51 protein-coding genes, 2 tRNA genes and 2 pseudogenes (2 of these 55 only partly in view) are annotated in these 57,433 nt (G+C 66.8%); 16 read left to right on the forward strand and 39 right to left on the reverse strand.

Going from position 1 to position 57,433, the window contains the following annotated elements; genetic code table 11:
• Window positions 1-405: the 5' portion of an SPFH domain-containing protein gene (locus AC4ELS_RS29355; protein WP_448448865.1), read on the reverse strand. Its footprint begins 387 nt before the window's first position; the window shows 405 of its 792 coding nt (coding positions 1-405); it begins with the start codon at window positions 403-405; the stop codon falls past the left edge of the window.
• Window positions 406-537: 132 nt separating this feature from the next.
• Here AC4ELS_RS29355 and AC4ELS_RS29360 point away from each other — a divergent pair, with 132 nt between their 5' ends.
• On the forward strand, window positions 538-1,590 hold the full coding sequence (locus AC4ELS_RS29360; RefSeq protein ID WP_064882475.1) for an NAD(P)H-dependent amine dehydrogenase family protein: 1,053 nt from the start codon (window positions 538-540) through the stop codon (window positions 1,588-1,590).
• A 163-nt stretch (window positions 1,591-1,753) separates the two neighbouring features.
• On the opposite strand, the gene AC4ELS_RS29365 is transcribed toward AC4ELS_RS29360, so the two are convergent.
• The 8 genes from AC4ELS_RS29365 to AC4ELS_RS29400 form a co-directional block, all read right to left on the reverse strand.
• Window positions 1,754-2,593, reverse strand: coding sequence for a DegV family protein (locus tag AC4ELS_RS29365; RefSeq protein ID WP_064882479.1), 840 nt, complete (start codon window positions 2,591-2,593; stop codon window positions 1,754-1,756).
• A 2-nt stretch (window positions 2,594-2,595) separates the two neighbouring features.
• Window positions 2,596-3,345, reverse strand: a complete 750-nt coding sequence (octT, locus tag AC4ELS_RS29370; RefSeq protein ID WP_064882480.1) for a diglucosylglycerate octanoyltransferase — start codon at window positions 3,343-3,345, stop codon at window positions 2,596-2,598.
• Window positions 3,335-4,015 (reverse strand): glucosyl-3-phosphoglycerate phosphatase, encoded by a 681-nt coding sequence (gene gpgP / locus AC4ELS_RS29375; protein ID WP_499050499.1) that lies wholly within the window; start codon window positions 4,013-4,015, stop codon window positions 3,335-3,337. The genes octT and gpgP overlap by 11 nt, the downstream gene beginning before the upstream one ends.
• A 7-nt stretch (window positions 4,016-4,022) precedes the next feature.
• Window positions 4,023-4,409, reverse strand: a complete 387-nt coding sequence (rsfS, locus tag AC4ELS_RS29380; protein ID WP_064882484.1) for a ribosome silencing factor — start codon at window positions 4,407-4,409, stop codon at window positions 4,023-4,025.
• Complete coding sequence (nadD, locus tag AC4ELS_RS29385; protein ID WP_110777252.1) at window positions 4,406-5,053, reverse strand: nicotinate-nucleotide adenylyltransferase; 648 nt, start codon at window positions 5,051-5,053, stop codon at window positions 4,406-4,408. Before nadD ends, rsfS begins: the two co-directional genes overlap by 4 nt.
• Before the next feature lie 73 nt (window positions 5,054-5,126).
• Window positions 5,127-6,581, reverse strand: a complete 1,455-nt coding sequence (locus AC4ELS_RS29390) for a vWA domain-containing protein (RefSeq protein WP_499050502.1) — start codon at window positions 6,579-6,581, stop codon at window positions 5,127-5,129.
• The gene (locus tag AC4ELS_RS29395; RefSeq protein WP_055115554.1) at window positions 6,581-7,468 is read right to left on the reverse strand and encodes an AAA family ATPase; all 888 of its coding nucleotides are present in this window, start codon (window positions 7,466-7,468) and stop codon (window positions 6,581-6,583) included. The genes AC4ELS_RS29390 and AC4ELS_RS29395 overlap by 1 nt, the downstream gene beginning before the upstream one ends.
• Window positions 7,469-7,498: 30 nt before the next feature.
• The gene (locus AC4ELS_RS29400; protein ID WP_064960352.1) at window positions 7,499-8,758 is read right to left on the reverse strand and encodes a glutamate-5-semialdehyde dehydrogenase; all 1,260 of its coding nucleotides are present in this window, start codon (window positions 8,756-8,758) and stop codon (window positions 7,499-7,501) included.
• 84 nt (window positions 8,759-8,842) lie between these two features.
• Here AC4ELS_RS29400 and AC4ELS_RS29405 point away from each other — a divergent pair, with 84 nt between their 5' ends.
• Both AC4ELS_RS29405 and AC4ELS_RS29410 read left to right on the forward strand, forming a co-directional pair.
• Window positions 8,843-9,703 carry a ribokinase gene (locus AC4ELS_RS29405; protein WP_499050506.1) on the forward strand — a complete coding sequence of 287 codons (861 nt, stop codon included), beginning with the start codon at window positions 8,843-8,845 and terminating at the stop codon, window positions 9,701-9,703.
• A 44-nt stretch (window positions 9,704-9,747) separates the two neighbouring features.
• Window positions 9,748-10,572: an enoyl-CoA hydratase/isomerase family protein gene (locus AC4ELS_RS29410; protein WP_499050508.1), complete on the forward strand. Its 825-nt coding sequence runs from the start codon at window positions 9,748-9,750 to the stop codon at window positions 10,570-10,572.
• On the opposite strand, the gene AC4ELS_RS29415 is transcribed toward AC4ELS_RS29410, so the two are convergent.
• Both AC4ELS_RS29415 and AC4ELS_RS29420 read right to left on the reverse strand, forming a co-directional pair.
• Complete coding sequence (locus tag AC4ELS_RS29415) at window positions 10,569-13,259, reverse strand: S15 peptidase family protein (protein WP_499050511.1); 2,691 nt, start codon at window positions 13,257-13,259, stop codon at window positions 10,569-10,571. The genes AC4ELS_RS29410 and AC4ELS_RS29415 overlap by 4 nt on opposite strands.
• Window positions 13,260-13,395: 136 nt before the next feature.
• Window positions 13,396-15,447 carry an NAD(+) synthase gene (locus tag AC4ELS_RS29420; RefSeq protein WP_499050514.1) on the reverse strand — a complete coding sequence of 684 codons (2,052 nt, stop codon included), beginning with the start codon at window positions 15,445-15,447 and terminating at the stop codon, window positions 13,396-13,398.
• 57 nt (window positions 15,448-15,504) lie between these two features.
• Between AC4ELS_RS29420 and AC4ELS_RS29425 the strand changes: the two genes are divergently transcribed.
• The 4 genes from AC4ELS_RS29425 (at window position 15,505) to AC4ELS_RS29440 (ending at window position 18,026) form a co-directional block, all read left to right on the forward strand.
• Window positions 15,505-16,044 (forward strand): cysteine hydrolase family protein, encoded by a 540-nt coding sequence (locus AC4ELS_RS29425; protein WP_064882498.1) that lies wholly within the window; start codon window positions 15,505-15,507, stop codon window positions 16,042-16,044.
• Window positions 16,045-16,066: 22 nt separating this feature from the next.
• Window positions 16,067-16,912: an NAD-dependent protein deacetylase gene (locus tag AC4ELS_RS29430; RefSeq protein ID WP_499050517.1), complete on the forward strand. Its 846-nt coding sequence runs from the start codon at window positions 16,067-16,069 to the stop codon at window positions 16,910-16,912.
• A gap of 154 nt (window positions 16,913-17,066) precedes the next feature.
• A complete protein-coding gene (locus AC4ELS_RS29435; protein ID WP_463804849.1) occupies window positions 17,067-17,300 on the forward strand; it encodes a hypothetical protein in 234 nt (77 codons plus the stop codon).
• Window positions 17,301-17,486: 186 nt separating this feature from the next.
• Window positions 17,487-18,026 (forward strand): DUF5994 family protein, encoded by a 540-nt coding sequence (locus tag AC4ELS_RS29440; RefSeq protein ID WP_463791438.1) that lies wholly within the window; start codon window positions 17,487-17,489, stop codon window positions 18,024-18,026.
• Between the two features lie 40 nt (window positions 18,027-18,066).
• Here AC4ELS_RS29440 and AC4ELS_RS29445 read toward each other — a convergent pair whose 3' ends face one another.
• On the reverse strand, window positions 18,067-19,350 hold the full coding sequence (locus AC4ELS_RS29445; protein WP_499050521.1) for a cytochrome P450: 1,284 nt from the start codon (window positions 19,348-19,350) through the stop codon (window positions 18,067-18,069).
• Between the two features lie 66 nt (window positions 19,351-19,416).
• Between AC4ELS_RS29445 and AC4ELS_RS29450 the strand changes: the two genes are divergently transcribed.
• Window positions 19,417-20,052 (forward strand): TetR/AcrR family transcriptional regulator, encoded by a 636-nt coding sequence (locus AC4ELS_RS29450; protein ID WP_499050524.1) that lies wholly within the window; start codon window positions 19,417-19,419, stop codon window positions 20,050-20,052.
• Between the two features lie 48 nt (window positions 20,053-20,100).
• Here AC4ELS_RS29450 and proB read toward each other — a convergent pair whose 3' ends face one another.
• The 13 genes from proB to AC4ELS_RS29515 all read right to left on the reverse strand — a co-directional run bounded on the left by proB (window position 20,101) and on the right by AC4ELS_RS29515 (window position 36,606).
• Window positions 20,101-21,222: a glutamate 5-kinase gene (gene proB, locus AC4ELS_RS29455; RefSeq protein WP_064960358.1), complete on the reverse strand. Its 1,122-nt coding sequence runs from the start codon at window positions 21,220-21,222 to the stop codon at window positions 20,101-20,103.
• Window positions 21,219-22,667, reverse strand: coding sequence for a GTPase ObgE (gene obgE, locus AC4ELS_RS29460; RefSeq protein ID WP_064882511.1), 1,449 nt, complete (start codon window positions 22,665-22,667; stop codon window positions 21,219-21,221). The genes proB and obgE overlap by 4 nt, the downstream gene beginning before the upstream one ends.
• Window positions 22,668-22,757: 90 nt before the next feature.
• Complete coding sequence (gene rpmA / locus AC4ELS_RS29465) at window positions 22,758-23,024, reverse strand: 50S ribosomal protein L27 (RefSeq protein WP_003879727.1); 267 nt, start codon at window positions 23,022-23,024, stop codon at window positions 22,758-22,760.
• 15 nt (window positions 23,025-23,039) lie between these two features.
• Window positions 23,040-23,351 (reverse strand): 50S ribosomal protein L21, encoded by a 312-nt coding sequence (rplU, locus tag AC4ELS_RS29470; protein WP_029367319.1) that lies wholly within the window; start codon window positions 23,349-23,351, stop codon window positions 23,040-23,042.
• A gap of 164 nt (window positions 23,352-23,515) precedes the next feature.
• Window positions 23,516-26,581 carry a ribonuclease E gene (gene rne, locus AC4ELS_RS29475; protein ID WP_499050528.1) on the reverse strand — a complete coding sequence of 1,022 codons (3,066 nt, stop codon included), beginning with the start codon at window positions 26,579-26,581 and terminating at the stop codon, window positions 23,516-23,518.
• 289 nt (window positions 26,582-26,870) lie between these two features.
• Complete coding sequence (gene ndk / locus AC4ELS_RS29480; protein ID WP_055115579.1) at window positions 26,871-27,293, reverse strand: nucleoside-diphosphate kinase; 423 nt, start codon at window positions 27,291-27,293, stop codon at window positions 26,871-26,873.
• An 85-nt stretch (window positions 27,294-27,378) separates the two neighbouring features.
• Entirely contained in the window at window positions 27,379-27,813 is a 435-nt protein-coding gene (locus tag AC4ELS_RS29485) for a DUF4233 domain-containing protein (RefSeq protein WP_064882516.1), read from the reverse strand.
• Window positions 27,810-29,216, reverse strand: coding sequence for a bifunctional tetrahydrofolate synthase/dihydrofolate synthase (gene folC / locus AC4ELS_RS29490; RefSeq protein WP_064882518.1), 1,407 nt, complete (start codon window positions 29,214-29,216; stop codon window positions 27,810-27,812). The genes AC4ELS_RS29485 and folC overlap by 4 nt, the downstream gene beginning before the upstream one ends.
• The gene (locus AC4ELS_RS29495; protein WP_499050530.1) at window positions 29,213-31,867 is read right to left on the reverse strand and encodes a valine--tRNA ligase; all 2,655 of its coding nucleotides are present in this window, start codon (window positions 31,865-31,867) and stop codon (window positions 29,213-29,215) included. The genes folC and AC4ELS_RS29495 overlap by 4 nt, the downstream gene beginning before the upstream one ends.
• Window positions 31,868-31,965: 98 nt before the next feature.
• A complete protein-coding gene (locus tag AC4ELS_RS29500; protein ID WP_064882522.1) occupies window positions 31,966-32,577 on the reverse strand; it encodes a DUF937 domain-containing protein in 612 nt (203 codons plus the stop codon).
• Between the two features lie 115 nt (window positions 32,578-32,692).
• Window positions 32,693-33,943 carry a saccharopine dehydrogenase family protein gene (locus tag AC4ELS_RS29505; RefSeq protein ID WP_064960362.1) on the reverse strand — a complete coding sequence of 417 codons (1,251 nt, stop codon included), beginning with the start codon at window positions 33,941-33,943 and terminating at the stop codon, window positions 32,693-32,695.
• A gap of 10 nt (window positions 33,944-33,953) precedes the next feature.
• On the reverse strand, window positions 33,954-35,921 hold the full coding sequence (locus AC4ELS_RS29510; protein WP_499050533.1) for a S9 family peptidase: 1,968 nt from the start codon (window positions 35,919-35,921) through the stop codon (window positions 33,954-33,956).
• A gap of 73 nt (window positions 35,922-35,994) precedes the next feature.
• Window positions 35,995-36,606 carry a hypothetical protein gene (locus tag AC4ELS_RS29515; RefSeq protein WP_448448842.1) on the reverse strand — a complete coding sequence of 204 codons (612 nt, stop codon included), beginning with the start codon at window positions 36,604-36,606 and terminating at the stop codon, window positions 35,995-35,997.
• Between the two features lie 135 nt (window positions 36,607-36,741).
• Here AC4ELS_RS29515 and AC4ELS_RS29520 point away from each other — a divergent pair, with 135 nt between their 5' ends.
• The gene (locus tag AC4ELS_RS29520; protein ID WP_448448840.1) at window positions 36,742-37,890 is read left to right on the forward strand and encodes an FAD-dependent oxidoreductase; all 1,149 of its coding nucleotides are present in this window, start codon (window positions 36,742-36,744) and stop codon (window positions 37,888-37,890) included.
• A gap of 155 nt (window positions 37,891-38,045) precedes the next feature.
• Here the strand turns inward: AC4ELS_RS29520 and AC4ELS_RS29525 are convergent.
• The 6 genes and pseudogenes from AC4ELS_RS29525 to AC4ELS_RS29550 form a co-directional block, all read right to left on the reverse strand.
• Window positions 38,046-38,276: pseudogene (locus tag AC4ELS_RS29525) on the reverse strand (transglycosylase family protein); the annotation flags it as partial.
• A 331-nt stretch (window positions 38,277-38,607) separates the two neighbouring features.
• Window positions 38,608-38,841 (reverse strand): annotated as a pseudogene (locus AC4ELS_RS29530) (transglycosylase family protein); the annotation flags it as partial.
• Between the two features lie 1,139 nt (window positions 38,842-39,980).
• Window positions 39,981-40,550 (reverse strand): molybdenum cofactor guanylyltransferase, encoded by a 570-nt coding sequence (gene mobA / locus AC4ELS_RS29535; protein ID WP_082941904.1) that lies wholly within the window; start codon window positions 40,548-40,550, stop codon window positions 39,981-39,983.
• Window positions 40,551-40,587: 37 nt separating this feature from the next.
• Window positions 40,588-41,667 (reverse strand): 2-oxoacid:ferredoxin oxidoreductase subunit beta, encoded by a 1,080-nt coding sequence (locus tag AC4ELS_RS29540; protein WP_055115600.1) that lies wholly within the window; start codon window positions 41,665-41,667, stop codon window positions 40,588-40,590.
• Window positions 41,664-43,616 carry a 2-oxoacid:acceptor oxidoreductase subunit alpha gene (locus AC4ELS_RS29545; RefSeq protein ID WP_064957411.1) on the reverse strand — a complete coding sequence of 651 codons (1,953 nt, stop codon included), beginning with the start codon at window positions 43,614-43,616 and terminating at the stop codon, window positions 41,664-41,666. The genes AC4ELS_RS29540 and AC4ELS_RS29545 overlap by 4 nt, the downstream gene beginning before the upstream one ends.
• A 341-nt stretch (window positions 43,617-43,957) precedes the next feature.
• A complete protein-coding gene (locus AC4ELS_RS29550; RefSeq protein WP_448449055.1) occupies window positions 43,958-44,773 on the reverse strand; it encodes a PfkB family carbohydrate kinase in 816 nt (271 codons plus the stop codon).
• Window positions 44,774-45,029: 256 nt separating this feature from the next.
• Here AC4ELS_RS29550 and AC4ELS_RS29555 point away from each other — a divergent pair, with 256 nt between their 5' ends.
• Window positions 45,030-45,215, forward strand: coding sequence for a hypothetical protein (locus tag AC4ELS_RS29555; RefSeq protein WP_082941903.1), 186 nt, complete (start codon window positions 45,030-45,032; stop codon window positions 45,213-45,215).
• Between the two features lie 29 nt (window positions 45,216-45,244).
• On the opposite strand, the gene AC4ELS_RS29560 is transcribed toward AC4ELS_RS29555, so the two are convergent.
• A complete protein-coding gene (locus tag AC4ELS_RS29560; protein ID WP_064957413.1) occupies window positions 45,245-46,198 on the reverse strand; it encodes a LysR family transcriptional regulator in 954 nt (317 codons plus the stop codon).
• A gap of 116 nt (window positions 46,199-46,314) precedes the next feature.
• Here AC4ELS_RS29560 and AC4ELS_RS29565 point away from each other — a divergent pair, with 116 nt between their 5' ends.
• Window positions 46,315-48,606 carry an FdhF/YdeP family oxidoreductase gene (locus AC4ELS_RS29565; RefSeq protein WP_499050536.1) on the forward strand — a complete coding sequence of 764 codons (2,292 nt, stop codon included), beginning with the start codon at window positions 46,315-46,317 and terminating at the stop codon, window positions 48,604-48,606.
• Window positions 48,606-49,430, forward strand: coding sequence for a formate dehydrogenase accessory sulfurtransferase FdhD (fdhD, locus tag AC4ELS_RS29570; RefSeq protein ID WP_498886929.1), 825 nt, complete (start codon window positions 48,606-48,608; stop codon window positions 49,428-49,430). Before AC4ELS_RS29565 ends, fdhD begins: the two co-directional genes overlap by 1 nt.
• A 50-nt stretch (window positions 49,431-49,480) precedes the next feature.
• Here the strand turns inward: fdhD and clpX are convergent, their stop codons facing one another.
• The 5 genes from clpX to AC4ELS_RS29595 form a co-directional block, all read right to left on the reverse strand.
• Window positions 49,481-50,761, reverse strand: a complete 1,281-nt coding sequence (gene clpX, locus AC4ELS_RS29575; RefSeq protein WP_055115613.1) for an ATP-dependent Clp protease ATP-binding subunit ClpX — start codon at window positions 50,759-50,761, stop codon at window positions 49,481-49,483.
• 418 nt (window positions 50,762-51,179) lie between these two features.
• On the reverse strand, window positions 51,180-51,812 hold the full coding sequence (clpP2, locus tag AC4ELS_RS29580) for an ATP-dependent CLP protease proteolytic subunit ClpP2 (RefSeq protein ID WP_174554207.1): 633 nt from the start codon (window positions 51,810-51,812) through the stop codon (window positions 51,180-51,182).
• 20 nt (window positions 51,813-51,832) lie between these two features.
• Window positions 51,833-52,435, reverse strand: a complete 603-nt coding sequence (locus tag AC4ELS_RS29585; protein WP_019345228.1) for an ATP-dependent Clp protease proteolytic subunit — start codon at window positions 52,433-52,435, stop codon at window positions 51,833-51,835.
• 106 nt (window positions 52,436-52,541) lie between these two features.
• Complete coding sequence (gene tig, locus AC4ELS_RS29590) at window positions 52,542-53,930, reverse strand: trigger factor (protein WP_498886927.1); 1,389 nt, start codon at window positions 53,928-53,930, stop codon at window positions 52,542-52,544.
• Between the two features lie 41 nt (window positions 53,931-53,971).
• A tRNA-Pro gene (locus AC4ELS_RS29595) sits at window positions 53,972-54,045 on the reverse strand.
• A gap of 126 nt (window positions 54,046-54,171) precedes the next feature.
• On the opposite strand from AC4ELS_RS29595, the gene AC4ELS_RS29600 reads away from it, so the two are divergent.
• Window positions 54,172-54,245: transfer RNA gene (locus AC4ELS_RS29600), tRNA-Gly, on the forward strand.
• Between the two features lie 105 nt (window positions 54,246-54,350).
• Here the strand turns inward: AC4ELS_RS29600 and AC4ELS_RS29605 are convergent.
• Window positions 54,351-54,887 (reverse strand): MBOE_33420 family protein, encoded by a 537-nt coding sequence (locus AC4ELS_RS29605; protein WP_499050538.1) that lies wholly within the window; start codon window positions 54,885-54,887, stop codon window positions 54,351-54,353.
• A complete protein-coding gene (locus AC4ELS_RS29610; RefSeq protein ID WP_088304406.1) occupies window positions 54,880-55,026 on the reverse strand; it encodes a hypothetical protein in 147 nt (48 codons plus the stop codon). The genes AC4ELS_RS29605 and AC4ELS_RS29610 overlap by 8 nt, the downstream gene beginning before the upstream one ends.
• Window positions 55,027-55,218: 192 nt before the next feature.
• On the opposite strand from AC4ELS_RS29610, the gene AC4ELS_RS29615 reads away from it, so the two are divergent.
• From AC4ELS_RS29615 to AC4ELS_RS29625, 3 genes are all read left to right on the forward strand, one after another.
• Window positions 55,219-55,500: a GlsB/YeaQ/YmgE family stress response membrane protein gene (locus AC4ELS_RS29615; protein WP_039380771.1), complete on the forward strand. Its 282-nt coding sequence runs from the start codon at window positions 55,219-55,221 to the stop codon at window positions 55,498-55,500.
• Between the two features lie 146 nt (window positions 55,501-55,646).
• Window positions 55,647-56,264, forward strand: coding sequence for a maleylpyruvate isomerase family mycothiol-dependent enzyme (locus tag AC4ELS_RS29620; RefSeq protein ID WP_499050540.1), 618 nt, complete (start codon window positions 55,647-55,649; stop codon window positions 56,262-56,264).
• A 299-nt stretch (window positions 56,265-56,563) separates the two neighbouring features.
• Window positions 56,564-57,433 carry the 5' portion of a serine hydrolase domain-containing protein gene (locus AC4ELS_RS29625; protein ID WP_064957421.1) on the forward strand. It continues 312 nt past the right edge of the window, so only the first 870 of its 1,182 coding nucleotides appear in the window; the start codon lies at window positions 56,564-56,566; the stop codon falls past the right edge of the window.

Below are 57,433 nucleotides of genomic sequence, written 5' to 3' on the forward strand. Positions count from 1 at the left end.
GGACAGCAGGTCGTCCAGGTTGCTCTTGCCGATGATCGACCGCAGTGAGGTCTGCGCCACCTGGCCGATCGCCGACATGTAGTCCTGGACATCGACCACCGCGCGAACCGGGTCGATCACGTTGAAGTAGATGACCGCATCGACCCGCACGGTGACGTTGTCGCGGGTGATGCCGTCCTGCGCGGGAACCGGCATCGTGATGATCTGCATGTTGACCTTCTGCAGCCGGTCGGCGACCGGAACGAGCATCGTCAACCCTGGTTGCCGGACGTTGTCCTGCACTCGACCGAACCGGAAGACCACGCCGCGCTCGTACTGTCTGACCACACGGATATTGTTCGCGCCGAGCCAGAGCAGGGCGATCGCGCCGGCAACGGCCGCAGAGAGGGCATAGAGAATGTCCATGATCTGACCTCGATTCATGGCGTCGTGGGGCGAGCCCGCCCCACAGTTCGATTGTGCGACGGTGGTGTGCCTACCGCGAGTGAACAAGTCACCGATAGTGTCTAGAGTCCAGCGCTCAGCGAGGAGGCGATCATGACCGCAGCGGGTAAGCCGATCCGAGTCATCCAATGGACCACCGGCAATATCGGACGACGCTCGCTACACGCGATCATCGGCCGCGACGACATGGAACTGGTCGGTGTGTACGCGTACGGCGCCGACAAGGTGGGTGTGGATGCCGCCGAGCTGGCCGGTTGGCCCGAGCCCACCGGCATCAAGGCCACCAACTCCATCGACGAGCTCATCGCCCTGAAGCCCGACGCCTGCTGCTACAACCCGATCTGGCCCAGCGTCGACGAACTGGTCCGCCTGTTGGAGGCCGGCGTCAACGTCTGTTCCAGCGCCGCCTGGATCACCGGCGGCAAGCAGTCCCCCGAAGACCGGGAGCGCATCGAGAAGGCTTGCCAGACAGGCAATTCCACGATCTTCGGCAGCGGGGCGCATCCAGGCCTGACCAACATGATGGGCATGGTGCTGTCCAGCGCGTGCGAGAGCGTCGACGAGATCCGGATCACCGAGTCCGTCGACTGTGGGGTCTACGAATCGGCCGGAACCATGGCCGCGATGGGCTTCGGCAAGGACCCGGAGACGCCCGGGCTGGCCGAGAGTGTCCGGCTCGAGAGTGAAGTGTTCGCCGAGTCGGCGGCGATGATGGCCGACGCGATCGGCGCCAAGCTCGACCGGATCACCTTCGATGTCACGTTCACCCCGGCCACCGAGGACTCCGACCTGGGGTTCATGCAGATCCCCAAGGGCACCGTGGCCAGTGTCTACGGGTATCACCGCGGCTGGGTCGGCGACAAGAACGTCGTCAGCGTCGGATTCAACTGGATCATGGGCGAGCACGTCACCCCGCCGAAGCCGGTGGCGCACGGTCACGTGATCCAGGTGTTCGGGGTGCCCAACATGCGCACGGTGGTGTACTGCCTGCCGTCGAAGGACTGGAGCGAGGTCAGCCTCAACGGGCTCGGCATGATCTACACCGCGCTGCCGGTCACCAATGCGGTGCCCGCCGTGGTGGCCGCCAAGCCCGGCATCCTCACGCTCAAGGATCTGCCGCCGGTCACCGGGCGGTTCGCCGGCTGACGCCTGCCCAATTACGCGCTGATACCGCGCCGTTTGCGCCATTCCGCTGCGCCGATTTCTACCTGACGGTTGTGCGCGCCGTCGATCCACAGCCCTGGAGTAGAAAAACGGCGCGGGCAAGCGCCCGGACGGCAGACAAGCCCAAGCGCAGGCAGGCGCCGGACTACGCGTCGGCCACCGTGATGCAGGCGCCCACCGCGCCACCACCGACATGCACGGCCAGCACTGCGCCCATGTCCGTCACCGCCAGCGACTGCAGGTTCGGCAACCGGTCGGTGAGTGCCGCCGCGATCTCCTCGGCGCCGTCCGGGTTGTCGACGTGGTGCACGACCACGCGCACGGCCCGGTCCCCCGCGGCTTCGGCGATCTGATCCACAAGTGCCGCATGCGCTTTCGATATCGTCCGGATGCGCTGGGAGAGCACCAGCCGGCCGTCCACGTCGAGGTGCAGCAGCGGCTTGAGTGACAGTGCGGTGCCCAACCACGATGCCGCCGCGCCGATCCGGCCACTGCGCCGCAGATTGTCGAGCCGGTGCACCACGATGAACGCCTGACCGCGCGGGATCGCGGCACGCGCTGCCGCCTCCACCGTGTCGAGTGAGCCACCGGCCCGGGCCGATTCGGCGGCCGCCAGTGCGACGAACCCCACCCCCATGGCGGCAGCCCGGGAGTTCACCACCCGTACAGCCTGTCCGATCTCGCGGGCCACGGCCGCCGCGGTGCTGTAAGTGCCCGACAGCGCCGCCGAAATATGCACTGCGACAACACCGTCACCGTCGCTGTCGGCCAGCGCCTGCCGATAGGTCTCGGCCAGATCGGCAGGCGACGCCCCGGACGTGGTGACGCGCGGCCGGTCATGGATGTCGGTCGGCATCGGGTCGATACCGTCGCGCAGGTCGTTGCCGTCGTCGAGGATGTGCAACGGCACCTGCCGGATACCCCATTGTTCGCACAACTCGGGCCGCAACCGCGCCGTCGAGTCGGTCACCACCATGACCGCCATCGTCAGTCGGTGGAATCCATTTGTGGCACACCGGCATCGGCAAGACCCTTGAGCATCAGCTCGGCCACCGCCCGGTGCGCTTCGAAATTCCAGTGGATGCCGTCGGGATTGCCACGCCCGCCCAGCACCTCGTCGGCCACCGCGGCCTTGAGATCCACCAACGGCACGTCATGCTCGGCGGCCCAGTCCGTGATCGCCCTGACCGTGGGCTCACGTCCGTGATGGGCCTTGCCGTATGTATCGGCGATGTGCACCGACGGCAGCGAGGCCACCACCGGAATGCCCGGTCGATTGAAATCGATGGCGTTGCGCGTCATCTCCAGATACTCCACTGTCACATGCGGTGGCAGTGCCGCCCGGGCGATTGGCGACAACCGCGGCTGAATCCAGCCGTAGCCGTCCCGCGCCCAGCGCCGCAACCAGGCCGGACGCACGTACCGGATCAGCTCGCGCAGCGCCGTCGGCAGCGGCGAGGGCAGCGAATCCATGCCGCTGGTGGCAAAGACCACGGCACCGGCGCGCGGCAACGCCGCCCACGCCCGCGGGTCCTGGGTCGAGGCCCACCAGACGTCGCGGGTGGTCCAGCCGATCCGGCCGATGAGTTCTACGTCCCAGCCCAGCTGCTCGGCCACGATGTTGGGCCAGATCCGTGGATCATCGGACGGCAGACCACCGGTGGGACCGAAATAGGACAGGGAGTCGGCGAAGACCAGCAGCACCGGCCTGCGGTCGGACGAGCGATCAGAGGACATCGTTGGCCACCTGTGCCGAGGCGTTCCACACATCCAGCCGCCATTTGATGTCGTCGAAATCTCCGTCGTCTTCGGAGTGCCCCGACAACTGAACCCAGCTGGCGTTACCCATACCGCCCAACACCGGCCAGTTGTCCACCGGCAGGCCGAGCAGGCCGGCGGTCAGCGCCGCGATGAGCCCGCCGTGAGCGACGAGCACGACCGGACGGTCTGCTCCTCCCCCGGCCTGATCCAGACCCCAATCGGGTTGCCCGGCAACAAGTTCAGCAACAACAGGAACACTGCGGCCGGCCACGTCGACGCGGCTCTCGCCACCGTGCGGTGCCCACCGCGCGTCCTCACGCCACGCCACGCGGGCGCCCGGGGCGGCGGTGTCCACCTCCTGGTGCGTCAGCCCCTGCCAGTCCCCGAGATGCGTCTCCCGCAACCGCTTGTCCACGGCCACCGCAATCCCGGCGCGATCGCCGAGGGCCATCGCGGTATCCAGGGCACGCTTGAGATCCGAGGACACGATCAACAGCGGTTGACGCTTGGCCAGCACCTCGGCCGCCGCAGCGGCCTGGTCGCGGCCCAGATCGGACAACTCGGTGTCGAGCTGCCCCTGCATCCGGCTGCCCGCGTTGTACTCGGTCTGGCCGTGGCGCAACAGCACCAGCCGACGGACCCTCATCGCGCCCTCATTCCGTGATTTCCGGGTCCGCCGGACCACCAAGCTCGACCGGGACGGTCGGGCAGTCCCGCCACAGCCGTTCCAGGGCATAGAACTCCCGCTCGTCCTGGTGCTGGATGTGCACGACGATGTCCACGTAGTCGAGCAGCGTCCAGCGCCCCTCGCGGGTGCCCTCGCGGCGCGCGGGCTTGTAGCCGGCCAGCCGCATCTTTTCCTCGACTTCGTCGACGATCGCATTGACCTGACGCTCGTTGGAGGCCGACGCGATCACGAAGCAGTCGGTGATCACCAACTGCCCCGACACGTCGATGACGACCACATCGTCGGCCAGCTTGGCCGAGGCAGCCTGGGCGGCCACCGTCGCCATCGCCACGGCCTCAGCGGTGGCGCTCATCGAACCGGCTCCATGATGTGTTCACCCTTTCCGTCTGCGGAGTACAACCCGCGTTTGGCCACGTACTGCACCACGCCGTCGGGCACCAGGTACCAGATCGGCCGGTCTTCTTCGGCCCGCTTGCGACAGTCGCTGGACGAGATGGCCAGCGCGGGCACCTCGACCAATGTCAATGCGTCCGGCGGCAGCTCACGCAGCGCCGCCTCGATGTGTTCACCGTCCAACTCGTAGCCCGGCCGGCTGACGCCGACGAACCTCGCCATGGAGAACAGGTCCTCCCAGTTCTGCCAGGACAGAATGGAGGCCAGGGCGTCGGCTCCGGTGATGAAATACAGGTCGGCGTCGGCGTTGAGGTCACGCAGATCACGCAGGGTGTCCTTGGTGTAGGTCGCCCCGCCCCGGTCGATGTCGACGCGGCTGACCGAGAACCTCGGGTTGGACGCGGTGGCGATCACCGTCATCAGATATCGGTCCTCCGGCGCGCTGACCCGCCGGTCGTGTTTCTGCCAGGGCTGACCCGTCGGGACGAATACCACCTCGTCGAGATCGAACAGGTCGGCCACCTCACTGGCGGCGACCAGGTGCCCGTTGTGGATGGGATCGAACGTCCCACCCATCACACCCATCCTGCGCCGTCTAGCCACGAACAGGCAGCTTACGGCAGCGTTCACAAGCGGCGCGCAGGCTGCGGCACGGCGGCGCCACGATGGGCCGTGCTCAGACCGGCAGCAACCCGTCGATGACCGCGGCCAGTTGTTTGGCCGAGCGGCACTCGTGCATCGGGATGGTCTCGGCGTATTTCGGCGCCGCAGAATCGCCGCTGCCCCACAGATGCCTGGGCTCCGGGTTGAGCCAGTGGGCGTGCCGGCTGGACGACACCATGTGCGCGAGCAGACCGGTCTCCGGGTTGCGGTAGTTGTTGCGGCCGTCGCCCAGCACCAGCAGCGAGCTGCGCGGGGACAGCACGTTGGGGTACTTGTCCAGGAAGGACACGAACGCGTGCCCGTAGTCGGAGTGCCCGTCACGGGTGTAGACGCCGGCCTCGCGGGTGATGCGCTGCACCGCGACCGCCAGGTCGGACTCCGGCCCGAACATCTCGGTCACCTCGTCGGTGGTGTCGATAAATGCAAAGACCCGCACCCGGGAGAACTGCTGACGCAGCGCCGAGACCAGCATCAGGGTGAAGTGGCTGAACCCGGCGACCGACCCGGACACATCGCAGAGCACGACGAGCTCAGGACGGGCCGGATGCGGTTTCTTGAGCACGACGTCGATGGGCACCCCGCCGGTGGACATCGATTTGCGCAGGGTCTTGCGCAGGTCGATCTCCCCGGAACGGGACCGGCGGCGCCGGGCCGCCAAGCGCGTCGCCAACGTGCGCGCCAACGGCTGCACGGTCTTGCGCATCTGACGCAGCTGCTCACCGGACGCGCGCAGGAACTCGACGTTCTCGGCCAGCTGCGGCACTCCGTACATTTGCACGTGGTCACGGCCCAGTTGCTCGGCGGTGCGCCGCTTGGTCTCGGACTCGACCATCTTGCGGAGCTGGGCGATGCGCTGGGCGGCCAGGGCCTTGGCAATCTCATCCTGGGTCGGCGTGGGTTCGTCGCCGTACGGGGCCAGCAGCCCGGCCAGCAGCCGGCCCTCCAGATCGTCCAGGCTCATGGCCTTGAGCGCCTGATACGACGAGTAGGACGGGCCGCGGCTGGAGTTGTACCGGCCGTAGGCCTCGACGATCCGCGCGATCATCGCCGCCATCCGGTCGTCGAGGTTGGCCAGTTCCTCGTTGTCGGCCAGCATCTGCACCAACGCCTCGCGCATCGCCTCGATGTCCTCGGGCGGCAACTGCGGCCGATGCTCGTCGCCGGGGTCACCCTGCTCGTCGTCAGACAGCACGGTGCGATCGCCCAGAGCGGCGGGGAAGAACAGGTCGAACATCGCGTCATAGGTGTCGCGGTGATCGGGGCGGCGCAGCACCGCGCAGGCGATGCCCTCACGCAGTGCCTCACGATCACCCAACCCCAGCACGGTGATCACCCGGCCGGCATCCACCGTCTCCGACGGTCCGACCGAGATGCCTTGCCCGCGAAGCGCTTCGACGAACTCGACAAGGTGGCCAGGCAGGCCGTGCGGGGCCAGCGGCTGCGGCGGTCGAACCCGGCGGGGCACCATCAGTTCAGCTTCAGCTCGCCGGCCGCCCTGACCTGGTCGGACTGGTGTTTGAGCACCACACCGAGGGTGGCGGCGATCATCTCGTCGTCGATGGTGTCCAGACCGAGGGCCAGCACGGTGCGGCCCCAGTCGATGGTCTCGGCCACCGACGGCACCTTCTTGAGTTGCATGCCGCGCATCACGCCGATGATCTTCACCAGCTCTGAAGCGATGTGCTCGGGCAGTTCGGGGACCCGCGACAGCAGGATGCGCCGCTCCAGATCCGGATCCGGGAAGTCGATGTGCAGGAACAGGCAGCGACGCTTGAGCGCCTCGGAGAGCTCACGGGTGGCATTAGAGGTGAGCACCACGAACGGCGGCCGTTCGGCGGTGATCGTGCCGAGTTCCGGGACGGTGACCGCGAAGTCGGACAACACCTCCAGCAGCAGGCCCTCGATCTCGATGTCGGCCTTGTCGGTCTCGTCGACCAGCAGCACGGTCGGGTCGGTGCGCTTGATCGCGGTCAGCAGCGGGCGGGTCAGCAGGAACTCCTCGCTGAACACGTCCATCTTGGTCTGGTCCCAGTCGCCGCCGTTCGCGTTCTGCCCGGCCTGGATCCGCAGGATCTGCTTGGCGTGGTTCCACTCGTAGAGCGCACGAGCCTCGTCGACGCCCTCGTAGCACTGCAACCGCACCAGCTCCGATCCCGTCGACTGGGCCACCGCGCGGGCGAGCTCGGTCTTGCCGACGCCTGCAGGACCCTCGACGAGCAACGGTTTGCCCAGCCGGTCGGCGAGGAAAACCGCTGTCGCGGTGGCGGTATCGGGCAGGTAGCCGGTCTCCGCCAGGCGCCGCGCGACATCGTCGATGTCGGCGAACAACGGAGCGGGGCGAGCGGGCACGCTCATGTGGTCTCCTGGTCTCTATCGGGTCGGCGGCTACGCCGGGCGGGTCTGACCGTCTCCCCACACGATCCATTTGGTCGAGGTCAGTTCGGGCAGGCCCATCGGTCCGCGGGCATGCAGTTTCTGGGTGGAGATGCCGATCTCTGCGCCGAAACCGAACTGCTCTCCGTCGGTGAACGCGGTGGACGCGTTGACCATCACCGCTGCCGCGTCCACCTGTTCGGTGAAACGCTGGGCCGCAGCAAGATCCGTTGTCACGATGGCCTCGGTGTGGCCGGTGCCGTACTCGTTGATGTGGGTGATCGCCCCGTCGAGCCCGTCGACCACCGCGACGGCGATGTCCATCGAGAGAAACTCGGTGTGCAGCTCCTCGTCGGTGGGATCGGCGTGCACGGTCACCCCGGCGTCGCGCAGCGCGGCGGTGAGCCGCGGCAGCGCGGTGTCCTGCAGCGCCTTGTCCACCAGCAGGGTCTCGGCGGCATTGCAGACGCTGGGACGGCGGGTCTTGGAGTTCAGCAGGATCTTCTCGGCCAGGTCGACATCGGCCGAGGAGTGAACGTAGACATGGCAATTGCCAACACCGGTCTCGATGGTGGGCACCTGGGCGTCGCGCACCACGGCCTCGATCAGGCCGGCTCCCCCACGCGGGATCACCACATCGACCAGGCCGCGGGCCTGGATCAGGTGGGTGACGCTGGCGCGGTCATGGCTGGGCAGCAGTTGCACCGCGTCCAAGGGCAGACCGACCGATGCCAGGGCCGACCGCAGCGCGGTCACCAGGGCCTCGTTGGACCGGGCCGCCGACGAACTGCCGCGCAGCAGAGCGGCATTGCCCGACTTCAGGGTGAGCCCGAACGCGTCCACCGTGACATTCGGGCGGCCCTCGTAGACCATGCCGACCACGCCGAGCGGCACCCGCTGCTGACGCAGTTGCAGCCCGTTGGGCAGGGTGCGGCCCTGCAACACCTCACCGACCGGATCGGGCAACCCGGCGACCTGGCGCAGCCCGGCCGCGATGCCGTCGACCCGCTGCGGGTTGAGTGCCAGGCGGTCCAGCATCGCCTCGGGGGTACCCGACTCGCGAGCGGCCTCGACGTCGGCCGCGTTGGCGGCCAGGATCTCGTGGACATGGGCGAGCACGCTGTCGGCGGCGGCGTGCAGCGCGCGGTTCTTGGTCTCGGCGCTCAGAGTGCCCAAGGTGCGGGCGGCGATGCGAGCACGACGCGCGGCCTCGTGCACCTGCTCGCGCAGGTCTGCTTGCGGCACCGTCGGCGACTGTGTCTGAACGCTCATCTAGCCAGCGTATCGGACCTGTTGACGCCCTTCGACAGGTGTCAGGCGCCCTGGGACGAGCACGCCGGGCTAGCCTTTTCGTTTATGGCCGCTGCGCGGGTTTGCGTCGTCGGGAGCATCAACGCCGACCTCACGTTCACTGTCGGAGCATTGCCGCGGCCCGGACAGACCGTGCTCGCGTCGTCCCTGGCGTCCGCGCCCGGCGGCAAGGGCGGCAACCAGGCGGTGGCGGCCGCGCGGGCGGGCGCCGAGGTGGCCCTGGTGGCCGCGCTCGGCGACGACGCCGCCGCTGCGAACCTGCGCGAGCATCTCCGGTCCAATGGGGTGGCGACCGACTCTGTGACATGCGTTCCCGGTCCGAGCGGATCGGCGGTGATCCTGGTCGATGGAGTCGGCGAGAACTGCATCGTGGTGGCGCCGGGCGCCAACGCCCGGCTCGAGGTGGACTCCGCCGCGGCGCGCACGGCCATCGTGTGGAGCGAGGTCGTGCTGATCCAGTTGGAGATCCCGGTGGCGACGGCGATCGCGGCGGCCCGGCTGGGCAAGGCTGCCGGGGCGGTCGTGATGCTCAACGCCTCACCGGGAGGCACCGCCGCCCATCAACTGCTCGCATTGTCGGAACTGGTCGACGTGGTGGTGGTGAACGAGACCGAGGCGGCCGAGTGGCACTGGCCGGCGCGGCATCTGGTGATCACCCGGGGCGCTCGAGGGGCCAGTTACGTGGGCGCCGACGAACGCTTCGACGTGCCGTCCCCCGCGGTGCGCGCGCTGGACACCGCCGGTGCCGGCGACGTGTTCGCCGGCGTGCTGGCTGCGGGCTGGACCGCAGGCCACGAGCAGGCCCTCCGCCGCGCATGCGCAGCCGGAGCGTTGGCCACCCTGGTGCGCGGGGCCGGTGACTGCGCCCCGTCGGCGTCCGACATCGACGCCGTCCTGACCCACTGAGACGGCCAACTGAAGCCGATACCGTTGGCGCTATAGTCGCCGACATGACCCAGGGAAACACTCCGCGACCACCCGAAGGCGACTGGCTCGGCACCCCGTACCTCAGGTTCGAGCGGCAGGGACCGTTCGGCGTGGTCACCCTGGACCGGCCCGAGGCCCGCAACGCGATGACGCCGGCCATGTACTTCGGCATCCGGTACGCGGTCACTCACGTCGAGGCGGACCCCGACCTGGCCGGCCTGCTGATCACCGGAACCGGGGACGTGTTCGCCCCCGGGGGCGACCTGGGCGGCGGTAACGGCGTCGACGACTGGATGAGCTTCGGCGCGGCCCTGTCGATGGACGTCACCCCGTTCGAAACCCTGCGCCAGTCGGTCAAACCGGTCGTGAGCGCGGTCAACGGCTTGTGTCAGGGCGGCGGGCTGCAGATCGCGATCTGCAGCGACATGGCCGTGATCAGCGACCGCGCCACATTCCGGGTGCCCGAGCTGTACCGCGGCATCGCCGACACGTACTACAGCCAGATGCTGGCCCGCCTGATCGGTCCGGTCCGCACTCGCGACCTGATGTTCACCGGCCGCACGCTCAATGCAAAGGAAGCCGTCGACTGGGGCATGGTTGCCCGAGTGGTACCGCACGACGAATTACTACCTGCCGCAACAGAAGTACTCGCCCAATGCTGCCGGACGGCGCCCCGTGCCCGCGGGGTGGTCAAGTCCAGTCTGGACAGCTACCTGGGCCTCTACGACCGGATCGGCATGAAGGCCAGCTACAGCGGCGACGAGGCCGCCGAGGGATTTCGCGCCTTCAAGGCGCGCCGCTCCCCGGAGTGGGTCCACCCGGACCTGCGTACCGAGGGCCGGCTCTAAACGCTGACCAGGTCCTCCCTGTCAGCCGTCGCGGGCTGCACATTGGCTCCGGGCCCCGCGGTGGGCAGGGACACCTCCACACCGGAGATGTCGATGACGCCGAACTGGGTGAAGTTGAGGAACGGCGTCGCCGAGGTGGTGATCTGCACCGTGGCGGTATGTCCGGGCTCCAGCGTGTAGGCCACGGCCTCCATCGGAATGGTGAAGGTGTGCTCCTTCCCGTCGAGCGTGACCGGAATCGGCGTGACCACGTTGCCGATCACCTGGCCGGTCTGATCGTCGACGATCTGGGCGTAGACGTGGCGGCTGGTGCCGATGCCGGAGTACGTCATCGTCAGCTCCGGTGCACCGACGATCTGGGTGGCGGTGCCCGACGGCGCCGTCACCTTGACGTTCACCGCGTTGGCGGCCTTCGTGCCGTCCCCGAGGCCGAACGGGATCCCCGCCGCGCCCGGTCCGGAACCGCCGAGGATCGGGACGATTCCCAGCAGCCCGCCGCTGCCCGACGCGCTGACCGGGGTCCCGGTGAAATTCGGGTCGGTCGGCAGCAGGTCGGACGTGTAGTGGTCGCCGTTCTGGTCGATCCACTGAAACTTGGGTAGACCGTCGTCCACGGCTTCGCCCTTGTGCTTGACGTAGGTGTCCAGCCAGCTCATCGTCGCGGACTCGACCATCTCGGTACTGTCGCCGGCCGGGGTTTCGCAGTTGCCGTGACCGCCGCAGAACCACACCATCTTCACCGGCACGCCGTTGGCGTCCAGGATCTGGGCGTTGTCCATCGCCTGCTGCAGCGGGAACAACACGTCGACGGTGCCCTGGATGATGAGCGTCGGCGCGGTGACCTTGTTGACCAGCGCGGTCGGGCCACTGCTGGCCAGCAGGGCTTGCTGCTCAGGGGTCAGGATGCCCAGCAGCCCACCGGTGAGGATGCCGCTGTACAGCTGGCTGTTGATGTTCGCCCCCGATGTCACCAAGGACAAGAGCAGCAGCGCCGCATACGACGTCTTGAACGCCTCGTTGGGATACAGCGAACTGTTCAGCGAGTTCCACGAGATCGTCGGGACGATCGCGTCGATCCGGTTGTCGGTGCCCGCGGCCACCCACTGGATGCCTCCGCCGTACGACGGGCCCACCATGCCCATCCGAGGATCATTGGCGGCGTCGAGTTGCGTGCCCGGCCGTTTGGCCACGTAGTCGATCATGGCCGACACGTCGCGACCCTCGAAGAACGGATTGTCGAGCTGCAGGATCCCGCCCGAGTCGTGCTCGCCGCGCGAATCCCAGGTGACGACGTTGTAACCCGCGTTGCGGAACGTGCCGACGCCGGTGGCTCCACCGGAGTACGGGTTCGTGTCGCCCGCACTCGACAGGCCCGCGCCACTGAAGATGGTCGGCGCCTCCTCCCCCGCCTGAAGGCCCGACGCCGGGAAGTAGTTCATGCTGATCGGAGTGCCGTCGAAGGACGTCACCTTGACCGTGTAGGCCACCGGGGTGCCCGCCGGCGCCAGCGCACCGACGTCCACGTTGACGTCCACCATCTCCGACTTTCCGATGAGCGGCGCCAACAGGTCGTTGACGATCGGCACCTGATGCACGATCACCAGCACCTGCGGCACGAACGATCCCACGATCGGAATCTGTTGCAGCGCAGCATCGAACGCGGTGGTCTCGGCGACCAGGACGGTGAACTTCTCCGTGCCGCCGCTGTCGACGACGGTGGCATAGGGCAGGAACGTGAAGGTGCCGTTGGCCGAGTCGAGCCGGACCTTGCCGCCCGCGCTCGGGTCGCCGATCACGGTGTAGGTGAGCGGCAGACCGGCGGAACTCGTGGCTCCCGTGGAGCCGTGGATGATGCCGTCGGTGATGCCGACCGACGGACTGGCCGTGATGCCACCGGTGACGCTCACGGACGGTGACACGGCGGCCGCGGAGAACTCCCGGCGTGCGGCCGCAAGCAAAACCCATCCGGCAGGCGAATCGGTCGACGGCGCGGTCGGCGAGTTTCCGGCCAGAGTCCTGGCGATGTCGTTGACGACGGTCTCGATGAGGCCCCGCACCGGAGCCACCTGCACGGCCGGTGGCGGTGCCGCCTCGGCCTTGGCCGTGACCGCCGGGGTCGCTGTGGTTTCGTCGGCCGGGCCGGAGTCGATGCTCTCGGTCGTCGACTCGACGGGCGCCGGGGTCTCGGCGTGATCCCGTAGGGGCCGCGGCAGGTTCGGCTTGACGAACGACAAGCCCCGCGCCGCCGGTGCTTCAGCGGGCACAGTGGCCTTGGGTTTTTCGATCCCCGGGGCGTTTTGTCCGTAGCCGCTGCCGCCGTGCCGGTTCAGTCCGGCTTCGATCTTGGCCTGAGCCTCCGACAGCCGGTCGGTGATCGATTGCACGACATCGGACTTCGGCGTCGTCGAGCTCGCGCGGTGGCGACCGGACTCACCGAGCTTGGTAGGCCGGTCCTTGATCGCCGCACGCACCGTCGCCGGTCGCGACGTGCGGGTGCTCTGCCGGTCCTTGGCGGCACCCTTGTTGGCCGCTTGGGCGGACGGCGAATCGGACGAGGTGTCGCTGGTACCGGGCGATGCCGAGGCCACCGGCGTACCCAGTGCCTGCCCACCCAGAACGACGGCCGACCCGACCCCGAGCGCAACCGCCAATCCGCCTACCCGACCGACGTACTTTGCAGCACCCAACGCGACCTCCTAGACCCGGCATTCGGCGATGCCGAACTGTGACCCGACGCACATTAGCGCGTCGCTGCGGCCCAGAAGGTTAGCTTGTCAATTTTTTGCGTCGTCAATTGGGAGAAGCCACACGGGCTGAGGAAAACTACTGCTCAGGGACGTTCCGCTCGATCTCGTCGAGCCAGATCCGCGCCGACATGTCCGACGGAGCCCGCCAGTCCCCACGCGGCGACAGCGAGCCGCCGTGCGACACCTTGGGCCCGTTGGGCAGCGCCGAACGCTTGAACTGCGAGAACGAATAGAACCGTTGGGCGAAGACCTGAAGCCAGTGCCGGATCTCGCCGAGCGAATACACCGGGCGCTTGTCCTCGGGGAACCCGGCGGGCCAATCGCCGTGGGCCGCGTCATGCCAGGCATGCCAGGCCAGGAAGGCCACCTTCGACGGGCGGAAGCCGTATCGCAGCACCTGGAACAACGAAAAGTCCTGCAGCGCATAGGGACCAACCTTGGCCTCGCTGCTCTGGATCTCCTCATCCTCGCCGGTGGGCACCAACTCCGGGGTGATCTCGGTGTCGAGCACCGAGTGGAGGACCTCATTGACTTCAGAGTCGTCGCCGCTGAACTGACCGGATGAGATCACCCACCGGATCAGATGCTGGATCAGGGTTTTCGGCACGCCGCCGTTGACGTTGTAGTGCGACATCTGGTCGCCGACACCGTAAGTCGACCACCCCAGTGCCAGCTCCGACAGGTCCCCGGTGCCGAGCACGATGCCGCCGCGCTGATTGGCCAGCCGGAACAGGTAATCGGTGCGCAGGCCGGCCTGGACGTTCTCGAACGTGACGTCGTAGACCTCCTCACCGCGACCGAACGGATGGTCCATCTCGGTGAGCATCAACTCGGCGGTCTTCTTGATGTCGATCTCTTCGAACGTCACCCCCAGCGCCCGGCTCAACCGGATCGCGTTGTTCTTGGTGCGGTCGCCGGTGGCGAAGCCGGGCAGGGTGAAGGCGAGAATGTCACTGCGCGGGCGGTTCTCCCGGTCCATCGCCCTGGCCGCCACGATCAGGGCATGGGTGGAATCCAGGCCACCGGACACCCCGATCACCACCTTGGGGTATTTCAGCGCCCGCAGCCGCTGCTCCAGCCCGGAGACCTGAATGTTGTAGGCCTCATAGCAATCCTGTTGCAGCCGTGCCGGATCCGCAGGCACGAACGGAAACCGCTCGATCTCGCGCCGCAACCCGATGTCACCTGTCGGCGGGTCGAGCTGGAACTCGATGCGACGGAACGTATCTACCTGGGCGCCATGACTTCTCGCGTTGTCGTCGAACGTGCCCATGCGCAGCCTCTCGGAACGCAACAGCTCCAGATCCACGTCGGCGACCGAGCGTCGTTCACCGCGCGGGAAGCGCTCGCTCTCGGCGAGCAGCAGCCCGTTCTCCCAGATCATGGTCTGGCCGTCCCAGGCCAGGTCCGTCGTCGACTCCCCCTCGCCGGCCGCGGCGTACACATAGGCGGCCAGACACCGCGACGACGCCGAACGCGCCAGCAGCGCACGATCTTCGGCGCGGCCGACGGTGATCGGACTGCCCGAGAGATTCGCCAACACCGTCGCGCCGGCGAGCGCCGCCTGTGCGCTGGGCGGCACTGGGACGAACATGTCCTCACAGATCTCGACGTGCAGGACCAGCCCCGGTACGTCGGAGGCCACGAACAGCAGGTCCGGGCCGAACGGCACCTCGGCGCCGGCCACCCGGATGGTGCCGCGGATATCGGCCCCGGATGCCATCTGCCTGCGCTCGTAGAACTCCCGGTACGTCGGCAGATAGGACTTGGGTGCCACACCGAGCACCGCACCGCGGTGGATGACGACGGCGGTGTTGTAAATCCGGTGCCGGTACCGAAGTGGTGCGCCGACCACCAGCACCGGTGCCAGCACCACCGATGCCGCGACGATTTCGATGAGTGCCTGCTCCACCGACTCCAGCAGGGCATCCTGCATCAGGATGTCGTCGATCGAATAACCCGACAGGGTCAGCTCGGGGAACACCGCGACGGCCACCCCGTCGTCGTGGCAGGCCTGCGCCAACCGGAGCACCGATTCTGCGTTCGCCGGCGGATCCGCCAACGCCGTGTGGTGAGTGCACGCGGCAACCCGCGCGAAACCGTGGTGATAGGCGCTGTAGAAGTCCATCGAGCCCATTGTCACCCGAAAAGTGTCAAGATCGGGCCACTGGGTACCAAATGACGCATGAGCGATACCGCCGTAGTCGTTGTGGACATGCTCAACAGCTATCAGCACGAGGATGCCGAACTGCTCGCACCCAACGTGGCGCCCATCATCGATCCGCTGGTCGGGCTGATCAAGAGCGCTCGCGACCGCGACGACATCGATCTGATCTACGTCAACGACAACTACGGCGATTTCACCGCCCAGTTCAGTGACATCGTCGAAGCCGCGCTGGCCGGTGAGCACCCGGATCTGGTCCGGCCGATCGTCCCGGCGGACGACTGCCTGGTGCTGACCAAGGTGCGCCACAGCGTGTTCTATGCGACCGCGCTGGACTACCTGTTGGGCCGGTTGGGCACCCGCCGACTGATCCTGGCCGGCCAGGTTACCGAGCAGTGCATCCTCTACAGCGCTCTGGACGCCTATGTGCGACATTTCGACGTGGTGATCCCGTCCGACGCGGTCGCGGGCATCGACGCCGGCCTGGGCGAGGCGGCGCTGCAGATGATGCGGCGCAACATGAGCGCCGAGATCGTCTCCGCCGCCAAATGCCTGGACTGACGGGCGGCCTATCCTGGCGAGGGTGGATGCTCCCGAACTCGTCGCCCTCCTGGAGGGACGCCGCGTCGCGGTGCTGACGAGAGCCGGGATGTCGACCGATTCGGGCATCCCCGACTACCGCGGCCCCGATTCCCCGCCCAGCAACCCGATGACGATCCGACAGTTCACCTCTGATCCGGAGTTCCGTCAGCGGTACTGGGCCCGCAATCATGTCGGCTGGCGCCACATGGACGAGACGCTGCCGAATGCCGGGCATCGCGCCTTGGCCGCGCTGGAAGACGCCGGGGTGGTGAGTGGACTGATCACCCAGAACGTCGATCTTCTGCACAGCAAGGCCGGAAGCCGGTCGGTGGTCAACCTGCACGGCACCTATGCACAGGTGATCTGCCTGGACTGCGGCGCGACGATGGGTCGCGACGAGCTGGCCGACGCACTGGAGACGGCCAATCCCGGCTTCATCGAACGCGCCGAGGCGGTCGGCGGCATCGCAGTGGCACCCGACGCCGACGCCGTGGTCAGCGACACCGATTCGTTCACCATCGTGGACTGCCCGGGCTGTGCGGGCATGCTCAAACCCGACATCGTCTACTTCGGCGAGAGTGTCCCGAAAGATCGCGTCGAGCAGGCGTATTCGATGGTGGAGGACGCCGAGGCACTGTTGGTCGCGGGCTCCTCGCTGACGGTGTACTCCGGCTATCGATTCGTCCGGCACGCGGCCGCGCACGACATCCCGGTGGGGATCATCAACCGCGGCCCCACCCGCGGCGACGACCTGGCCACAGTCAAGGTCGAAGCCGGCTGTTCGGAGATGTTGACCCTGTTGGCCGGTGAACTCAGAACGTGGTCCGCCAAACCTGTTGCCGGGTAATGGTTCTCATCCTCAGAGAGGAGGCCGGTTCGCAGACCGAAAGCGAGCGTTGACAGTGCCGCGTAACCGGCGTCTACTGGTAGACAGCGGTACAGATGAGGTCGGACGATGGATGTCCACACAGCACGCCAAGCGATGCCTGCCCTGAACCTCCATGCCTGAGGCGTTGGAGACCATGATCGTGCCGATCACCGCGATGTTGCGCAGCCTGACATACGGAGAGCCGGTGGCCAGTCGAGCTGCCGACCGGCGGTGGGCCAACGACAGAATTCGCCGTAGAAAGCGATTCACCGACAGTTGTCGAGACAACCGACTGGCACACCAGCGGCGCTGCGACAAACCCAACAACGACAGCGATATTCACCAGCACTACGCATCTTCCGACTAGCACCGATCATGGTGCCGGCAGCGGTACGGCCCGGGGGCAGCAGACCTCATCCGGCCCGGGGCCCGGCGATCGCCCAGGTGGCGTAGGCTCAGACCTATCGGCGGTACTCCGTACACGCGACTTTTCGAGTGTGTCACCGCTGATTCTCAGGATAGGGCCGAATCCGGCCAAGACAGGAGCGTCGCGATGACGCCGCAGCAGACTCGTAAGAATGATCAGAACTCGACCGTGCCCGCGCACACACCACGGTTGCGATTAAAACCCAAGTCGCCCCGAAGCGGACACGTCGATGGGGCATGGTGGCCGCACTCCGATGACCTCACCACCGAATTGCCAGATCTGCTGGCGGTGCTCTCGGTACGCCTGGGCCGGATCGAGCGGGTGTTGTATCACCTGACGGCATGGGCCAGTGCCCCACGCAAACTCGTCACCGGTGGACACACGCTACGCCTGGACGGCTACCAGCTTCAGCCGATCAACACGATCGAGGTTCTCGGCCTCGGCGGCGAACGCCTCACTTTGCTGGTGATCCCGCCACACACCAGCCCCGACGACGCTCACACCGCCATGATGTCCGCGGCGGAACCGAACAACGCCGCCAGTACCGACGGATTGCTCATGACCAGTGAGCGCGACCGGGCATGGCGCACACAGGCTTCCAACGCTCAAAAACGCTGGGGATCAACTGGTGGCACCACAATGTCCCGAGAGCGCATGCAGAGCTAGCGCAGTTCGCGGCATTGGATACGTCATCGAACCGGCGAGCTCAGAACGTGCACGGCATCGACCGGATAGCGTGCACGAAGTTGCCCGCCAGATAGGCCGGCTCACCCGCGGCGATGTCGGGCAGCTGGTGCAGCAGCTCACCGAAGATCGCCCGCAACTGTGTCCGGGCGACGTGTGCGCCCAGGCAGAAATGACGGCCGCCGCCCCCGAATCCCAGGTGCGGGTTGGGCTTACGGCTCAGATCGAAGACCTCGGTCCGGTCGAACACTTCGGAATCCTGGTTGCCCGAGGCGTAGAACATCACCACCTTCTCCCCCGCCAGGATCTGCTGCCCACCGAGTTCGACGTCGACGGCCGCGGTGCGGCGGAACGTCATCACCGGGGTCGCCCACCGCACGAACTCCTCGACCGCTCCGCCGATCCGGTCGTCGAAATCGGCCATGAGCCAGGCCCGTTGGTCGGGATGGTCGGTCAGTGCCTTGAGCGCGTGGCTGGTGGTCTGGCGGGTGGTGTCGTTGCCCGCCACCGCCAGTAGGACGAAGAACGCCGCAACCTCGGCGTCGGTGAGCCGGTCCCCGTCGACCTCGGCGTGAACCAGTGCGCTGATCAGATCGTTGCCCGGGTTCTCCCGACGTTCCGCGGCAAGTGCGTTCGCCACCTGATGCAGGTACATCTGGTTCTGCATCAGCACCTCGAGCGGGTGGCGCCCGGCCAGGTAGACCGGGTCGGCCCAGGACACCAGCGCGTCGGCGGCATGCGCCACCTGCTGACGCTCGGACTCGGGGATGCCGACCATGTCCGACAACGTGCGGATCGGTAGTTCCTTGGCGCACTGATCGACGAAGTCCACCCCGCTGCCGACTTCTTTGAGCTCGGCCACGATCTGACGGGCGTTGTCCTTGATCGAGTCTTCGATGCGGGCCACCTGCCGGGGCGTGAATGCGGCGTGGACCAGTTTGCGGATCAGCGTGTGCCGTGGCGCGTCCATCGCCAGGAAGGACTGTGACGCCTCGAGCAACTCCTCCGGAACGGACTCGAACAACACCCCTTTGCCCGACAGGAATGTCTCGCTGTCACGGCTCACCGCCACGATGTCCGCGTGCCGGGTGACCGCCCAGAACCCGCGATCGTCGGGATCCGGCATGAGCGCGTCCTCGACGGGCGGATGCCAACTGACCGGGCGGGAGGCACGTAGCTCGGCGAAGGCGACCTCGCGATCAGCGGCCGTGGTGGCCCAGAACACCCGTGAGGACAGGTCGATCGGGTCGTAGGGGCGGGCCGCAGCAGGCCAGGAAGCAGCAGATGTGATGGGCGACACAGTCATGGTGGTGACGATAAGTCTAGACACTATGTCTAGTCAAGGTGTGTCGCGTTCCGATACGCTGGGCCCATGCCATCGGTAACGCGAAAACCGCAGGCCAAAAGGGAGGAACGGCGCGAGCGGATCGAACGCCAACTGCTCGACGCCACCGACCGGCTGATGGCCGACGGCACCAGCTTCACCGAACTCAGCGTGGACAGACTGGCCACCGAGGCCGGGATCTCCCGGGCCAGCTTCTACATCTACTTCGAGGACAAGGGTCATCTGCTGCGCCGGCTGGCCAGCCAGGTGTTCGGCGATCTCACCCGCGCTGCCGAGCGGTGGTGGGGCGTCGCCGGTCGCCGCGACCCCGCCGACGTCCACGCCGCCATGTCCGGCATCGTCGCCAGCTATCGGAGCCATCAGCCGGTGCTGATCGCGCTCAACGAGATGTCGGGTTATGACCCACTGGTCGGGCAGACCTACCGTGAACTGCTGACGGGGATCGCCGACCAGCTCACGAAAGTGATCGAGGACGGGCAGTCCGACGGGACCATCCGGCCACAACTGCCTGCCGCCGTCACCGCGAGCACGCTGACCTGGATGGTGGAACGGACCTGCCACCAGAATCTGCCGTCACACCCGGCCTCCTACGACGCCGAGCTGGCCGACACGCTCACCGAGATCATCTGGGGTGCCCTGTATCTGGAGTCCCCGCCCCGGTGATTTCGGTGCATCTGGCGCCGGGCGGCTCCGGTGCATGCTCCCAAATCGCTAGAGAGCGACCAGATCGTCGGCGTGCACCGCGGGCCGGCGCAGTTCGGCCGGCAGATCAGGCGTCGAGCGGCCGATGATCGCGGCCAGCTCCGACGCCTCGTAGGCGACCACGCCACGCGCGACCGTCTTGCCGTCCAACGCCCGGAGATCCACCACATCGCCGCCGTGGAAGTGACCGGAGACCTCGGTGATCCCGGCAGGCAGCAATGAACGCCGCTGCTTGACGACCGCCCGCACCGCACCGTCGTCAAGGGTCAACACTCCGTGCGACTCCGCCGTGTGGCGAACCCAGAACCGCCGCGCCGACATCCGCTCTGGCCGCGGCGCGAACACCGTGCCCACCGAGGCGTCGCTCAGTGCCGCGGCCGCATCCGCGGCGGCGGCAAGCAGCACCGGCACCCCGGCATCGGCCGCCAGCAGGGCCGACGACAGCTTCGATGCCATGCCGCCGGTGCCCAGGTTGCTACCGCCGCCCGCGACCACCCCGTCGAGGTCCCCTTGCGCCCCGACCTCGGGAATGAAGCGCGCGTTCCCTTTTCGGGGATCAGAGTCGTACAGGCCGTCGATGTCAGACAGCAGGATCAGCGCGTCGGCGCCGACCAGCTGGGCCACCAGCGCCGAAAGCCGATCATTGTCGCCGAACCTGATCTCGTTGGTGGCCACGGTGTCGTTCTCGTTGACGATCGCGACCGCGTGCAGCGCGCGCAACCGGTCCAGCGTGCGCTGAGCGTTGTTGTGCTGAACCCGCATCGCGATGTCATGGGCGGTCAGCAGTACCTGCCCGACCGTGCGGCTGTAGACGGCGAAGGCCGAACTCCAGGCGTTGACCAGGGCCACCTGCCCGACGCTGGCGGCCGCCTGCTTGGTGGCCAGATCGGTGGGGCGCTTGGACAGCCCGAGCGGCTCGATACCGGCGGCGATGGCACCCGACGACACGATCACCAGGTCGGAACCGGCCCGCATCCGACCCTCGATGGCCTCGACCAGGACCGCGAGGCGGCCCGCATCGAAGACACCGGAGGGGGTGGTCAGCGCAGTGGTGCCGACCTTGACGACGACACTGCGAGCGGTCCGAATCGCTTCCCGGTGTACCGAGGGCGCCGAGCCTGCGCTCGTCACTCGTCTTCACTCCCGGGCTGGCGCCGTTCACGACGCGCGGCCTTGCGCTCGGCGGCGCCGATGCGGTCGGTCTGCTCGAGCCGGATGTCTGTGCCACGTCCAGTGAGCGGCATGTCGACGCCGGCAGGAGTCTGCGGTTCCCAGTCGAAGGTCATATCGCCGATGGTCACGGCGCAGCCGGGCTTGGCGCCCTTCTTCCACAAGGCGTCCTCGACACCCAACCGCGCCAACCGGTCACCGAGGTAACCGACGGCCTCGTCATTGTCGAAGTTGGTCTGGGCGATCCAGCGCTCGGGTCGGGTACCTCGCACGATGAACCCGCCGTACCCGTCGGTCTCGACGGTGAAGCCGCTGTCGTCGACGGCGATCGGGCGGATCACCGGACGCCTCGGCACCACCTCGGGTTGCGCATCGCGATACGCCTTCACCATCTCCCACAAGGCAAAGATCAACGGCCGCAAGCCATCACGGCTGACCGTCGAGATCTCATACACCGGCCAGCCGAACTGCGACTGCACTTCTTCACGCACGAAGTCGGCAAGCTCGCGGGCGTCGGGAACGTCGATCTTGTTGAGCACCACCGCACGTGGCCGCGACGCCAGGTCACCCAACGCGGAATCGCCCTGCAGGGTCGGGGTGTACGCCGCGAGTTCCGCCTCCAGCGCCTCGATATCGGAGATCGGGTCACGCCCGGGCTCCATGGTGGCGCAATCCACGACATGCACGAGCACCGCGCAGCGCTCAAGGTGCCGAAGGAATTCCAGGCCCAGACCACGCCCCTCGGACGCACCGGGGATCAAGCCGGGAACGTCGGCGACGGTGAAGGTGTTTTCGCCGGCCGACACCACACCCAGGTTGGGCACCAGTGTGGTGAACGGGTAGTCGGCGATCTTGGGCTTGGCCGCCGAGATGGTCGACACCAGAGAGGATTTACCCGCCGACGGGAAACCGATCAGACCGACATCGGCGACGGTTTTCAGCTCGAGCGTGAGATCCCGGGTCTGGCCCTTCTCACCGAGCAGGGCGAAGCCGGGCGCCTTGCGGGCCCGGGAAGCGAGTGCGGCGTTACCGAGTCCCCCGCGACCACCGGCCGCCGCCTCGAACCGGGTACCGGCACCGACCAGGTCCGCCAGCATGCGGCCGTTCTCATCCAGCACCACGGTGCCGTCCGGCACGCGCACGATCAGATCGTCGCCGGCCGCGCCGTCACGATTGCTGCCCGCGCCCTGCTTACCCGAGGGCGCGACGACATGCGGATGGAAATGAAAGTCGAGCAGGGTGTGAACCTGCGGATCGACGACGAGCACGATGCTGCCACCGTGACCACCGTTACCGCCGTCAGGGCCACCGAGGGGTTTGAATTTCTCGCGGTGCACCGACGCGCAGCCGTGGCCGCCGTTGCCTGCACTCGCATGGATGACGACGCGGTCGACAAACCGTGGCATCAGACATCCTCTCCGTCGAATGTGAAGCTATCGCGAAAGTCCTATCGAGAACTCGCAGCTGCTTCACATTCGCGGAGAATCCTCTGAGTCTCAGGCCTCCGGGCGCGGCACGGGAACGATGTTCACGTGCTTGCGACCGCGCTTGGAACCGAACTCCACGGAGCCGGGGGCCAGCGCGAACAGCGTGTCATCGCCACCACGACCGACGTTGACGCCGGGGTGGAAGTGAGTGCCGCGCTGACGGACGAGGATCTCGCCTGCCTTGACGACCTGACCACCGAAACGCTTCACGCCGAGCCGCTGTGCTGCGGACTCGCGACCGTTACGAGAGCTGGAAGCGCCCTTTTTGTGTGCCATTAGTTCGCTCCCTCGTTACTTGATGCCGGTGACCTTGAGCACGGTCAGCTGCTGACGGTGCCCCTGGCGCTTGTGGTAGCCGGTCTTGTTCTTGAACTTGTGGATACGGATCTTGGGACCCTTGGTGTGCTCGAGCACCTCGCCGGTGACGGCAACCTTGGCCAGGTCATCGGCCTTGCTGGTGACCTTGGCACCGTCGACCACGAGGGCCACGGGCAGCGACACCGACGCGCCGGGCTCGGCGTCGAGCTTCTCAACCTTCACCACGTCACCGGCGGCAACCTTGTACTGCTTGCCACCGGTCTTGACGATTGCGTATGTCGCCATCGTGTCCTCTGCTCTGCTGCTCTCTGCGGGCGCGCGCTACCGGTCGGTGCGTGCGCGGGTCTTGGGTGGCGGGATATCCCGCCGTCACCAGCCTGTGGTCACACAGGCACTGGAGACAACTGGTCAAGGGTACTTGACCAGCGGGTAGAGGGTCAAACCGCCCTCTACTCGTGGGTCGGCGGCCCCGCGGGCCTGGCTGCGGCACGTCGACGAGTGCGGCCGCGGGAAGGCTGCACCTCCGCAATCACCGGAGCCGGCGCCTGGTAGACGTCTTCTTCGGGCTCGTCTTCGTCTTCCTCATCATCCGAGTCCTCATCGTCTTCCTCGTCATCCGAGTCGTCGTCTGAGTCCTCGTCGTCCGAGTCGTCGTCGATGTCGTCGAGGTCGTCATCCTCGTCGTCATCGTCGAGGTCGTCGTCGAGGTCGATCTCGTCCTCGGCGTCATCCTCATCGGAGTCTTCGGAGTCTTCGGAGTCGTCGGCCTCGTCGGAGTCGTCGGCCTCGTCCGGTTCGTCGGCGTCCTGCGTATCGAACTCGCCGCCGGTCGACTCATCGGCCTGCTCGGCCGTCGTCTGCTCGTCGCCCTCGGCCTCGTGAACCTCGCCGTCGGTCTGCTCGTGCTCGTCGAAGGCTTCGTGGGCCCCATGGCCCTCGTCATCTTCGTCGTGGCGGCCGTTGGCTGCGGCCATGGCCTTGAACATCGGATGTTCGCCGGCGGGATGATCGGGCACCTTGACGACCGGCACCTCTTCGGGCTCCGGGCGGGCATTGCCCCGCTTGCCCCGCTTGCTGCGACGGCTACCGCCGGTGGTTTCGGACTTGCGTCCGGCGTTCGACGACGAGGCGGTGTCGACCGGGTCACCGTGCAACACGATGCCGCGACCCGCGCAGTGCGTGCAGGTGGTCGAGAAAGCTTCGACGAGACCCGTTCCCAACCGCTTTCGGGTCAGCTGGACGAGGCCCAGTGAGGTCACCTCGGACACCTGATGGCGGGTGCGGTCCCGGCCCAGCGCCTCGGTCAGCCTGCGCAACACCAGATCCCGGTTCGACTCGAGCACCATGTCGATGAAGTCGATCACCACGATGCCGCCGATGTCCCGCAACCGCAGTTGCCGCACGATCTCCTCGGCCGCTTCCAGGTTGTTGCGGGTGACGGTCTGCTCGAGATTGCCGCCTGCGCCGGTGAACTTGCCGGTGTTGACGTCGACGACGGTCATCGCCTCGGTGCGGTCGATCACCAGGGTGCCACCCGAGGGCAGCCACACCTTGCGGTCCAGCGCCTTCGCCAGCTGCTCGTCGATGCGGTGCACGGCGAACACGTCGGGAGCCTCGGCGCCGCCGGCGGGTTCGTACTTCGTGAGCCGGCCCACCAGATCGGGAGCGACGGTGTTCACGTAGGAGTTGATCGTGTCCCAGGCCTCGTCGCCCGAGACGATCAGACCCGAGAAGTCCTCGTTGAACAGGTCGCGGATGACCTTGACCAGCACGTCGGGTTCTTCATAGAGGGCGACGGCCGCTCCCGCCTTCTTCGCGGTGACCTCGGCGGCCTTGGCCTCGATCTCGGTCCAGCGCTGTTGCAGCCGCTCGACGTCGGAGCGGATGTCCTCTTCTTTGACGCCCTCCGAGGCGGTCCGGATGATCACACCGGCATCGGCGGGCACGACCTCCTTGAGGATCTCCTTGAGCCGCTGACGTTCGGTGTCGGGCAGCTTGCGGCTGATCCCGGTCGACGACGCGCCCGGCACGTAGACCAGGTAGCGGCCGGCCAGCGACACCTGCGTGGTGAGCCGGGCACCCTTGTGCCCGACCGGATCCTTGCTGACCTGGACGACGACATAATCACCCGGCTTGAGGGCCTGCTCGATCTTGCGGTTCGACCCGCCGAGGCCGGCGGCCTCCCAGTTCACCTCACCGGCATAGAGCACACCGTTGCGGCCGCGGCCGATATCGACGAAGGCGGCCTCCATCGAGGGCAGCACGTTCTGCACGATGCCGAGGTAGATGTTGCCGACCAGGCTGGCGGACGCCGCGGACGTAACGAAATGCTCGACGACGACGCCGTCTTCCAGCACGGCGATCTGGGTGTAGCGGGCGCCCTCGTGGGGCGGCTCGGTGCGGATCTTGTCGCGCACGATCATGGTGCGTTCGACGGCCTCGCGCCGGGCCAGGAACTCGGCCTCGCTCAGGATCGGGGGCCGACGGCGGCCGGCATCGCGGCCATCGCGGCGGCGCTGACGCTTGGCCTCCAGACGGGTCGATCCGCTGATCCCCTGGATCTCCGAATCGTCGCTGCTCTTGCCGGACCGCTCGGCCCGGGGCGCGCGCTCGTGCACGACGGTGTTCGGCGGGTCATCCGGAGAGCTCGCGTCATCGTTGTCGCCCGAACCGGACTTGCGCCGGCGGCGGCGGCGACGGCGTCGGCTGCTGCCGTCACCACCTGCGGTGTCCTCGTCGTTGTTCTCGTCCGACTCATCGGAGTCGTCTTCGGAATCCTGATCGGACTCGCCTTGATCGTCGGCGGTGTCGGCATCGGAATCCGGGCCCGAGTCGGTGTCGTCTGCCTGCTCACCACGCCCACGACCCCGCCCGCGCCGGCCGCGGCGCCGCCGGCGAGCGGCCGGACGATCGGCCTGCTCGTCATCGGTATCGACGTCGGCGTCGGCGTCGGCATCCGTGTCGGTGTCGGCGTCGGTGTCGTCTTCGTCGTCATCCTCTTGGACACGCACCGGGACGAACGCCACGGGCTGCGGGGCGACGAACAGCGGCAGGTAATCGGCCCGCTCGGTGTGAGCTTCGCGAGCCGGGGGGATGTTGGCGGTCTCCAGGATCAGCCGCGACTCGGGCTCGTCGCCCACGAGGACGGGGTCGGCCTCGGCGGCTTCGCCCTCGGGAGCGTCGACCGCAGCGGCCTCCGGCGCGTCGACAGGAGCCGCGACCGACTCGGCCACCATGACACTGACTGCTTCGACCTGGACCGGTTCTGCCTGCTCAACCGGCTCCGGGTCGGTCGACCCGAGGGCCAACGCGTCGCGGACCCGCTCGGCGTCGGCCTTTTCGACCGTGGAGTGCGCACTGCGCTGACGCCCATCGAACTCGGCCAGGGCGTCGAGCACGCGCCGGCTTGTCGTTCCGAGCACCCGCGCCAGGGAGTGGACTCTCAGCCGCTCGGGCAGTCCCTCCTGCTGCGGAGTCTGGGTTGATAGGTCGTCATTCTGGGCATCTTCGGCCACGAATTCTCCTCAAGCCCCCGGGCGCGTCGTAACGACGCGGCCACGCGAGGGCTTCCGCTATTGGCCCGGGACACTTTCCCCGGGCTTGTTGTGGTCTCGCTCCGGGCGGTTCGCTACCGAACCCACCCGGTGCCTGGCTGAATGATGGCTGGACGGCCCGCGCCGCACCGGATTGCGGTGGTCGCGCTCGTCGAAGTCTTCATTCGGGTGTTCAACCTCGGTTGAGGCTGAACACCCGAAGCCAGTATCCCACATCACTGACGCGGTACAGACCAGACTGCGAGAAGGTTTATCCGGCGGAGGCTTCGCCAGGGAACCACAGGGCGATCTCACGGGCCGCCGACTCCGGCGAATCCGATCCGTGCACGAGGTTGTCCTGGGTCACAAGCGCCAGGTCACCGCGGATGGTGCCGGGCACAGCCTTCTCCACCGGGTCGGTGCCACCGGCGATCTGACGGAACGCCGCGATGGCACGCGGGCCCTCCACGATGGCGGCGACGACGGGCCCGGAGGTGATGAACTCCAGCAGCGAGTCGAAGAACGGCTTGCCGTCATGCTCGGCGTAGTGCTGCTTGGCCAGCTCGACGCTGACGTTCTTCAGTTCCAGCGCGGCGAGGGTCAGGCCCTTGCGCTCGATCCGGGAGAGGATCTCTCCGACCAGGTGGCGCTGCACGCCGTCGGGCTTGATCAGGACAAGGGTCTGCTCAGTCACGAGCAGAGAGCGTACCGGTCGGTAACCGCGCTGCGCCATTTCGGGCCCTCGGCCGAGCCGGGACTGCGGCACAGCTACGACGCGGCTATTCGCTGGGCGGCTGCTGGCCGGGCAGCAGACCGCGATCCTGTCTGCGTTTGACCTCGCGCCGCAGGTACACGATCAACAGCCAGACCACGGCGAAGATCACGCCGATGAAGCCGATCGCCCCATGGATCAGCGCCCCGGCGATCACCACAAGCTGGATGCCCAGGTTCGCCCAGATGGCCCACGGCCGGCCCTGGATCCCGGACATCAGGATCAACACGACGGCCAGCCCGACCACGAAGCCGCCCGAGGCCCAGGTCAGCCCCGCCGCGCTGGTGCCCACCACCGGCAATGCCAGCAATACGACGATGGCTTCCAGGATCAGCGTCCCCGCCATCACCCCACGGAAGCTCTTCCAGGGGTCGGGTGGTGCCGGCGTGTCGCCGGGCGTCGGATCGCTCGGGGTCTGATTGCCCTGGGTCTGATCGTTCATTGCGGGTCCCGTCCGAACAGGGTCCGGGCCGCGCCGGCGGTCACCACCGAACCGGTGATCACCATGCCGGCCCCGGACAGGCCTTCGTCTGCACCGGCCTCTTCCACCAGCGCGGTCGCCGTCTCGATGGCGTCCGGCAGCGTCGTGGCGGTGATCACGCGATCCTGGCCGAAGCGCTCCTCGGCCAGCAGCGCCAGCGACTCGACCTCCATCGCCCGCGGCGACCCGTTGTGGGTGACCACGATCTGATCGAAGACGGGCTCCAGCGCGGTCAGGATTCCACCGACGTCCTTGTCCCCCATCACCGACACCACCCCGACCAGATAGCGGAAGTCGAACTCCTGCTGCAGGGTCTGCGCCAGCGCTGCCGCACCGGCCGGATTGTGCGCCGCGTCAATGAAAACCGTTGGCGCACTTCGCATCCGTTCCATCCGGCCCGGGCTCTGGACCGACGCGAAGCCGGCCCGGATCGCGTCGACGTCGAGCTGACGGTCGGCACCAGCACCGAAGAACGCCTCGACCGCGGCCAATGCCAGAACGGCGTTGTGCGCCTGATGTTCACCGTGCAGCGGCAGGAAGATATCGGAGTACACGCCGCTCAGACCCTGCAGCTCCAGCACCTGTCCGCCGATGGCGATCTGCCGGCTGAGCACAGCGAATTCCGAGTCTTCACGGGCGACGGCCGCGTCGGCGCGCACTGCCTCTTCCAGCAGCACCTCCATGGCCTCCGGAACCTGCTTCGCGATGACGGCCACCGTGTCGGTCGGCACCAGGTCGTCGGGCTGCCGGGTGATGATGCCGGCCTTCTCCCCCGCTATCTCGGCGATCGTGTCACCGAGATAGTCAGTGTGGTCGATCCCGATCGGCGTGATCACCGCGACGGGGGCATTGACGACGTTGGTGGCGTCCCAGCGCCCACCCATCCCGACCTCGATGACCCCGACATCGATGGGCACGTCGGCGAAGGCGGCGAACGCCATCGCGGTCAGAACCTCGAACTTGCTCATCTTGGGGCCCCCGGCAGCTTCGGACTGCTGGTCCACCAGCTGCACGAACGGTTCGACCTCTCGATAGGTCTCGACGTAACGGGCCGGGGTGATGGGCTTTCCGTCGATCGAGATGCGCTCTACGGCGGACTGCAGGTGCGGACTGGTGGTGCGCCCGGTACGCCGGTGCAGCGCGGTCAGCAGCGCGTCGATGATGCGGGCCACCGACGTCTTGCCGTTGGTCCCCGCGACGTGAATCGACGGGTAGGCACGTTGCGGTGAGCCCAGGAGCTCCAGCAGCGCCGCGATCCGGGCAGTGCTGGGGTCGAGTTTGGTCTCGGGCCACCGCTGGTCGAGGAGGTGCTCGACCTGCAGCAGCGCGGCGACCTCGTCCGGCGAAGGGACCGGATCGGTCATTGGGGCAGCCCGGCCAGGCGTGCCGTGATCCGCTCGACCTCTTCGGAGGCCAGCTGCTGGCGGCCGCGGATCTTGTCGACGACGTTCTCGGGAGCCTTGCCGAGGAAGGCCTCGTTGCCGAGTTTGGCCGTGGTGGTCGCGAGTTCCTTCTGGGCGGCGGCCAGGTCCTTCTCCAACCGGCGCCGCTCGGCCGCCACATCGACGGTGCCCGAGGTGTCCACCTCGACGAGCACCGTGGCCTGCGCCAGACGCACCTCGACCGAAGCCGACGGGGTGAACCCGTCACCGGCGTCGGTCAGCCACGCCAGCGCGGTGACTGCGGGCAGCTGCTCGGTCAAGCCGGCCTCGGTGATCGCCGAGAGCCGGGCCGGAACCCGCTGCCGGTCGGCCAGACCCTGGTCGCTGCGGAAGCGTCGCACCTCGGTGATCAGCTTCTGCATGTCGGCAATGTGTTGAGCGGCAACCTGATCCAGCGCGATACCGGAGGCCTGCGGCCACTGCGCGATGACGATGGACTCACCATCGGTGAGCGTCTTCCACAACGTCTCGGTGACGAACGGCATCACTGGGTGCAGCAGCTTGAGCAGAGCGTCCAGCACGGCGGCCAGAACCGCCGTTGTATGAGCGACACCCTCCCCGAGTTGCACCTTGGCCAGTTCCACGTACCAGTCGCAGAACTCGTCCCAGGCGAAGTGGTACAGCGACTCGCAGGCGCGGTTGAACTCGTAGCTGTCGAGTGCGGCATCCACCTCGGCGCGAACCTCTTCGAGGCGGCCGAGGATCCAGCGGTCGGCGTCGGTCAGGTCGGCGAGCGCCGGCAGTTCAGCGGGCGCCGCCCCGTTCATCAGCGCGAACCGGGTCGCGTTGAACAGCTTGGTGGCGAAGTTGCGGGAGGCCCTGGCGTGGTCCTCACCGATGGACAGGTCGCCGCCGGGGCTGGCGCCGCGGGCCAGGGTGAACCGCAGGGCGTCGGCACCGAATTTCTCCACCCAGTCCAGCGGGTCGATGCCGTTGCCACGCGACTTGCTCATCTTGCGCCCGAACTCGTCACGGATGAGGCCGTGCAGGAAGACGTTTTCGAACGGCACCTGCGGACCGCGGGCGCCATCGAACGTGATGGCCGGATCGTCGCCGACGAACGTGCCGAACATCATCATCCGCGCCACCCAGAAGAACAGGATGTCGTAGCCGGTGACCAGCACCGAGGTCGGATAGAACTTGGCCAGATCCGGAGTGTGCTCGGGCCAGCCCATCGTGGAGAACGGCCACAGCGCCGAGGAGAACCACGTGTCGAGCACGTCGCGGTCCTGCTCCCAGCCCTCCGGCGGGGTCTCGTCGGGGCCGACGCACACCGTCTCGCCGTTGGGTCCGTGCCAGATCGGGATCCGGTGGCCCCACCACAACTGCCGCGAGATGCACCAGTCGTGCATGTTGTCCACCCAGGCGAACCACCGCGGCTCCAGGCTCGGCGGGTGAATCACGGTGTCGCCGTTGCGCACCGCATCGCCGGCCGCCTTGGCCAGGCCGTCCACCTTGACCCACCACTGCAGGGACAGCCGCGGCTCGATGGGCTCACCGCTGCGCTCGGAGTGCCCGACGCTGTGCAGGTAGGGCCGCTTCTCGGCGACGATCCGGCCCTGCTCGGCCAGCGCCTCGCGGATCTTGACCCGGGCCTCGAACCGGTCCATGCCGTCGAATTGCGTTCCGGTGTCGGCGATCCGGCCCTTGGCGTCCATGATGGTCGGCATCGGAAGCTGATGACGCAGCCCGATCTCGAAGTCGTTCGGGTCGTGCGCGGGAGTGACTTTGACTGCGCCGGTACCGAATTCGGGGTCGACGTGGGTGTCGGCCACGATGTTCATCTCGTGGTCGACGAACGGGTGCGGCAGAGTCTTGCCGACCAGATGGCGGTAACGCTCGTCATCGGGATGCACCGCGATCGCGGTGTCACCGAGCATGGTCTCCACACGGGTGGTGGCGACGATGATGTGGGGCTCGTCGTCGTTCATCGAGCCGTAGCGGAACGAGACCAACTCGCCCTCGACGTCCTCGTATTTGACCTCGAGGTCGCTGATCGCGGTCTCCAGCACCGGTGACCAGTTGACCAAGCGCTCAGCTTGGTAGATCAGCCCGGCATCGAAGAGCCGCTTGAAGATGGTCCGCACCGCGCGCGACAGGCCCTCGTCCATGGTGAAGCGGTCGCGGCTCCAGTCCACGCCGTCACCGAGGCGACGCATCTGCCCGCCGATGGTGCCGCCCGACTCACGCTTCCAGTCCCAGACCTTCTCGACGAACAGCTCGCGGCCGAAGTCTTCCTTGGTCTTGCCGTCGACAGCGAGCTGCTTCTCCACCACGGTCTGGGTGGCGATGCCGGCATGGTCCATGCCGGGCAGCCACAGCACCTCGAAGCCCTGCATCCGCTTGCGGCGCGTGAGCGCGTCCATCAGCGTGTGGTCGAGCGCGTGGCCCATGTGCAGGCTGCCGGTCACGTTGGGCGGCGGCAGCACGATCGAGTACGGCGGCTTTTCGCTGGCCGGATCGGCGGTGAAGTATCCGGCGTCCACCCAGCCCTGGTACAGGTCGGCTTCTACCGCAGCCGGATCCCAGGATTTGGGGAGGGCATCGGCACGGTTGTCAGGGGTGGGAGTCACCGAGCCATTCTAAGAAGGACGTGCACCGAAACGCGAAAGCCCCCGATGCCCGGTGCGTTCGCTGGGCGTCGGAGGCTCTCGAGCTGGTGCGGGTGGGCCTACTTCTTGCCGCCGAGCAGGCCGCCGAGGATCTCGCCGATGGCGTTGTTCTGGCCGCCACCGCCGCCCAGAACACTGCCCAGGATGCTGCCGAGCGGGTTGTTGTTGCCGCCGCCGGTCGCGCCACCGAGGATGCTGCCGAGGATGTCCCCGAGCCCGCCGCCGGAAGCCTGCGGCTGGGGCGCGGACTGCGCGGGCGCGTTCTGCTGCGAGAACTGCTTGCCGATGTAGGCCAGCACGATGGGCGCCAGGATCGGCAGCAGCTTCTTGATCAGATCACCGCCGCCGGCGCCGGTACCCGCGAGCGCCGAGGCGACCTGGTTGCTGTCGTTGCCGCCGAAGATCTTCGACACGATCTGGTTGCCCTCGTTGGCGTCGACTTGATCGACGCTCACTCCGCCGTCGAGCAGGCCACTGGCACCCTGCGCCGTGACCGCAGACTCGAGGTCGCTCGAATCGATGTTGTCAGCCTGCACGTTCTCGGCCACACCACCGACGAGCGCGGGCACCAGCGTCTTGATGGCGGCGTTCACCTCGCCTTCATCTGCGCCGAGCTTGCTTGCGATATCCGCCACGGGGATCTGCGCGAACAGATCGTCGAGACCGGCCATTTTTCTATCCCACCTTCGTTGCTGGCGTACTGGAAGTCCTCGCAACCGACACTAGTCGAATCTGATCTTGCCCCACAGGTGTTCGACGCAGGCCGATCCGTTGTGTTGTGACGGCTCAGCCCAGCTTGGTGGTCTCCAGCGACACTCCGGCCGCTGGTAGCCGGGTCAGCAGCACATCCCCCATCGCTGCCACCGGTGTCAGCACACCCCGGCGTTCCGACAGTGCGTCCCGGTCGGTAGCCAGGGCCAGTCCGCATTCGCCGAGCAGCACCGCCGTCGACTTGTATCCGGGATCGCCTTGCTGGGCCATGCTCGTCATGTACCGGGCACCCGACGTCGTCGTCGTATACGTCTCGACGCGGTAGTGACCCTGCTCGCGCGCCCGCTCGCTCGGGCCGGTTCCCGGCTTCGGTGTGAGCCGCGCGACCAGTCCGCTGGGCAGCCGGTTGAAATAGCGGCCTCCCACACCGAGGGTGAAGGCATTGGCTCCGGTGACCGCGGCGGCGGCCACCGGCGCGGCGAGCGAACGCCCAAGGCTCATCTGCTCGGCGTACTCGAACCGGCGCCCGTAGGCATAGTCCAGCAATGCGTTGCTACGCCGCACGATTCGCGTGTTCGGTGCCGCCATGGCAAAAGCGCCCGTCCAATAGCCGGCGAGCTCGGGAGCAATCTCACCGCCGCGGCGCCACCGCACGTCGGGCTGAGCTCCGAGTTCGGGCTCCGCACCGCGGTCGGGGCTCAGCGTGTACGGATCGTTCATCAGCGCCCTGGCCTCCGGATCCGACGACAGTGTGTCGAGCAGTTCCAGCATCGAGGCCACAGTGCCGCCCGACACGCCGCCGGCGAAACTGCGCACCACCAGGTTCGTGTCGCCGAGATCGCCCGCACCGTCCGCCGATGCCCGCTGATACAGCGCGTACACCGTGAGATCCGATGGCACCGAATCGAATCCGCACGAATGGACGATCCGCGCACCGGTGTCGACGGCCTGCTTGTGGTGCAGGTCGATGCTGTCTCGGATGAATGTCGTCTCACCGGTCAGGTCGGCGTAGTCGGTGCCGGCCGCCGCGCACGCCGCGACCAACGGCATGCCGTAGCGCGCGTAGGGACCCACCGTCGTCACCACCACCTGGGTGCGCGCGGCCATCGCATCGAGCGAGGCCTGTGAGGTGGCGTCGGCAGTCACCAACGGCCACGATTGCGCGCCCGGCCCCAGACCGTCACGGACCGCGCGCAACCGTTCCTCGGAACGGCCGGCCAAGGCGATCCGGGCCGATCCCCCGGCCCGGGCCAGGTACTCGGCGGTCAGTTTTCCGGCGAACCCTGTGGCGCCGTACAGCACCAGATCAAACTCACGCTGCGTCACGCTCCCGACGCTACCCGAGCAGTTCGGGCAACTGCACCGGTTGACCGCGTAGGTGATCACCGAGGAATGCGGTCACCACCTGGTACCAGATCTTGGCGTGCTGGGGCGACAGCACCCAGTGGTTCTCACTCGGGTAGTACAGGAACCGGTGGGGGCTTTCGCCATTCTCGTCGGCGGGCAACCCTGAATGGGTGAGCAACTCGTACCACAGCCGCAACGCCTCGCCGATCGGCACGCGATAGTCCTTGTCGCCGTGGATGACCAGCATCGGGGTGGTGATGTCGCCGACGAACCGGTGCGGTGAATTGCGCTGGGCCATCTCGGGTGTCATCTCACGAGCCCACCAGTAGGCGCCGTCGGTCGTGGGCCCGAACTGGTCCAGCGCCCACAGGCTGGCATGCGTGACAATCGCGTCGAACCGATCGGTGTGGCCGGCGATCCAGTTGGCCATATAGCCGCCGAACGATCCCCCCATCGCCGCCGTGCGCGTGGCGTCGACGCGCGGGTGTGCGCAGGCGGCATCCGTCGCGGCCATCAGGTCCGTGTACGGGTCGGCACCCCAGGCGCCCCAGCCGCGTGCGATGAAGTCCTGTCCGTAGCCGGTGGACAGCCCCGGATCGGGCATCAGCACGGCGTATCCCAGGGCGGTGAGCAGCCACGGGTTCCACCGCCAGTGCCAGCTGTTCCAGCTGCCCAACGGTCCGCCGTGGATCCACAACACCAGCGGGGCCGGTTCGTCGCCTGCGGGCAGTGTGAGCCAGGAGCGGATCGGCGTGCCGTCGGCGGCGGTCGCGGTCACCTCGGTCAGAGTGCCGGGCAGTTCGGGTGCGTCGAGGCACGGGATTTCGGTGACGGTGCCGTCCGGATCGATGCGGACCGGATGTGCCGGTACGGCATAGGAGCTGCGCAACGCATAGATCACGCCGCCGAGCGCGGGACGAACATCGGAGTAGGTGAAATCGTCGTGGGTCAACCGGGTGACCGCACCGGAGATGGGGTCGACGGAGAAGATCGGGCCACGGCCGCCGTCGTCGGCCGTCACGATGAGCGACGACGAGTCCGGTGTCCAGGCCACCGAGGACGGCCAGCGGTCCCAGTCGCCGGTCAACTCCACCGGATCTTCACCGAACCGCATGCAACACAACGTGATCCGCGGTGGCGTGGTGGGAGTGGAATGGGTTTCCCTGGTGAAGCCCACCGCGCTGCCATCCGGCGCGATCGCGGGGCGTTCCAGGTCGGCACCGGGTTCCTCGGCGATGGTGGTGCGTTCTCCGGTGACCCGGTCGATGCGCACCAGGGCCACGCGCAGGGCGGTGCCAGGGCCCGGCGTCTGCCACGACGTCACCACGAATCCGCCGTCGGCACTCAGGTCGAATGTAGTCTCACGCAACGCCGCGCCCGGCTCGGAGGTCAGATCCCGTGGCCCCTCGGCATCGAGAAGGTGCGGTTGGTCCGGACCCAGATCATGGTCCCAGTGCCGGACGGGGTAGCCGGTGTGCAGGATCGCTGAGACCTTGGTGTCCTTGCGCGCCTCGCGCTTTGCCTTGTCGTCGTCGACTCCGGCCGACGACGGCAGCAGCGGCGCGGTCACCACGGTGGAGTCGGCGGCCCGGGCACTCAACGCGCCGACGACACCGCCGGGCACCGTCAGCACCTCGATTGCCTCACCGCCGGCCGCGGGCAGGCGCCACAGGGCTGCGGGCGGCTTGTCGTCATCCTCACCCGCGCGCACTGCGAGGAACAGTAGGTCTCCGTCGGCGGTGAACACCGGCGTGGACTCCCCCTTTGCCCCGTGGGTCAACCGACGCGCCGGTTGAGTTCCGCTCGGGTCCAATTCCCATATAGCGCTGAGGAATTCGGTTTTCTTCTCGTTGAGGGTACTGACCGTCGTGACCAGCCGCGAGCCGTCAGGCGACACCGCCAGACCTGATACCCGGGGAAGCGCGAAGTAGTCGTCGAGATCGTCGAACGCCGTCATGGCTCCCCACCGTAATGGTGCGGCCCGCACCGGAGTCCGGTACGGGCCGCAGGGCAAGGTTGTTTCCGGTGGGTCAGACCACTTCGGTGATCTTGCCGGTGACGTCGGCTCGAACCTGCTTGCTGCTGCGCTCGCCCTGGACGTTGATGAACATGACCACGTTCTCGTCGAACGGGATGTTGCGCTTGATGCTCACCGTCTGGACCTTGCCGTCGGCAATCTCGCTCGCCGCCACGGCGCCGTCGATCGCCGCGGCGATCGCACTGCTCGGCACGTCGGAGGTGACGAACAGATTCTGCTGCAACGCCTCGGTGTCGTCGTCGTAGTCGATGGGACGCGACGGCGCGACCGCGCCGGACGTGTAACTCCACTCATTGAGCTCGGTCGGGGCCTTGGGATCGACTGCCTCGACCTTGATGACGCCCGGCGTGATCACGACATCGACCACCTGCATCGGGTTCGCGCCGACCTTTTCGCCGATCGCCGCCAAGGCGTTGTCGATACCCTCGGCGGTGAACAGATTGCCCGAGACCGCTTCGGTGATCTTCTCGGTGCCCGAGGAGACAACCTTCTCGGCTGCGCCGGCGGCCGCATCCCGGAGCTCGGTCGCCTTCGAGCAACCGCTCAATGCAGATGCAGCAATCAGGGTGGCGCCAAGCGCGATACCGAAGCGGGTGAGTTTCATCGGGTCCTCTCACTGTGTTCTGGCCCGGCACTTCGGGCGCGGAAACCTGTACAAATACTGTGCAGACGCTGGAAGGCTACCGATCCCGACTCCGGTCACGGCGAGCCACCTCATCCCACCCGTTAGATTCGACCGATGGCACAGTCCGTCCTGGTCGTCGGCGCCGGTATCACCGGCCTGGCCACCGCCGTCGCATTGCAGCAGCAGGGATTCGACGTATCAGTGGCAGAGGCCCGCCGGGACGTCACCCCCGGCGCGGGAATCAGCCTGTGGCCCAACGCGCTGGCCGCACTCGATGAGATCGGTCTCGGCGATCAGGTGCGCGGCGCGGGGGGCCGAGTGACCACGGGAGCGCTGCGCCGGGCGGGCGGCGCCTGGTTGCGCCGCCCGCACGCGCAGCGGTTCACCCGGGCGCTGGGCGAACCGCTGGTGGTGATCAGGCGCGCCACCCTGACCGAAATTCTCACAGGCGCACTCGCGCCGGGCACGGTCCAGTACGGGTTCACCGCCGACAAAGTGGAGATCGGCGCCTCGAACGTGCGGGTCACCTTCACCGACGGCACGGTGCGCGAGGCGGCCGGCCTGGTCGGCGCCGACGGCGTCGACTCGGTGGTGGCCCGCCATCTGAACGGACCGCTGCCCCGCCGCTACACCGGCTACACCGCGTGGCGCGCCGTGGCCGCCTGCCCACTGGATCCCGATCTGTCGGGCGAGACTCTGGGTGCCGGCTCACAGGTCGGACACGTGCCGCTCGGCGACGACCACACATATTGGTTCGCCACCCAGCGCGCGCCGCGCGGCCAGACCACAGCCGATGGCGAGCTGGCCCACCTGAAGCGACACTTCGCGGCGTGGTCGGAGCCAATTCCGACCCTGCTGGCCGCGACCGATCCGAATGATGTGCTCCGGAACGACCTCTACGACCGTGCCCCCGCGCGCATCTGGTCCCGCGGCCGCGCGGTGATCGCCGGGGATGCGGCCCATCCAATGCGGCCACATCTGGGCCAGGGCGGCTGCCAGGGGCTGGAGGATGCGGCCACCCTCGCCGGCCTCGCGGCCGGCGAGGCCGATCTGGGCAGCGCGTTCTCCCGGTTCGCGACGATGCGGCGTAGGCGGGTGATGACGATCGTGCGGGAGGCCGAGCTGGTCGGGCGGTTGGTGAACTTGCGCCCGCCGCTGCTCAGCGCCGCGGCCACCCGGGCGTCGGTACTGGTGCCGGAATTCGTGTTGACCCGGCATCTGGCCTCGATCGCCGGGCGCACGGCGTTCACCCCGGTGCGTTGAGCTCAGTGCGGCACTCCGAACGCCCCGAGCGGGTCGAGAAAGGTGGTGCAGAACCGGCGTAGGTCGAAAATGCCCAGCACTGCGCCGGGACGCACGGTCTGGCAGCCGGTCGGCGCGGTGGGTGCGGTGGGCGTCGCCCAACCGACGGGCGCTCCGCCACGGGGCCCGCACTTGGGCCAGGCGCCGATCCCTTGGGTGGCCAGGACGTTCTCGGCGACCCGGATCTGCTCCTCCCGGGAGGCCGAGGCAGGTGAACCGGTGCCGCCGTGCGCGGCCCAGGTGGTGGGTTTGAACTGCAATCCGCCGTAGGCGCCGTTACCGGTGTCGATGGACCAGTTGCCGCCCGACTCACATTCGGCGATGGCGTCCCAGTTCACCGTGTCCGCATCGGCGGTCGCAGTGCCTGCGAACAGAGGCATCAGCATGGCGCCCGCCAACGCTGCCGTAATCCAGAAAGTCCTGGTCAACGCACTTCGTATGGTCATCTCACGGCCCTTCCCCGACCTTTGACACCAGGACCGCTGCAGATGCTGATCACGTTCGTGCAACTGTGCGGTCACCAATGGGTTCGTGTGACGAAGGTCACGCGTTACAGGGGTGGCTCAAGTTTTTTCAGAGGTTGTCGGTACTGGAGTAACCGGAGGGCTTTCTGATGAAACAGAAGCGGTGCCGGGCTACTGCCCGGCACCGCTCCTTATCAAGTTGTCGTAGCGCGTACTAGCCGCGCTTGCCGCACACCGGCCACGCACCGATGCCCTGGCTGCGCAGCACGTTCTCGGCCACCCGGATCTGCTCCGAGCGCGAAGCCTGGTGCGGCGAACCGGAACCACCGTTGGCGCGCCAGGTGCCCATGTTGAACTGCAGGCCGCCGTAGTAGCCGTTACCGGTGTTGATCGCCCAGTTGCCACCCGACTCGCAGGCGGCGACGGCGTCCCAGTTGACGCTGTCCGCATTGGCGGTACCGGCACCCAGTGCCATGGGAGCGACAGCGAGCGCTCCGGCGATGATGCCCAGCCCAAACGTCTTGCGGATGTTCTTCACTTCATTCCTCTCGCCAAGCGCGCACCATCAACACCCGCGCCAGGCGGGTGCGGCAGCCTGAATCCAGGCCGGAAGGGTTGGTTCGCGCCGTCTCGGTCAGGCACGAAAGGGAGGGCCACAGTGCCCGGCCCGGGATCAGACCCAGGCCCCCGCGTCGGGCGTAATCGCCACCGCGGCCCCACTCACACGCAGGTTCTTGGTGTTGAAATTATTTGCTCCGTGTCGGAGACGCTTTGGACCGTACAAAGGTCTCGAAGAGAAGTCATCTCGATGTAGACACGATCGCGGAATTATCACGGACAGATAACGAGACGCTGAACGAATCGTTTGTGCAGGTCAGCGAGGGATGGCCGCCGTTACCGTTTCGTGATTGAAGCAAACGAAAGGTGAGGCAGATCACGCATTTTTTGTGAACTGGCCCACTTGATTCGGGTGCGACACCGCGAGCAAACAACGCCTGAGACAACAAATGCGCTGGTAGATGCCATCGACGAGTGTCACTCAGTGCCGGACCAACCGATTCTGTTCGCTGCGCAGACACAACTCTCGCGGTCCGGTCGGTGATCCGATCACGTTGGTACACAAGGGATATCGCGCCGGAAAGTCAGCGCGGCCGGACTGAACCACAACGCGACCGGCGCCCACCCAGCAGGTAACTGACTGGTCAAAACTCTTGAACTACAGCCACTTTCGTCGGTATCAGCACAATCGTCAGTCCGTCCGGCCAACTACGCGGAACGACCCAGGGACGCCCAGCTCCGACAAACAGAGCGGTCAGGGGCGTTTTGGCACAAACTTAGACAGACTGAACACAGTCCGGAGCGAATAACTGGATAAGTTCCCGCGCCAAGTAGAAAGATGAGTTCCATTGAACACCAGTAACTTTGACGCAGGCTCGACGTTCGCCCGATGATGACGTTTCCTGAATTGATCCGGCTTCCGAGCGCTCGAATACGGTGAAATTACCGGACAATTATCTCGAATCGGTAAATTACGTCGAGTTACGGCGCGAATTCACAATTTGCTGAGCCGTAACCGACCCATTAGTTTCAGGCTCCGGCCAGATCGGCCGCGGTGTTGACGTTGGTGAGTGCTCGCTGCGGGGGCATCACGATCCGCTGCGTGTCGACGGACTCAGCCAGCGCCCGCATGCTGCGCCGGCCGTCGTGCACCAGGGCGGCGATCTGCGAGGTGAGCGCGCTGCGGTAAACCCCCGCCAGGTAGTGAGCCCTGCCATCCCAGGGCAGCACGATGTCGGCGGGCACCCGCTCGGCGGACGCCGCCAGGACATCGATCAGGTCGGACGTCAAATACGGCATGTCCACCGCGCAGACGAACGCGCGGTCCAAACCGGCCTCGGCGACGGCCCGCAACCCGCGACCCGTCGCCACCAGCGGCCCGACGCCGCGCACCTCGTCACGCAACACCTCGGCGCTCAATTCGGGCAGCGGCTGACCGGGCGCGGCGATGACAAACACCGGTGAGCACCGTTTACTCACGGCGGCGACCACGTGCTCGACCATCGTCGAGCCGTCGAACGGCAGCGTCGCCTTGTCGCGCCCCATACGGCGCGAAGCCCCGCCCGCCAGAACTACCGCGGCGAGCGGGGCTGTGCTCAGTTCGTTTCGGTCGACGAGGTCAGTGCGATCAGCGCGTTCAGTCCACGGTCCAGGTGTCTTTGCCACGCAGCAAGGATTGCAGAGCTGCGGTGTCATGGGGCTTGGATTCGATGGCCGTGTTGACCTGCTGACGCGCGGCGTCGTCGTAGGTGGGTCGGCTGACCTTCCGGAAGATGCCCATCACCATGTGATCGAGGTTCTGCTCACTCAAGCGCGACAGCGCGAAAGCGTAAGCGGGATCGTCGATCTCGGCGTTGTGGACCACGATGTCCTCGGCTGCGACCTCGGCCGTCTTGGCGACCTCCAGGCCGTACCCGGACTTGACCACGCAGTACTCGCCATCGGTACCGAACTTGATCGGCTCACCGTGGCTGACGTTGATCAGCCGCTCCTCGGCGCCTTCCTTGCGCAGCGCGTCGAACGATCCATCGTTGAAAATCGGGCAGTCCTGCATGATCTCCACCAGCGCGGCACCGCGGTGCTCGGCCGCGCCACGCAGCACCTCGGACAGGCCCTTGCGGTCGGAGTCCAGGGCGCGGCCGACGAACGTGGCCTCGGCGCCCAGCGCCAGCGACACCGGGTTGAACGGGTAGTCCAGGGAGCCCATCGGAGTGGACTTGGTGACCTTGCCGACCTCGGAGGTCGGCGAGTACTGGCCCTTGGTCAGGCCGTAGATCCGGTTGTTGAACAGCAGGATCGTGATGTTGATGTTGCGACGCAACGCGTGGATCAGATGGTTACCACCGATCGACAGCGAGTCACCGTCGCCGGTGACGACCCACACCGACAGGTCCGGGCGAGCCAGCGCCAGGCCGGTCGCGATGGTCGGGGCGCGCCCGTGGATCGAGTGGAAGCCGTAGGTCTCCAGGTAATACGGGAATCGGCTGGAGCAGCCGATGCCACTGATGAACGCGATGTTCTCGCGCTTGAGGCCCAACTCCGGCAGGAAGTTGCGGATGGTGTTGAGGATGACGTAGTCACCGCACCCGGGGCACCAGCGGACCTCCTGGTCACTGGTGAAGTCCTTGCCCTTCTGCGGCTGGTCGGTGGTGGGCACCAGGGCGTTCTTGGTCAGAGCATCTGTCAGCCCCAGGTCTGCGCCGATCAGGTCAGTCATGCGTTCGCTCCCACAGCATTCGACTCAGTTGGTTCCTCGATGGTGGCTGCCGCCAGCCTCGCGAACTTGGCCTTGTCCGCTTCCTTCTCACCGAGCGTGCCGTCCAGCGCCGCATCGATGATGCCCTCGACCTCGTCGGCGAGGAAGGCCATGCCCTCCACCTTGGTCACCGACTGGACGTCGACCAGGTACTTGCCGCGCAGCAGTAGCGCCAGCTGACCGAGGTTCATCTCCGGCACCACCACCTTCGGGTAGCGGCGCAGCACCTCCCCGAGGTTGGCCGGGAAGGGATTGAGGTGGCGCAGATGGGCCTGGGCCACCTTGATGCCCTTGCGCCGGGCACGCCGGCACGCCTCGCCGACGGGGCCGTAGCTGCTCCCCCAGCCCAGCATCAGCAGTTCTGCGTCGCCGGTGGGGTCGTCGACCTCCAGATCGGGCACCGTGATGCCGGCGATCTTCTCTTGGCGCAACCGCACCATGAGGTCGTGGTTCTTGGGCTCGTAGGAGATGTTGCCCGAACCGTTGGCGGCCTCAAGGCCACCGATCCGGTGCTCCAGACCCGGGGTACCGGGCACCGCGAACTGGCGGGCCAGGGTCTCGGGGTCGCGGGCGTAGGGCGCGAACGGCTCGCCGGACTTGGCGAAGTTGTGCTCGATCGCCGGGTAGGTGCTGATGTCCGGGATCTGCCAGGGCTCAGAGCCGTTGGCGATCGCACCGTCGGACAGGATGATGACCGGGGTGTGGTAGTCGATCGCGATCCGCGAGGCCTCCACGGCGATGTCGAAGCAGTCCGACGGCGACTTCGGCGCCAGGACCGCGACCGGCGACTCGCCGTTGCGGCCGAACAGCGCCTGCAGCAGGTCAGCCTGCTCGGTCTTGGTCGGCAGTCCCGTCGACGGGCCACCGCGCTGCACGTCCACGATGAGCAACGGCAGTTCGGTCATCACGGCCAGGCCGATCGCCTCGGACTTGAGCGAGACGCCCGGGCCCGAGGTGCTGGTGACACCCAATGCGCCGCCGTAGGAGGCGCCGATGGCGGCGCCGATACCGGCGATCTCGTCCTCCGCTTGGAAGGTCAAGACGTTGAAGTTCTTGTGCTTGGACAGCTCATGGAGGATGTCCGACGCCGGGGTGATCGGGTAGGTGCCCAACACCACCTGGATCTGGGCCAGGTGTCCGGCGGCCACGATGCCGTAGGCCAGCGCGGTGTTGCCCGAGATCTGGCGGTATTCACCGGACTTGAGCTTCGCCGGCGACACCTCGTAGGTGGTGGCGAACGCTTCGGTGGTCTCGCCGTAGTTCCAGCCGGCCTTCAGCGCCAGGACGTTGGCCTCGGCCACGTCGGGCTTGCGGGAGAACTTCTCGCGGATGAACCCCTCGCTGTGCTCGAGCTCGCGGCCGTACATCCACGACAGCAGACCGAGGGCGAACATGTTCTTGGCGCGCTGGCCGTCCTTCTTGGTGGCGCCGATCGCCTCGACCGCACCCAGGGTCAGCGTCGTCATCGCGACGGACGTCACCACGTAGTCCGACAACGTGTCATCCTCTAGCGGATTGCTGTCGTACCCGACCTTGGCGAGGTTGCGCTTGGTGAATTCATCGGAGTTGGCGATGATCAGGCCGCCGCGGGGCAGATCCGAGACGTTGGCCTTGAGCGCGGCGGGGTTCATCGCCACGAGCACGTCCGGGCGGTCACCGGCGGTGAGGATGTCGTAGTCGGCGATCTGGATCTGGAACGACGACACACCGGGCAGGGTGCCCTGTGGCGCGCGGATCTCGGCCGGGTAATTCGGCTGGGTCGCCAAGTCGTTGCCGAACAGTGCAGCTTCAGAAGTGAAGCGGTCACCGGTCAGCTGCATACCGTCGCCGGAATCGCCGGCGAAGCGGATGACGACCTTCTCGAGCTTCTGCCGCGGCGCGGCGCCATTGCCGTTGCCGTTCTCACCCACGGCTACCGCCTTTCACACTGCTTTGACCACGTCTTTCCGGGCCGCTGTCTCGTAACCTGCCGCCGGATCGAACGTCCACCGAATTTTGATGTCACTACCAGTACCGATTATTGCACTGCTCTTAGGCTGCGCTTCACCCCGTCGCGCCCCGACACGCGGGTGAGATCCCGGCGAAGACGCTGTTCACTGACGTGAACAAGCCCCATTTGAGACAAAACTGTGGTTTTCGTCACGTTTAGGAGAATGTCATTCTCTAAGGAAAAGGCTACTGGCCGGTAGCTCTCCGCTAGCACCGGCAAGCACGAACTTGACACCTGTCGAGTCTAACCCCATGCGGCCACCTACCCACGATCGGCGTGCACCCGCTTGTCCAACTCCCCGGCCACGAGTGCGCTCGCCGCCTCCGCGGCACGACCCGGGTCGTGCCCCACCGCGCGGTGCGCGACATAACAGGCGGTGAACATGTCCCCCGCCCCCGTGGTCTGGACGTCCAGCACCCGCCAGGCTGCCGGCACCCTTTGCACCGCACCGTCCATATAGATGTCACACCCCTCGGAGCCGTAGGTCACCAGGATCTCCGCGACACCGAGTCGTTGTGCGGCCGACACGTCGAACACCCCGTCGGCAACGATCACCGCCTCGTCCTCGGCGAGTTTGAGGATGTCGACGTTCACGAGCAGGTCTGCGGCAAAGTGACGATCCTCGACCAGCGGCCCCAATCGGTCGGCCCGCACCAGACCCTGCCCGTCATAGGCGATGCGATGGCCGCGTGCCGCCAGGGCAGCGAGCGTCTCGGCTGGGAAATCGGTGCGCAGCAAGGGAGCCAGGTGCACCCACGTCGTCGCCGGATCCGCCAGGTCGATGTCCGCGGCTGTCCACACCGGTCCGATCGACTGCACGCCCATGCGCCGGTGGTCGGTGTCGTCGTAGTCGAGGCTGAACGAACTCGTCTCCGCGGAAGGCAGGATCTGCACCAGCGACCCGAACCGCGCGCGAAGCCCGTCGAACAGGACGTGGTCACGTTCCGCGCCCATCGCGATGATCCGGCCGGGTCCGCCCGCGGCCTGCAGGGCCACTCCGGCGAACGAGGCACATCCTCCGGGGCTGGGCGGCGCCCCGTTGATGATGTCGATCGCGAGGTTGCCGAGCACGGTCACCCCGGGGGCTAGCTCTCGTGGCATGGATGAAGTCTCCCGGTCAGAGCAGTCGCCCCGCTCTTCGGGCCCGCCCGATCCCTGACCCGAGATCGAAATGTGACCCAGGTCTCACCCACTGAAATGGAATGCCCCGCGGCGGATACGCATTGGAGAACACATAGGCAACCGATGTGACGATGAAGGGTATTGCGAGATGCGCGTGGATTCGAGAACCAAACTTCTCCTCTGTACCGCCGGATTTGCAGCAGTAGCAGCCATGGCCGTAGTCGGCCTCGAAACGGCCCAGATCGACACCGCACCCGAAATGTCCGTGCCCGCAGCCGAACCGACCATGCACTTCGGCGAGACCGTCACCCAATCCGTGGCGCCATCCGCACCCGACACACCTGCCGCCACGCCGCCGGTCAAGGCTCAACCGGCCCCCACCGCCGAGCCCGGCTGAGCCGGTAGGGGCACCCGCGTAACCGCCGTCTACCCAGGCCCGGCGCTTGTCTGCCCCGTCTCGTCCCACCAGCGGTCGATGCGGGCACCGAGATCGAGAACGGCAGCGACCTCGACGAGCGCGGCAGCCACGATCGACGCGGGCGCACGGTCGAGCACCACGAGTCCGATCGCTGGGCGCGGACCGTGCTGCACCATCGGCCGCGCCGCAAAACCCGGCGGCACTCCCAACTGCGGCAACCATGCGGTGGAGGCGATGGTCGCGCGCGGCGAGTTCGTCAGGTGCGCATACAGCGCATCGACCGAATCCGCCTCCACCACAGGCCGATACCGCACCCCCTCGGCGGCCATGTTGGCATCGAGGATGCGGCGGTTGCGCATCGTGGTGGTCAGTACGCAGAGCTGCAGACCAGCCGCGTCCGCCCACGCGATCTCCGGCCGACTCATCAACGCATGATCGGCCGGCGCCACCAGGACATAGCGCTCCCGGTACATCTCCACCGACCGCGTACCGGGCGGGGCTTCGTCGTCGAGATAGGTCAGGCCGGCGTCGATCTCGAAATCGGCCAGCCGCCGGGCGATCTCGCGGGATGACAGGGCCTCGATGCGCACCGACGCCGCCGGGTTGCGGCGCAGAAACTCCGTGGTGATGAACGGACCCGTCGGCACCGCCGTCGGTATCGCACCGATCCGGGCCGTGACGGTCAACCGTCCGCGCATCCGGTCGATGTCGGCGAGCATGTCATCGCGTTCCGCGACGATCCGCTGGGCCCACGTCACGACCCGCTGCCCCTCTTCGGTGAACCCTTCGAACCGCTGCCCCCGCTGCACGATGACGATGCCCAGCTCGCGCTCGAGTCGCTGGATCGCCACCGACAGCGTCGGTTGACTCACGTGGCACCGGGCGGCCGCCCGGCCGAAGTGCCGCTCGGTCGCGAGCGCCAGCAGGTAGTCGAGCTGCTGTAGCAGCACATCGCTCGCCATGACTCCCCGCCTTCGTCGCAGTTCGATAGAAAGCATCTATCACTGCATGTGAAATATCGAATATGGACGGCCGCCAAGCGGCGGGTCCAGTGCTTTTCGGGGACTAGATTGGGTTCATGACCAGCGCCAGAGACATCGATGCCGACTATGACGAGCACAACGTCATCAGCACCGGCGCCAAAGACGAGGCCGCCGGCGTCAAGGCAGTCCTGGTCAGCATGCAACGCGGGTTCGAGCAGATGGGCCCGCTGCGCACGGCCGCCGCGTTGACCAAGCTCAATCAGCGCCACGGGTTCGACTGCCCGGGCTGCGCATGGCCCGAGGAACACGGTGGCCGCAAGCTGGCCGAGTTCTGCGAGAACGGCGCGAAGGCCGTTGCCGAGGAAGCCACCAAGCGCGTGGTGACGCCGGAGTTCTTCGCCCGGCACAGCATCGCCGAACTGGAGACCAAACCCGAGTACTGGCTGTCCCAGCAGGGCCGCCTGGCCCAGCCGATGGTCCTCGCACCCGGCGAGTCGCACTACCGGCCCATCGAGTGGGACGACGCCTACCGGTTGATCGCCGAACACCTCAATGCGCTGGCCTCTCCGGACGAGGCGCTGTTCTACACGTCCGGGCGCACCAGTAACGAAGCGGCGTTCCTCTATCAGCTGATGGTCCGCAGCTTCGGCACCAACAACCTGCCGGACTGCTCGAACATGTGTCACGAATCCTCGGGCACCGCACTGACCGAGTCGATCGGCATCGGCAAGGGCTCGGTCACGGTCGAGGACGTCACCGAGGCCGACCTGATCCTGATCGCCGGGCAGAATCCCGGCACCAACCACCCCCGCATGCTGTCGGTGTTGGAGAAGGCAAAAGCCAACGGCGCCAAGATCGTTGCGATCAATCCTCTGCCCGAGGCCGGTCTGATCCGGTTCAAGGACCCGCAGAAGGTGCACGGTGTGGTCGGGCACGGAATCCCGATCGCCGACGAGTTCGTCCAGATCCGCCTCGGTGGGGACATGGCCCTGTTCGCCGGACTGGGCAGGCTGCTGCTGGAAGCCGAGGAGGCCGCCCCGGGCACGGTGTTGGACCGGGACTTCATCGAGGCGCATTGCGCAGGCTTCGACGACTATGCCCGCCAGACCCGCGCGGTCGACCTCGCCACCGTGACCGAAGCCAGCGGTATCGACGAGACGCAACTGCGCCGCGTCGCCGACATGCTGATCGGCTCCCAGCGCACGGTGATCTGCTGGGCGATGGGCCTGACCCAGCACCGCCACGCCGTCGCCACCATCGGCGAGGCCACCAACCTGCTGTTCATGCGGGGCATGATCGGCAAACCAGGTGCCGGAGTGTGCCCGGTGCGAGGGCACTCCAACGTGCAGGGCGACCGCACCATGGGTATCTGGGAGAAGATGCCCGAGAAGTTTCTGGTCGCGCTCGACAACAGGTTCGGCATCGCCAGTCCCCGCAAGCACGGTTATGACACCGTCGATGCGATCCGCGCGATGCGCGACGGCCGCGCCAAGGTGTTCATCGGGATGGGTGGCAACTTCGTCTCGGCCACGCCCGACACCGAAGTCACCGAGGCCGGCCTCCGCAGTTGCGCTCTGACCGTTCAGATTTCGACAAAGCTGAACCGCAGTCACCTGGTCCACGGTCGCACCGCGCTCATCCTGCCCACGCTGGGCCGCACCGACAAGGACTTCCAGGCCGGCGGCAAACAGATGGTGTCCGTCGAGGATTCGATGTCGATGGTGCACCTGTCCCGCGGCAGCCTGACCCCGCCGGGCGAGCACTTGCGCAGCGAGGTCGCGATCGTCTGTCAGCTGGCTCGCGAACTGCTGGGTCCGGAGCATCCGGTGCCGTGGGAGCAGTTCAACGGCGACTACGACCGCATCCGTGACGCCATCGCCGATGTGGTGCCCGGCTGCGCAGACTACAACCGCAAGGTCCGTCAGCCCGACGGATTCCAGTTGCCCCACCCGCCCCGCGACTCCCGCGAATTCCGCACCACCACAGGTAAAGCCAACTTCTCGGTGCAGCCTCTGGAATGGGTGAGGGTACCGAAGGGCCGCCTGGTCCTGCAGACGCTGCGCAGTCACGACCAGTACAACACCACCATCTACGGCCTGGACGACCGTTACCGCGGAGTGAAGGGCGGCCGCCGGGTGGTGTTCGTCAACCCCGCCGACCTCCAGACCATGGGCTTGGCCGCCGGCGACCGGGTCGATCTCGTCTCGGAATTCGACGGGCAGGAGCGTCGCGCGAAGGACTTCCTGATCGTCGAGTACTCCACCCCGCAGGGCAACGCCGCCGCCTACTACCCGGAGACCAATCCACTGGTCCCCCTTGATCACACGGCCGAGAAATCGAACACGCCGGTGTCGAAGGCCGTCGTCATCCGGTTGGAGAAGGTCTAGTGGGACGGGTGACCGCCCGGCGCCGCGCCCACCACGTCACCGGCGCGACTGCCGAAGCCCGCCCGGAAACGCTTGTGGTCGAGGAACCGCTGGAGATCCGCGTCGACGGCACTCCCATCACCGTGACGATGCGGACGCCCGGGGCCGATGTCGAATTGGCCCAAGGGTTTCTGCTGACCGAGGGGTTGATCCGACAGCGCGAGGATCTGGTGTCGGTGCGCTACTGCCGGGGAGCCGATGAGGACGGGGTCAACACCTACAACGTGTTGGACGCGACCCTGGCCCCGGATGTGCCCAAGCCCGAGGTCGACGTGACCCGCAACTTCTACACCACCTCGTCATGCGGGGTGTGCGGCAAGGCCTCGCTGGAGGCCGTGCGGCTGAGCAGTAGGCACTGCCCCGGTGATGACCCGTCCACAGTCCCTGCTCCGGCGCTCTCGGCGATGCCGGCGAAACTGCGCGAGGCCCAGAAGGTGTTCGCCAGCACCGGCGGCCTGCACGCGGCGGCGCTGTTCACCGTCGACGGCACCATGCTCGTCGTCCGTGAGGACATCGGCAGACACAACGCCGTCGACAAGGTCGTCGGTTGGGCACTGGAGCACAACCGCGTTCCGTCAAGCGGCACAGTGCTTCTGGTGAGCGGCCGCGCCTCGTTCGAGCTCACCCAGAAGGCGGTGATGGCGGGCATCCCGATCCTGGCCGCCGTCTCGGCGCCGTCCTCGCTCGCTGTCGATCTGGCCAGCCAATCGGGTCTGACCCTGGTGGCTTTCCTGCGGGGCGATTCGATGAACGTCTACACCCGCCCCGATCGCGTCACCCGCTGACCTGCCGAATGCAAAAAGCCCCGCCGTAGCGGGGCTTTTGCTCGTGCAGGTCAGGCGGTCTTGTCGCGCCGCTCCGAACGCGAGGGCTTACGCGGCACGATGGTCGGCAGCACGTTGTCCTGCACGGTCTCCTTCGTGACGACCACCTTGGCGACGTCGTCGCGGCTCGGGATGTCGTACATCACCGGCAGCAGGACTTCCTCCATGATGGCGCGCAGGCCGCGGGCACCGGTGCCGCGGTGGATGGCCTGATCGGCGATGGCCTCCAACGCCTCGTCGGTGAACTCCAGCTCCACACCGTCCATCTCGAACAAGCGGACGTACTGCTTGACCAGCGCGTTCTTGGGCTCCGAGAGGATCTTGACCAGGGATTCCTTGTCCAGGTTGGTCACCGAGGCGACGACCGGCAGACGGCCGATGAACTCGGGGATCAGACCGAACTTGATCAGGTCCTCCGGCATGACCTCGGCGAAGTGGTCCTGGGTGTCGATCTCGGCCTTGGACCGCACCTCGGCACCGAAGCCCAGGCCGCGCTTGCCGACGCGGTCGGACACGATCTTCTCCAGGCCGGCGAACGCCCCCGCAACGATGAACAGCACGTTGGTGGTGTCGATCTGGATGAATTCCTGGTGCGGATGCTTGCGCCCACCCTGCGGCGGAACCGAGGCCTGGGTGCCCTCCAGGATCTTCAGCAGGGCCTGCTGCACGCCTTCCCCGGAGACATCGCGGGTGATCGACGGGTTCTCGCTCTTACGGGCGATCTTGTCGACCTCGTCGATGTAGATGATGCCGGTCTCGGCGCGCTTGACGTCGTAGTCGGCGGCCTGAATCAGCTTGAGCAGAATGTTCTCGACGTCCTCGCCCACATATCCGGCTTCGGTCAGCGCGGTGGCGTCGGCGATGGCGAACGGCACGTTGAGCATCTTGGCCAGGGTCTGGGCAAGGTAGGTCTTACCGCAGCCGGTGGGGCCCAGCATCAGGATGTTGGACTTGGTCAGCTCGACGGGCTCGGAGCGGGAATCGCGGGACTTCTCCTGCGCCTGGATCCGCTTGTAGTGGTTGTAGACGGCCACGGCCAGCGTGCGCTTCGCCGTGTCCTGACCGATGACGTAGCCCTCGAGGAAATCCCGGATCTCAGCCGGTTTGGGCAGCTCGTCGAGCTTGACGTCGTCAGCGTCGGCGAGTTCCTCCTCGATGATCTCGTTGCACAGGTCTATGCACTCGTCGCAGATGTACACGCCAGGACCAGCAATGAGCTTTTTGACTTGCTTTTGGCTCTTGCCGCAGAACGAGCACTTCAGCAGGTCACCGCCGTCTCCGATGCGCGCCATATGGGGAGGTCCTACTTCCTGTTCGCAGGTCGGTCGTTACGCCACTTGCTCGGTTACCTCGGGCGTTAACCCGACGCTACCCGTTCGTTCTGTCACGGTGCGACCGATAAGGCCGAATCGCTCCAGTGGTATTTGTTCGTGTGCAGGAGAACATATCTCTCCCGGCGGCTCGTCACCCGTCGGCGCGCTGACCGTGTCCCTGGCGTGTCGTCGGGGAACGCTGACGAATAGCCGCGCGCCGCGGCCCTGGCCCGGCATTTATCGTGGTCGACGATACCGCGCGCCTCTCGGGCACCGGGGTAACCACAGGTCAGCACAGTTCCCACCGCCGCCCTGACGACGCACGCCCCGCACCGGAGTGACCGGGCAGGGCGTGTGTCATCGGGCTGGAAGTTGCCACCGAAAGTGCGGGTGGCGCTTAGGCCTGCGCGGACAGCTTGCGGTACTCCAGGACCGTGTCGATGATCCCGTATTCCTTGGCATCGGCCGCGGTGAGGATCTTGTCTCGGTCGGTGTCCTTGCGGATGACCTCGGGGTCCTTGCCGGTGTGGCGGGCCAGCGTGGTCTCCATGAGGGTGCGCATCCGCTCGATCTCGGCGGCCTGGATCTCCAGGTCCGAGAACTGACCCTGGATCACTCCGGACAGCGAAGGCTGGTGGATCAGCACCCGGGCGTTGGGCAGGGCCAGACGCTTACCCGGGGTACCGGCGGCCAGCAGCACCGCGGCGGCCGAGGCGGCCTGACCGAGGCACACCGTCTGGATGTCGGCGCGCACGTACTGCATGGTGTCGTAGATCGCCATCAGCGACGTGAACGAGCCACCGGGCGAGTTGATGTACATGGTGATGTCACGGTCGGGATCCAGCGACTCCAGCACTAGCAGCTGGGCCATGATGTCGTTGGCCGACGCGTCGTCCACCTGCACGCCGAGGAAGATGATGCGCTCCTCGAACAGCTTGTTGTACGGGTTCGATTCCTTGACGCCGAAGCTGCTGTGCTCGATGAACGACGGCAGGATGTAGCGAGCCTGGGGCTGCACGCGGGGGTCCAATGACGGATGAATGCGATCGGTCACTTGTCCAGTCCTGCCGTCGGGCCCGAACCATTGAGGTTGGCGCTGGTGATGATGTGGTCGACGAAGCCGTACTCCAGAGCCTCTTGCGCGGTGAACCAGCGGTCGCGGTCGGAGTCGGCCTCGATCTGCTCGACCGACTTGCCGGTGAACTCCGCGTTGAGCCGGAACATTTCCTTCTTGATGACGTGGAACTGCTCGGCCTGGATGGCGATGTCCGCGGCACTACCGGTGACGCCACCGAGCGGCTGGTGCATCAGGACCCGGGCGTGCGGCAAAGCATGACGCTTGCCCTTGGTGCCCGCGGCGAGCAGGAATTCACCCATCGAGGCGGCCATGCCCATCGCGTAGGTGGCGACATCGCAGGGCGCCAGCACCATCGTGTCGTAGATGGCCATACCGGCGCTGATCGAGCCGCCCGGCGAGTTGATGTAGAGGTGGATGTCCTTGGTCGGATCCTCCGCCGACAGCAACAGGATCTGCGCGCACAGCTTGTTGGCGATGTCGTCATCCACTTGGGAGCCCAGGAAGATGATGCGCTCGGCAAGCAAGCGCTCATAGACGGAGTCGACGAGGCTGAACCCGCTCCCGTTCGAACGCATGTCAGTCACGACTGGATACCTGCTTTCTCTCACGCGTTGGTACTGACGACACTAACGAAACTGGGGCGTGACGCACTCCCGTACGGGGGCGCGTTCGCTCACAGCGTCATTCAGCGGCGTCAGCATCCTTGTCGGCGGCCTCGTCGTCCTGCTCGCCCTCGGCCTCGGCAGCCTCGGCCGGGCCGAAGAACTCGGTGGTGTCGATCACGGTGCCGTCGGTGTCGGTCACGGTGGCGGCGTGCACCACAGCGGCGATGGTCAGGCCGCGACGCACGTCGGCGAACATGGCCGGCAGCTGGTTGTTCTGCTGCAGGATCTGGATCAGCTGCTGGGGCTCGATGCCGTACTGACGCGACATCAGCACCAGACGCTCGGTGAGGTCGTTCTGGCCGACCTGGATGTCGAGTTTGTCGGCGACGGCGTCCATCAAAAGCTGTGTCTTGACGGCCTTTTCGGCGTTCGTCTTGTTCTCGGCGTCGAATTCCTCACGGCTGCTGCCCTGTTCGGTCAGCTGCTCGGCGAACTTGTCCTCGTCGTGGTCGAGACCGTGGATCGCGTTGTGCAGCGCGTCGTCGATCTGGGCCTGAACGATCTTCTCCGGCAACGGAACCTCGGTCTGCTCCAGCAGTGCCTCGATCGCCTTGTCGCGGATCTGCTCGGCCTGCTGCACGCTCTTGACCCGCTTGACCTGGTCGGTGAGGCTCTCCTTGAGCTCGCCGATGGTGTCGAATTCGCTTGCCAGCTGGGCGAAGTCGTCGTCGGCCTCGGGCAGCTCACGCTCCTTGACCGACTTCACGGTCACCGTCACGTCGGCGTCCTGGCCGGCGTACTCACCGGCGGCCAGCTTGGTGGTGAAGACCTTGGACTCGCCGACCTTCAGACCGGTGATCGCATCGTCGAGGCCCTCGATCAGCTGACCGGAACCGACCTCGTGCGACAGGCCCTCGGTGGCGGCCTCGGGCACCTCGGTGCCGTCGACGGTCGCCGACAGGTCGATCGAGACGAAGTCGCCTTCCTGCGCACCGCGCTCGACGCCGGTCAGCGTGCCGAAACGGGCCCGCAGCGACTGCAGCTCGGCGTCGACCTCGTCGTCCTCGACCTTGATCGGGTCGACGGTGATCTTGAGTGCGTCGAACTCGGGCAGGGTGATCTCGGGACGCACGTCGACCTCGGCGGTGAACGCCAGTTCCTGGCCGTCCTCCAGCTTGGTCACCTCGATCTCGGGCTGACCCAGCGGCTTGACGTCGGAGGCCGTGACGGCCTCGCTGTAGCGACTCGGCAGCGCGTCGTTGACGACCTGCTCCAGCACCGCGCCGCGGCCGACACGGGCCTCCAGCAACTTGCGCGGAGCCTTGCCCGGACGGAATCCGGGCAGGCGGACCTGCTGGGCCAGCGCCTTGAACGCGCGATCGAAATCGGGCTCAAGCTCGGTGAAGGGCACCTCCACATTGATGCGCACCCGGGTGGGGCTCAACTGCTCGACCGTGCTCTTCACTGTTCCTGCTCCTAAATAGTTCTTTCGTACTGGCGGGTGAGTCGGGGTGACAGGATTTGAACCTGCGGCCTTCCGCTCCCAAAGCGGATGCGCTACCAAGCTGCGCTACACCCCGTGGTGGTGGTCCACCCGCCGCGGCAAAACCCACGAACGGACCACGCGAGATACTACGTGCTCACGGCACAGAGCATTCAATTGGCTTTGATCGGGGGCACCCCGGTACAGTGCTGATGCTGCACATGCGGGCGTAGCTCAATGGTAGAGCCCTAGTCTTCCAAACTAGCTACGCGGGTTCGATTCCCGTCGCCCGCTCCATTGAACCGCCCCGATGGGGCGGTTTTTTGTTTGCCGGGCCGCCGTTTTCCACCTGAGGGGTCGCTGCGCGACGCGTTCCATGACCCACGTGTAGAAAAGCGATGCTTACCCGGCTAAGGCGCCCTGCGGCGGGTCGATCGGGTTCAGCGATATAGGCAGCCAATGGGTGCCTGGTCCCTCGCCCGGGCATCCGGGCCCCTCGGTGATGAGGGTGCGTTCTCCGAAGAAACTGCCATCCGGGTTCGGGATCCAGTAATCCGAGCGCCGGGCCTGCACTGCGCTGCTCGGGTCACTGCGATCGCAGAAGTAGGGATACTCGCCGCTGGTCTCCCAACGATTGCCGTTCCAGCGGTACTCATATGCCACGGGGGCACCTGGGTTGCGGGCGTGATCGTCCGAATTGTCCATGCGCGCAACGCATCGGTTCGCGTCGCAATTGGTGGTGAATTCGACCGGCACGGTTATCGGATTCATCGGTGTCGGCATACCGTTGAACGTCTGCTTCGAGAAGTCGATGAACAGGTTGTAGTGCCCGTACAGCGGCGGCGGTTCGACTCGATCCGCATGAGCAACCGGAAACCCGATCGATACGGCCCCGGCCGCGAACGCACCAACGAGGGCGATTCTCACGGCGCTAGTCATCTTTGTCGTCATCACGGTGCGCAGCCTCGATCACTTCGGGTGGCACGGGCTTGGCGAGCCAGGCACGAATCCGCAGCAACCCACCGGCGACGGCCCCGATGGCGAACACCGCGGCGAGGACCCAGAGCGCAACGGACACGAGGCCGATTATCGCGCGGTCATAGCGGTCTACGTGCGGTTTCGAGCCCGACGGGGCCGAGCGGTTTACCGACGAGTAGGCGGCTGCTGGGTATCGACTGCATCTCGGCACGGGCGGACAGCCCAAATTCGGAGGACAGTGGTGTACATCACACCGACGAAAGGCAAGTCGGCTTGAACGAAAGGCAGCGAGATGATCGGAGCAATTATCAGCGCAATCGTCGTCGGCGCGATTATCGGCGTTCTTGCGCGACTCATCATGCCCGGTAGGCAGAACTTGAGCACACTCATGACCGTTTTGCTCGGGATCGCCGGAGCCCTGCTCGGCTCCTGGATCACTTCGGCCTTCGGATACAGCAACGCGAACGGCGGGTTCCAGATCATCCCGTTCGTCGTTGGCGTCGTGGTGGCGATCGTGCTGATCGCGGTCTACACCGGCCTTTCGGGCCGTCGCGGCACGCCCGTCGGTCACTGAAGCAGGGAACCTGGGCTCCGCCGATCGTGTCCCTCGGTCGGCGGAGCCGCCTTTTGCGTCAAGGGCACCTGGCGCGGGATTAGTTCACCCCGGCACCTGTTTAGATCTTGTTGACTCACTCGGGTTTACGAGCGACGGGGACGCGAATGAACTACCGGGCACTGGCCTGTCGGGAACGTGAGGCATTCGCCGATCTGCTCAAAGGTTTGGCCCAGCACGAATGGAAAGCTCCGACGTTGTGCGCAGGCTGGACTGTCCGCGATGTCGCCGCCCACACCGTCGCCTACCTCGGGCAGACCCGACTGGGACTCACCGCCGCGATGCTGGCCGCGCGAGGTCAGGTGGACCGGATCAACGATCGCGCACTGCGGGCCGGGGCGGGGCTCGGACCTGACGAACTCTGCACCCTGATGCGGGCCGGCGTGGATCCTTCTGGCGCGGGCGCACTCTACGGCTGCCGGGTGGCGCTCATCGAGTGCCTGGTCCACCAGCAGGACATCCGGCGCCCGCTCGGACGGCCGCGCACCATCCCAGCCGGCGTGCTGCTGGCATCCCTGACGTTTGCCCGTCACAGCCCGGTCATCGGCGGAGCCCGGCGGACCCGCGGTCTGCGGCTGATCGCCACCGACGTCGACTGGTCGGCCGGCCGCGGGCCAGAGATCCACGGGCCGGGCGAGGCGCTGCTGCTGGCCATGACGGGCAGGATCGGTGCGGTCGCTGCCGAGTTACAAGGTCCGGGCCTGGTGCACCTGCGCGCACGGTGACACACACTCAGATGACACCCAGCCAGCACTTCCCGTCGTCGATTTCCACCTGAGGGTCGTCACCAGCACAATCTGCGACCCTGAGGTAGAAATCGGCGCGCAGCGGTCGGCAAGCGGCGTGACCATCACGGCCCCGTCTCGAACGGCTTGCGATTCCGTGCCACGGGGATGCTTTGCGGTTGCCGTCCGCCTACCGTGAGTAACAGGTGCGGACCGTCGACCGATCTTGAAGATGGCAGCGCAAGCAGACAACTACGCGCACCGCTGCCGTAAAGCCACCGCACCTGTGCAGGAGACGAATGCCCGCTACGACCCTGATCGCAGGCACCTGCGCACCGGAATTCGCCCGAGTGCGCGATGCCTTCGCGGACAACTTCGCCCACCACAATGAGGTCGGCGCAGCTGTTGCGGTCTGGGTTGAGGGCGATCTGGTGGTCAACCTGTGGGGCGGATCCGCCGATGCAGCAGGCAGCCGACCCTGGCAGCAGGACACCCTGGCCAGCGTGTACTCAGGATCCAAGGGGTTGTTGAGCACCTGCATCCACCTGTTGGCCGACCGCGGTGAGATCGACCTGGACGCACCGGTCGCCCGGTACTGGCCCGAGTTCGGCCAGGCCGGAAAGCAGAACATCACCGTCGCAATGGTGCTCGGCCATCGCTCGGGTGTGATCGGTCCGCGCGAACCGATGGACTGGCGGCAGGTGACCGACTGGGACGCGGTGTGCGCCCGGATCGCAGCCGCGACTCCGTGGTGGCCGCCGGGCAGCGCGCAGGGCTATCAGGTGGTGACGTTCGGGTTCATCCTCGGCGAGGTGGTGCGCCGAGTCACCGGCCGCACCATCGGTCAATACCTGCGCACCGAGGTCGCCGAACCGTTGGGCGCCGATATCCACATCGGACTGCCGGCCTGGCAGCATCACCGGTGCGCAGAGATGGTGAACAAGCCGTCGGTGCGCAGCCTGCTGGCCGACAACCACGTCGACGGACCGCCGGCATCGCTTGCCGACCATCCGATGGCCGGCTGGGCGGTGTCGATGGACTTCGTGCCTGATGACGAACTGGGGGTGCAGGCCCTGGACGCCTGGCGCGCCGCGGAGTTCCCGAGCACCAACGCACACGTCTCTGCTCTGGGCATGGCGACCGTCTACAACGCACTGGCCCAGGAGAAG

Source organism: Mycobacterium shunyiense (genome assembly GCF_058270035.1).

Coding starts and splice junctions, on each gene's coding strand:
- octT (WP_064882480.1), bottom strand. CDS start 3,345: ATGTCCTCTGATCGCTCGTCCGACCGCAGGCCGGTGCTGCTGGTCTTC.
- folC (WP_064882518.1), bottom strand. CDS start 29,216: ATGACCGATCCGGTCCCTTCGCCGGACGAGGTCGCCGCGCTGCTGCAG.
- rpmA (WP_003879727.1), bottom strand. CDS start 23,024: ATGGCACACAAAAAGGGCGCTTCCAGCTCTCGTAACGGTCGCGAGTCC.
- AC4ELS_RS29445 (WP_499050521.1), bottom strand. CDS start 19,350: ATGACTGTGTCGCCCATCACATCTGCTGCTTCCTGGCCTGCTGCGGCC.
- gpgP (WP_499050499.1), bottom strand. CDS start 4,015: ATGAGGGTCCGTCGGCTGGTGCTGTTGCGCCACGGCCAGACCGAGTAC.
- AC4ELS_RS29485 (WP_064882516.1), bottom strand. CDS start 27,813: ATGAACGATCAGACCCAGGGCAATCAGACCCCGAGCGATCCGACGCCC.
- AC4ELS_RS29520 (WP_448448840.1), top strand. CDS start 36,742: ATGGCACAGTCCGTCCTGGTCGTCGGCGCCGGTATCACCGGCCTGGCC.
- AC4ELS_RS29605 (WP_499050538.1), bottom strand. CDS start 54,887: ATGACTAGCGCCGTGAGAATCGCCCTCGTTGGTGCGTTCGCGGCCGGG.
- AC4ELS_RS29585 (WP_019345228.1), bottom strand. CDS start 52,435: ATGCGTTCGAACGGGAGCGGGTTCAGCCTCGTCGACTCCGTCTATGAG.
- AC4ELS_RS29615 (WP_039380771.1), top strand. CDS start 55,219: ATGATCGGAGCAATTATCAGCGCAATCGTCGTCGGCGCGATTATCGGC.
- rplU (WP_029367319.1), bottom strand. CDS start 23,351: ATGGCGACATACGCAATCGTCAAGACCGGTGGCAAGCAGTACAAGGTT.
- AC4ELS_RS29395 (WP_055115554.1), bottom strand. CDS start 7,468: ATGAGCGTGCCCGCTCGCCCCGCTCCGTTGTTCGCCGACATCGACGAT.
- AC4ELS_RS29410 (WP_499050508.1), top strand. CDS start 9,748: ATGACCCAGGGAAACACTCCGCGACCACCCGAAGGCGACTGGCTCGGC.
- clpX (WP_055115613.1), bottom strand. CDS start 50,761: ATGGCGCGCATCGGAGACGGCGGTGACCTGCTGAAGTGCTCGTTCTGC.
- AC4ELS_RS29440 (WP_463791438.1), top strand. CDS start 17,487: ATGACGCCGCAGCAGACTCGTAAGAATGATCAGAACTCGACCGTGCCC.
- AC4ELS_RS29510 (WP_499050533.1), bottom strand. CDS start 35,921: ATGACGGCGTTCGACGATCTCGACGACTACTTCGCGCTTCCCCGGGTA.
- AC4ELS_RS29515 (WP_448448842.1), bottom strand. CDS start 36,606: ATGAAACTCACCCGCTTCGGTATCGCGCTTGGCGCCACCCTGATTGCT.
- rsfS (WP_064882484.1), bottom strand. CDS start 4,409: ATGAGCGCCACCGCTGAGGCCGTGGCGATGGCGACGGTGGCCGCCCAG.
- AC4ELS_RS29405 (WP_499050506.1), top strand. CDS start 8,843: ATGGCCGCTGCGCGGGTTTGCGTCGTCGGGAGCATCAACGCCGACCTC.
- AC4ELS_RS29450 (WP_499050524.1), top strand. CDS start 19,417: ATGCCATCGGTAACGCGAAAACCGCAGGCCAAAAGGGAGGAACGGCGC.
- AC4ELS_RS29540 (WP_055115600.1), bottom strand. CDS start 41,667: ATGACTGACCTGATCGGCGCAGACCTGGGGCTGACAGATGCTCTGACC.
- obgE (WP_064882511.1), bottom strand. CDS start 22,667: ATGCCACGGTTTGTCGACCGCGTCGTCATCCATGCGAGTGCAGGCAAC.
- AC4ELS_RS29365 (WP_064882479.1), bottom strand. CDS start 2,593: ATGGCGGTCATGGTGGTGACCGACTCGACGGCGCGGTTGCGGCCCGAG.
- AC4ELS_RS29420 (WP_499050514.1), bottom strand. CDS start 15,447: ATGGACTTCTACAGCGCCTATCACCACGGTTTCGCGCGGGTTGCCGCG.
- AC4ELS_RS29500 (WP_064882522.1), bottom strand. CDS start 32,577: ATGGCCGGTCTCGACGATCTGTTCGCGCAGATCCCCGTGGCGGATATC.
- AC4ELS_RS29435 (WP_463804849.1), top strand. CDS start 17,067: ATGCCTGAGGCGTTGGAGACCATGATCGTGCCGATCACCGCGATGTTG.
- AC4ELS_RS29360 (WP_064882475.1), top strand. CDS start 538: ATGACCGCAGCGGGTAAGCCGATCCGAGTCATCCAATGGACCACCGGC.
- AC4ELS_RS29560 (WP_064957413.1), bottom strand. CDS start 46,198: ATGGCGAGCGATGTGCTGCTACAGCAGCTCGACTACCTGCTGGCGCTC.
- AC4ELS_RS29425 (WP_064882498.1), top strand. CDS start 15,505: ATGAGCGATACCGCCGTAGTCGTTGTGGACATGCTCAACAGCTATCAG.
- AC4ELS_RS29620 (WP_499050540.1), top strand. CDS start 55,647: ATGAACTACCGGGCACTGGCCTGTCGGGAACGTGAGGCATTCGCCGAT.
- AC4ELS_RS29555 (WP_082941903.1), top strand. CDS start 45,030: ATGGCCGTAGTCGGCCTCGAAACGGCCCAGATCGACACCGCACCCGAA.
- AC4ELS_RS29400 (WP_064960352.1), bottom strand. CDS start 8,758: ATGAGCGTTCAGACACAGTCGCCGACGGTGCCGCAAGCAGACCTGCGC.
- AC4ELS_RS29390 (WP_499050502.1), bottom strand. CDS start 6,581: ATGGTGCCCCGCCGGGTTCGACCGCCGCAGCCGCTGGCCCCGCACGGC.
- AC4ELS_RS29565 (WP_499050536.1), top strand. CDS start 46,315: ATGACCAGCGCCAGAGACATCGATGCCGACTATGACGAGCACAACGTC.